The following is a 57671-nucleotide window of genomic DNA, read 5'->3' on the forward strand; positions in this document are numbered from 1 at the left end:
ACCACTAACCACTAATCACTAATCACTAACCACTAATCACCAACCACTGTGAGGAGTTCAAGGGCTTTATCGAGCTGTTCGTCACGGCCTTCGCGGATCCCCTTGATGGTTGGCTCAAGCCGAATTGTGGGATGGATTCCAACGCCGTGGTGTGGAGACCCGTCGTGTTTAACCACTTTCATTCCGGTCCAGCTTATTCGGTAATCGCCAGGGAGTTTAAAGGGATTCACATTGCCGTTGGTGCCTGCCGTCGGCGTTCCAATGATTTCACCAAGTTTGTAGGCTTCGACAATTCCCAGGCAGGATTCAGCGTAACTGATGGCACGTCCGTCAGTTAAGAATACTTTCTTGGCGGAAACATATGGTGCGAGCGGTGGGAGATTCCAGCGGCCTGCCTGATCAAAGCTGGTCATGTTTTGGTGGTCAGGTGTGGATACCAGCGGGACCATCCACCGGGCGGATTCGATTGGTTTTTCAACCAGATGTTGAAGCACCAGCGGTGAAAAAGTCGGATACCCGCGAAAGTCAAAGATCACACCTTTGGCCTGGGTCAGTTGTGGAAGGGCTTTCTGAAAATCAGTGTCGGTGATTCGTCCAACATCAATGTAGAAAATCCCTGGCTTGATCTCATTGAGCCCTGGAGGCCGGGTTTCCTGGATTCTTTGATCTGGTACGTTGAAGGTGAGTGTCAGGGAACTTGTCGAACCATCTGCCCGGCGGAAGGCAAGTTGCACTGACGTATTGATCTTGCCCGTCAGGAGATTCCGCAAGGCAATAAACCGTTTCCACTGCGGTGTTGCGCCAGAGATACATTGTTCCTGGTCCAGGAGGACGTGCGGTGCTGGTTTTCCATTCACTGATTCAACAATATCGCCACGTCTGACTTTGTCAGCTATCTCGGCACCAACTTCGGTCACCACCAGTTGATTTTCAACCCAGCCCCAAAGCAATGGAAGGGTTCCGTCTGACAATCCTCCCATTCGAACGCTGCCATGGCCATCCTGAAGTCGTGCCACCATCCGTCGCAATGTCATCAAAAATGCCTGACGGTCCTGATCGGTCGCGGCGGCCTTCAGCATTTCAGGCAAAACGGCCAGCCAGTCCGTTTGAACGACATCAAAATAGGGGTAAAAGTGTTGGAAGATGTTCCAGGCCAGGGCCACGTCAGCCAGTCGCGTTGCCCGGTCATCACCGGTAAATCGTTCCAGTGAAACTGGTTGTGAAACAGCGGGTGCTTTCAATGGAAGCGTTTTTTTCCCGATTGCAAAGACACTGATTGGGATCGAAACCGAAATACCGTTTCCCAAATCAGCCACAAATGGTTGAGCCGGGGCCGCCACCTCTTTGGGGAGTTCTCCTTTTACAATCGGGTGATAGGCCCGGAGGCTGTCATACACGCCGTTGGACTCTCCTCCTTTTGTGACCCGGCAGCCACGGTGATACCAGGTGACAACGTGCTCAGGTACTGTTCCAGAGGGAGGGAATTTCAATTCAGCCGGCAATGGTGGTTTTTTGCCGGTCTGATAGATTTGAACGGTTGGGGCAATCGGTGAAAACAGATCGGTGAGTTGACGAATCAGCGCTTTGGAATCTTTGGCTGATTCAATCTTGCGAATTCCCTGAACTGCAAAATCGTCCCAATCAATCTGAGCTGCCTGGTCGGCTGGATGAAAATAGCGAACATACCCAAGCACGCGACTGAAGGTCGTGACATTGCGTATCCCCTGTTCCGTCAATGGTCGAGCTGGCTCTTTATGCAAAGTGAGGACGCCCAGCTCCGTGATTGAAACATCATCAAGCCAGACGGAAGTTCGATCAAAAACAATGACACCAAAATTGAGAACTTCGGCATCGTCATCAATATCGGCGATGATTTCAAAATAATTCCAGTCCTGAGCCAGAATCGGACGGTCCTGCATGTTGTCAAAAAAGCCTGGAAGTTTCGTGGTTCGATCAACCCGAAGCCAGAGTTGCGCCCGTCCATAGGCATCTTCCGACCTGACCCTGACCGCAGCGCGGAATTTAATCCGTTTCCCGCGAAAGGGAAGCGCCTCCACGGCCTGCATCAGATTTCCAAAAATATTTTCTTTGGGTTGGGTGGTTGGGTCAAACTTGAGTAAAGCACTGTATTTGCCGGTTTTTCGCTGTGTTTCATCCCGGTGGACCTGATACCCGAATCCAACCGTTGGCGACCCCCAACCGGTTGGAACTGAGGATTTTGAGTCAGCTTCAAAATCCAGATTGGTTGGTGTGGGTTGAGCCGCCTCCAGTTTGACAAAGCTTTTTGGTGGAGTCTGAGCCAAAACCTTCGCCGGATAGATTTCCCAAAGGAGCGAGTGAATCAAAAGAATACCCATTACAATTCCATTGATCCTGGCCATCGTTGAGGCACGAGTTGTCTGAAAGCAAGGCACAACATTGGTCGTCATTGTTTGTAATTCCCTGAAATAAGAGGGGATGAGGGTGTTTGGCCGAACCATGATACTCTGACTGAACTTGAAATCAGAGGTCAAGCCCATTTCAATTTCGATTTTCAGAAAAAGGTTCAGGTTCAGAGTAACGCCTTCAGGCGTGAGAAGTGCCGGGTGGGACACAAGAAAAATCTCTCGTCTGAAGACGATACTCTGAACCTTTTTCTGAAATGCTATAGAAGACATTGGGCTATGGGCCCCAGCCCGATGTCTTCAGCCCGACTTCTTCGTGAACTGGAGAACAAATGTGTTGGACCTGGCGCCATTGATCGTGACGATGATCTGATTGGCGCCGACCTGCAGGTTGAGTTTCTTTGGGTTTCCTTTCAGCGTCAGTTGAGTATCGGTCTGACTTTTTATTTTTTTGCTGACGTTGCTTCCATTGATGGTCACCATCGCGCCGCTGGTACCAAACCCCGACCCGGTCAGTGTCAGCATGGGTTTTTCATACCGGGCATCAATAATGGTTACTTGTGGTTGAGGAATCGCAATTCCTTTGATGGCACGAATCGCATCATTGCCCGTGTCGGTAAAAAACACCACTCCGGATCGGTCAACCGTGATTCCAAATGGATTCCTGATGGCAGCGATCACCGCAGGCCCACCATCGCCGGAATATCCATCACTCCCAGTCCCGGCAGCGGTGGTGATGATTCCAGTCTTCGAATCTACACGGCGGACACGATGGGCTTCCCGTTCGGTCAGAAACAGATTGTCTTCGGCATCCAAAGCCAGGCCAAACGGATTTCCAAGGACGGCCTGGGTGGCTGGACCGCCGTCTCCACCTTCTGCTTCTGGTCCACCCGCGACGGTGGTGATGATTTGAGTTGTTGCATCAACCCGCCGAATACAGTTATTGAGCGTATCGGCGATAAACAGATTTCCAGCCCGGTCAAGCGCCACGGCGGCTGGCTCAAACAAACTGGCATTGATGGCCAGTCCGTTGTCACCTGAAAAGCCTGCCTCCCCGTTTCCAGCTACGGTCGAGATGATGCCGGTGCGACCATTGACTTTACGGATGCGCTGGTTAAATGTGTCAGCAATAAACAGATTGCCGTTTGCATCCTCCACCACACCCGTTAGACGGTAGAGGCTCGCGCTGATGGCTGAACCGCCATCGCCGCTGAATTGAAACTGCCCGTCACCGGCAATGGTTTTGATGATTCCAGCTTCGATGCGATGAACACGCTGATTGCCGTTGTCAGCAATCAAAACCCGATTGAGCGTGTCCACCGCCACACCCATTGGGCTTAATCCAACGCTGATTGCGGGCTGGTTATCCTGCTCAAAGAAGTCTGAGCCGTTTCCAGCCACGGTTGAAATGTGCCCCGTTTGGAGGTCAAGGCGACGAATTCGATAATTGCCGTCATCAGCCACAAAGAGATTTGCCTGGGTATCAACCGCAACTCCGCCGCCAAAGAGGAAATTGATTCCGGCGCCGATAGCCGGTCCGCCGTCACCATAAAATCCCGCATTGCCACTTCCAGCCACGGTTGTAATGATGCCACCACTTTCAACCCGACGAATTCGATGATTGTACTGATCGGAAATGTACACATTTCCAGTGCCGTCAACCGCTACATTGTTGGGCAAAAAGAGGTTGGCTTCGGTGGCCGGTCCATTGTCTCCGAAAAAGCCAGCAATTCCATTGCCGATCACAGTTGAAATGATATGGGTGCTGGCACTGACCCGGCGGATGACGTGATGGTTGGAATCAGCAATCAGGAGGTTGTTTTGAGTGTCAACCGCAACATCGGTTGGGAAATCCAGACCAGCTTCGGTGGCAGGTCCTCCATCATCAAAATCAAATTGGCCATCACCGGCAAACGTGGTGATGATTTTGGAAGCCGCATCAACCCGGCGAACCCGGTTATTAAACGAATCAGCGATGAAAATATTGCCTGGTGAATCAACCGCCACGCCGGTTGGATAATACAGGCTCGCATTGATGGCGGGTCCTGAATCGCCGTGAAAAGCGGCTTCTCCATTTCCTGCCATCGTGGTGATGATGCCTGTGATTGCATCCACCCGCCGGATTCGACAGTTGATTGAATCCACCAGGAAAAGATGATTCAGCGCATCCACCGCCATTCCCATGGGTGCCGCCAGACTGGCTTCAAGAGCTGGTCCATCGTCACCGGTAAAATCCTGCGCTCCAGTTCCGGCAATGGTGGTGATGATTTGCGTTTGGGCATCAATGCGCCGGATCCGATGATTTTCGGTATCCGCAACCAGCAGATTCCCCTGGCGGTCCACCAGAATCGCGCGCGGGGTGTTGAGACTGGCACTGATGGCTGGAATGCCATCGCCGTTAAACCCGCGTGACCCATTGCCAGCCACCGTGGTGATGCCGCCCGCCGGATCAACCTTGCGAATCCGATGGTTGCGGCTATCGGCGATATACAGATTTCCAAACCCATCGGAAGCGACAAATCCTGGGTAGTTTAAACTGGCAGTGAGGGCATGGCCTCCATCGCCGACAAATCTGACTCCTCCGGCAACAGTTGTTATTTCTCCTGGTTTGAGCTCATCCAGCGGTTTGGGAAGAAACCGAAATGATCGCTGGGCAATTCCGCCTCTGGTCTGGATTGAAAGGGTGCGCAACCCAGGGGCTGTTTGGCCTGGAACCACCGGAATTCGCACCTGAGTGGCACTTTCCACGACCGCATCGCTGACCAGGCGATCCCCAACGATCACACGGCTTTCCGGGGCAAAATTCCGCCCGGTGACAATAACTTCCGAGCCTCCTTCCAGTTGATCTGAATCACGACTCAGGCTGAGAATTTCCGGTGTGCCGACGGACACCACTTTGACGGCTTCTGCTTCGGTCGGAGAACTGGCATCCAGGACAAAGCTTTCTGTTCCACGCACTTCCACGCTGGTCGCTCTTGAAAAACTTCCTGGTTGAGCCAGATTGATCAGGTCAGGAAATTCACTGGTGGGTTGAGTGATAATTTGAACCCCGGTTTGATCCACAACATAAATATTGCCGACTTCGTCAAAGCTCACTGATTGGGGCGATTGAAACATCAGATTTGCCGGCGGCTGACGCCGGATCATTCTCCGAATGGTCGTTACTTTTCCATCTCGGGTGACCAGCCGCACAACCCGGTTTCCTTCATCCGCCACGGCCAGGAGCCGGCCATCAGGACTCAGTGAAAGACCGGCTGGCCGAAAGAAGCGAGCCTCCTTTCCGCTTCCGTCAATTAGACCGCTCTGGCCTGGAGCCCCCGCGAGCAAGCGGACTTCCTGTCGGGTCAGATCCGCATAAAACAGAGCATGGTTTTCGGTGTCAGCCAGAAACAGATTGCCGCCGGTATCAAGCGCAACACCCCGTGGCCCACGAAAAACCGCATCTCGAAACGGCGTACTGTCAAGGGTCATTGTTCCTGGGACCCCTGTTCCAAGCAACCGTGTTACCTGATCCTGGAAATCAATGTGTCGAATGGCATGGTTGGCGGTATCCGCGACATACACTCCGCCCTGGACGCCATTGTCCACGGCCACTGAAGTTGGTCCGTGAAACCGGGCCATCAATCCTGGGCCATCACTATTTCCTGGCATTCCTGGTTGGCCGGCCAGGATTTGGGCGGATCCTGCCAGGCCGTTTTTTCGGTAGATCACATTTCCGAGTGGATCACTCAAATAAATTCGGCCACCTGAATCCACTTTGGTATCGCCGGGGACTTGAACACCGCTTGCCTTCCTGACTCGCACCACAGCGACAAAAACCGAGACCACATCTGTCCCTTTGCGAGCCGTAATCGTGGCAAAACCCTGTTGCACGCCGCGAACCACGCCGGTGACTTCATCTACGGCAGCAATCTCGGGACTTCCGGATTCCCAGGTCACCCCAGTTGAAATCGGTTGGCCAAGTTCATCAAGTGCGGTCAGAGGAAGCAGACTTGTTTCATTGACAACCGGGTTTTTCTCTTGAATCTGAAGCTTCCCGGTTTGTTGACGAAGACGTTGATGGTGAAGGAAAGAGAGAGAGAGATTCAATTCGGAAGAGTGAACTGAAAAAAATGGAAAGTCCTGGATTGCTGTGAGGCAACAGACAATCAGAACAGCCAGAACGGAAGTGATATTGAAGCAAACACGGTACTTCATAAGGATTACTCCATTTCTCAACCAAATCACTTTGCGAACTGGAAACAACCAGAAAGAGAGCACCCCTGGCTGGTTCCATTGTTTGCGTCCAGTTGAAAGTGATTCAGACTCGCACAGGCTGTATTGATGTCTCCTTGTCCCTGTTTGCCTGCCGGTCTCCTGGTTGCAAAAGCAGACATCCTGGCACATATGGGGCAGGGGGACGTGAGGTTCAAAGATCAAAGAGGGTTCCGGGTTCCGGGTTCCGGGTTCCGGGTTCCGGGTTCCGGGTTCCGGGTTCCGGGTTCGAAAACACCCATTACGTGTGGGAGGTGTACTGTTCAATCGTTGGGTGAATTTCCCACCTTCGAGATTTTCAACAAGGGTTGATGTAATTCAAAGCACATTGTATGCCGAACAAGGGTCCCCTGGCACCCATTCCCCTACTTTCCTTTCCTCTGAATCGAATACATTTTCTGATATTGCCAAATAATTTCTTCTGTAAATTTTTTCTCTTGAGGTCACTCAGGTTTTTCCTCTTTTTTTGGCAATCCTTTCTAAAATATCCTAACTTTAGTGCCTTCGACAGGTGTGCCCCGTCAAACCTGGTGGAATCGCACATTCTTCAAAAAACCGCGTCACGTCACCAAACCACAACTCCCATTTCAAAGAGGGGGAAATCCCATGCCGCTACTTCTGACTGAACACATACCCTCGCTGTGTCTTTCCTGGGTATTGGTTGGCTGTATGCTGTTCAACAGTTGGACAGCAAAGCCGGAAAGCCAATCCACAGTCCCAGGTCCAACATCCAAAGCTCAGGACGTCCGCCTTCCCGCCGAACCCCAAACCTTGAACCCTGGAGAAAAACACACCTACCCGCTGACGCTCAACACCAATGACTACCTGAAACTGGTGGTGGAGCAACACGGGATTGATGTGGTGGTACGTTTGATTGGGCCGGATGGAAAATTGATTCAAGAAGTGGATTCCCCTAACGGCACCCAAGGTCCAGAACCGTTGTCTTCCATTATCGAGCAAACCGGTAGCTACACACTTGAAGTAGAATCGTTGGAAAAGACCGCGCCACCGGGAAAATACGAGTTGAGGCTGGAAGCGGTGAAGCCAGCCGCCGGCGGCGGCTGGCCGGGTGGGGTAAGGAGGATTGGAGATGACCCGCAGCCGGTGGTGGCGCGTCCAAAGCGACGCTGACCACCGGCTCACCGTACTCCATCCCAACGGGGATGAAAACCAAAAAACACTTCAACCCTTCACTGGCATTACTGACTACTGACTGATTTGGAGAAAGTCAGAAACTCGCTGAGTCCGCTGCTTCCGCCAACCATTTTGTGTTGCACGGCACCTTCCATCAGATCAAACTCCAAAAGAAAACGTGAGGTTGGAACCAATGGACACAAAATGGAAACCCTATTTTTTTCTCACCATCACCACAGTGTTGATAGTTGGCTCAGTTTTGGTCATTTATAAATATCTAAGTATTGTTCCAACCCTTCCACCAGTCACATTACATAACACAACCATTACCAATTCGATGGTGGTTGAAAAAATTCAAAAGGTAGCCAAGGTGGTTTCCAGTGAAGTGACAGTCCGTGATGTTGTGACCTATGAAAATACCTGGTATGGCTCAACCAAACGCACGCTGGTGGTTGTAACCGGGAAAATAATGGGCGGAATCAATTTAGATGCTGGCTATGACGTGCGGATTGATGAAAAGGCAAAACGGATTTCGATCACGCTCCCAAAAGCGACAATTCTGGCGGTTGAAATCGGAGAGATGAAAACCTATGACGAGCAAGGTGGGTTATGGAACCCAATCACCGCCGCAGATCGGGATGCAATTTTTAAACAGGCTCGAAACCAGTTTGAGCAATCCGGGCAAACATTAAAAATCACTGAAAAGGCTCAAACAGGTGCCAAAGAGTTGTTCGAAGCGATGTTTTCAAATCAAGGGTACGGCGTGGATGTTTCGTTTCGATGATATTGTGTTGAAGACAACATAAGTGAGCTTATCAGACTCAAGAACAATGCATACTCAATCTCTTATCGCCCTGCTTGGTATTTGCTCAGATGAAAATTCTTCGTTCCGGCGCGGTGCCGCCCAGGCGCCGCCGTTGATCCGTGAGGCTCTCTTGACTGACGCTTCAAACATGTGGACTGAAACCGGAGTCAATCTGGGTGAACTTCAGGAAAAAAACCTCCTCATTGATGTCGGTGACATCGCTCCCACGCCCGGAGATGACTTTTTCGATCAGATCCAAACCACCATCCACCACCTTTTGGCCAAAGAGAGTTCCCCGATTTCCCTTGGAGGCGATCACGCGATCACGTTTCCGATCCTTCAGGGGTTTGCCCAGCATTTTTCTGAACTCACCATCCTCCACATTGACGCCCATCCAGACCTTTATGACGAACTGGGTGGCAACCGCCTTTCCCATGCCTGTCCATTTGCTCGAATTATGGAGGCTGGTCTGGCTAAACGGCTGATTCAGGTTGGAATCCGCACGCTCAATCAACATCAGCGCGAACAGGCAGCCCGCTTTGGGGTTGAAATCCACGAAATGAAGGACTGGCATCTGGGCCTGAAGTTGCACTTTGACACGCCAGTGTATGTTTCGATTGATTTGGATGGTCTCGATCCGGCCTTTGCCCCAGGCGTTTCGCATCGCGAACCCGGAGGACTTTCGACCCGCGAGGTCATTCACCTGATTCATTCTATCCCAACCCGGATCATCGGTGCCGATGTGGTTGAATACAACCCGCTGTGCGACTTTCAAGGAATGACTGCAACCGTCGCGGCGAAACTGGTCAAGGAACTGGCTGGAAAGATTTTTTTGGAGCGAAGTAGCGAAGTAGCGAAGTAGCGAAGTGCTTCAGCATTGATTCCCAGTCCTGGTCTGTCAACCCTAAAATTCTTTGTCTTTCACTACTTCGCTACTTCGCTATTTCACTATTTCACTCTGTTTTCTATTTCGCTATTTCACTCTGTTTTCTATTTCGCTACTTTGCGAAACATGACATCAGTGCGGAGCACATACTTTCGGCCCATCCCAACAGGCGCACCTTCGTGCCGCAGATAGTGATAAAAGCACAGCACCATTCCTTCTTTGGGCAGAATAGAAATATCCGGGTGCGGAAATTTGAGATCAAAGCGGGTTTCTCCGCCGACAAAATCCTCATTGAGGTACACCATCAACGTGAGCAGGCTTTCTTCTCCGTTTGGCCGACGATAACAGCCATCATAATGCGGAGCGAAAAACTGATTTTCGTCATACCGGTAAAATCGAAACCGCTTGTTAAGACCAACCGGGACACAGCCTTCAAGCTCGACTGGAATAAATGGCTTGACGCGTTCCCACAGGGTTTCGGCCAGGTCAGTATCATCAATCATCACCCGAGTATTGTTTCGAATTGACGGGCGCCGGACAAATCCGGTCGCGGTGGTAATCGGAGCATCATCAAAGCCGACACGTTCCGCTTGCTGAATAAAATCCTGGCATTCAGCCGAAGTACAAAAATGATCAATCGTCAGTATCTGATCTGGGATGAGAATCTTACATTTTGGTGAAGACATACTCTTTAGGGTTCCGGGTTCCGGGTTCCGGGTTCCGGGTTCCGGGTTCCGGGTTCCGGGTTCCGGGTTTTCGAATTCATCTAAATTTTTGAACTGGCTCAGTTGTTCACTCTTTTGCCATTTCGCTTCTTCTGACTACTCGCTACTCGCTTTGGTTCGCTACTTCGCTACTTCGCTATTTCGCTATTTCGCTTCTTCTGACTACTCGCTACTCGCTACTCGCTACTCGCTTTTAGTTCGCCCCAAACGTGGTTTCTGACTTCAAGAGAAATCAGGTTGAATATCAAATACCCAACCACCCAAACTTCAACACAACTGATCACCCCCAGTATGGTAAATCCAGGGGCTGAAAATACAGTTCCTTTTGCTATCGAAGCCAGCAACATGGCGACATTATTCAAGATAGCGAGGGCTGGCAAAAGTGAAAAAGCCAGAATGGCGATATATCCCAATTTACTTCGGTTGATGAGCGAAAGCCCATTGGAGAAAAACACAAAAAACAACAGCCCCGCATAAAAAAGGGCCTTGAGCAAGGTGATTTGGCCAACAAAAAAAGCCATCGAGAAGCGCCCAGCTTCAAGCAATCCCAATAAGATGGCATAGTTGACGCTGGTCTTCAGTTTGGCAGGCAGTGAGTCAAGAAGTTTTTCAAATTCGCTCTGTTCCATGGGTCTTTCAGTTCAGTCAACGGGAAATGGTTCATCACATTGGAGTTGGCGCTCAAATGCCACGATGTTTTGCCATAAAGCTATCGAGTGAACACCCGCATATCCGCTTTCCTGGCCATCGTTGCATTCGATGACGATCCAGTTTCCGTCAACCGTTTGGGCCACGTCAACTACGACAAAAGGAATTTCAACTTTTGAGACTGCCAGTTGGGCAACTCGGAGCGCCTCAAATTGCTCAACTTTGGTCCAGGTATACTTTGAGACCGCTGCCCAATAGGGTCCGGCACCAACACACTTGCCTTGCCACCAAAAAGTTCGAAACTCAAACGAAGGCGGGATTTTCTCTCCGGTTTGACCTGGGACTGAACGCAGTTTGACCAGTTCACGGCACACCAGCGGCTGCCAGTGCAGGATTGGATTGGTTCGGTACGCCTCCAGCATGCGTTCAAACTGTTCAGGTGAGTGAATAATTGACAAATCAGCCCGGTGACGGCTGGTCTGGCGACTTCCTTTCACAAACACTGGCCAGTCAAAATGGTGTTCAACTTCCTGGGGTGTTGGAAGTGTTGTGAAAACCACACTTCGGGGCGTCAAATCACTGATTTTTGGATACCATTCGACCAGTTCGCTGGCGAGTAAATATTGGGCTGGCGAATGAATGAGCTGGATGCCCTCTGCAAGCAACTGGTCATGGAGCTGGGCATAATTGGTGGTAACGCCAAATCTGCCGATGGCGGTAATGGGATGCGGTCGCTCCCAGGGCCGGCGACAGGCAAAAAACTGGTCAAAGGGAAAGTCATACACTTTCAATCCCGTCTCGCCGACGACCAGCCAGAGAGTTTCTTCGAGTTCAATGAGTTCAAATTGATTGAGAAGGTTCATTTGATACAATTCAGTCGTCAGTTGTCAGTCGTTCCCTACGATTCAAATCACCAGATAGCGACTTCAAACGGAAAAGGGGTCACTTCGATGAAGTGACCCCAGGTTTGATGTGTATTCAATCCTCAAAGCGGTGACAAGTCACCGCACTCCAAAGTGTTAGCGGATTTTGCTCGGGCTTCGGAAATATCCAATTCCTGAGCCAAGTCCACCATATGGCGGTTCAACCAGTTGGTAAGAAAGCGGATCAAGCGGCGTCAAGCTCCCTTGAATCCGGTTATTGGCTGTGTCTGCGACAATCAAAGCGCTGTCGGTGTCGGCGCCTCCGAGCACCGTTCCCTTGGCAACAACCACCCCTTCGGGCAATCGAACCTTGCCAAAGGTTGAGCCTACGCCAAGCAATAATGTCGCTGCGGGACCTGGGACGGTGACGACGTTGATGAAGGCAATCACCCGATTGTTACCGGTATCGGCGACATAGAGGCTGCCTTCGTCATCCACTGCAACGCCTTCTGGTGACCGCACCTGGCCTGGATTGAGACCCGACCCGGTACTGGCAAACAAGCTTGGAGTTGGTGTCGTGTCAGCCGTGGCAAACAATTGAATCCGATTGTTGCCGGTATCTGCGACATACAGATTTCTATCGGCATCAACCGCGACCCCGCGAGGACTACTGACTTTCCCAAGCGTTGAACCTGATGTGGCAATGACAACCCCAGTGCCGGGTTCACCTCCGGTAAAACGCAGGATTCGATTATTTCCCGTGTCGGCCACATAGAGGTTATCGCTCAAATCCAGAGCTAATCCTTGCGGTGCCCGGACCTGATTGGCACTTGAACCAATGGTGGCAAAGTTTTGCCACGTGCCGCCGCTGTCGGTGGTGTACTGGATTCGGTTGTTTCCAGTATCCGCCACATAGATTCGCGATCCGTCAGCATTGGCCGTGACGGCCTCCGGTCGCCTGAATTGCCCGTTGCTTGATCCGGCAGTCCCAGATGTGCCCGGAACCAGATGCCACGGGCCAACCAGATTCGGTAAGAACCGACCGCCGCCGCCTGTTGGCTCAAACACCTGCACCCGGTCATTGAGGGTATCAGCCACATAGACACGTTCTTGTTCGACCCCCTGGACGGTGACGGTAAAGCTACAGGTGGCCATATTCCCGGAGGCATCAGTGGCGGTTACGTTCACCGTGGTCGTCCCAATGGCAAAGACCGATCCCGAAGGCGGAACTGCGTCAATCGTTACCCCTGGACAGTTATCCGAGGCATCAGGTGAAAAGTCCACTGGTGTTCCCGCCCCTGAACTGGCGGGCACCACAATATCGGCGGGACAGGTGACTGTCGGTGGCTCAGTGTCATTGACAATCACATCAAAGGTACACATGGCCGATCCGCCCATTTCCGAAACAGTCACCGTGGTTGTCCCAACTGAGAAAAATGACCCGGACGGCGGGCTGGCAACAATCGTCCCGCAGGTTCCAGTGGTTGTAATTGTCGGAAAAGTCACCACCGCGCCGCACTGGCCAGCGGTGTTTGACGTCATGATGTCGGATGGGCAGGTGATCATACACCCGCCGCCACCACCGCAAGCGCCTGGCTGGGTCGTGCCGGTGCTTGTCACGCTCAGTGTATAGGGACCGCTTGGTCCGGGAGGTGTCCCACCCGTCGAGTACCCATCCACCACGATATACAGCGTTGTTCCAGCGGCGATATTGCCCACCGTCACGCTTTCAGCCACGCCGCCGACGCCCGTGTCGTCAACACACAATCCATCGGACAGGAGGCTCGAAACCGTGTTGCAATACACGATCAAAGACAAATCCTGCGCCCCGGTCGGGTCCATGGTGATGGTCAAGGTGTCGGGGTTGCCGCTCGGAAACGACATGCTGTAGACCACGTCCGGTGCCGTTCCCGTTCCGGTATAGACCGCGCCTCGCGGCAGCGACCCGCCTGGTCCGGCCCCGGTGGCAATCGTGGCACACCCGGCAGTGAGGGTTGGGCTACTGGTATCCGCCGGCAGGTTATAATCATCGGTTGCCCCAACCGTCGTGCCAGTGTCGTTATAGGGTATTGTGGTAATACAGGTCGCGGTCGCCTGGGTGTCACCACCCGCCATCGGGACAAACTTGCCTTTCGGCGCAAATCCATCCGGCAACGGTTTGACCAGCGCTTTCTCCCGTTTTGGTCGGTCGGTTGATGGATCTTGCGGCGGGACTCCCGACGCGCTTGTGAAGAAATTATACAATCGGGCGGCAGTGGGCTTGTCCCACAGCATGGCGTGGTACTTGCGCACCAGCGCCGCTGCCTGACGTGGCTCACCGCCGATCAGGTACAGCACGCACACCACCAGGGTCGTGGCGGCCAGGAGGCGGCGTTGCCAGGGGTTTAAAATGATTGGCGCTCGCTCGACTTTCTTTTTGGTTGCGCCTGGAGGTTTTCGGTACATAGAGGCTCCTTATGAGGTGAAAAGCAATCGGCCTGATTGCCTGGAGTTTTGGAGTTTTTATGTGTTGTCTAATTTTTTGTTGAATCCAGATTTTGCTTAGAACCTGGTCAAAAAGTGAGACTATGATCAAAGTCCAAGACAGCGAAAATCAGTTGACGGGAAATATTGTGCAAAGCGAGCAACCCGCTCACGTTGCTGGGCGGTCAGGACCGTTTTCCCGCGTCCGCTGACGCCCTTGTTAAAACGGTTGCTTTCACCGTCGGCTTCGGTCAGGGCAATAATGCGCCGGATATCAGAGCGGGCGGCGGTCATTCCATAAAAAGCCAGCAGGCGTTCGATGGTACCCGGTTTATCAGCGATGAGTTCTTCATAGGTCAGCCAGTGCATGGTCAGGCGATTTTCGGCTTCAGCCCGTTTCCAGGATGCCACAAACTGGAAATACCAGGGAATGGCCGTGTCAATGATCAACTCGACTTGTCGGTCTTCCGGCATCGCCCGGAATTCATCCCGGTCAAAGTAGGTGCTGAAGGTAAAGCCGGTGCGGTAGAAATCCAGCAAGCTGACGACTGAGTCATACACATTGCGGGTCAGCACCACCGGGCGAATCCCAAATGCCTGCATTAACTGGATGTTGGCCTCTGAAGCCCGGGCATGCTGCTGGGTGACAGTGTTTTCGGTCGCAAATCGGGTCAAAACCGGCAGGTCCAGTTCGTGCTCGTTTTGCAGCGACGCATACACCGCGAACATATCCTTGAAGCTTGTCAATTTGACCAGCGTGTTTTTCAGGAAGGTCGAACCGCTCTTCATCGTGCAGGTGATAAATATATGACAGCCGAGTTGATCAGGTTTCACCGCCGTCGTGTAATCCACCAGCCGCGCCGGCTTTTTCAGATAGGCCAGCGACATTGTCAGGTCAACATAATAGGAAGGACAGGGTTCAATCGAAATCGCCTTTCGAAAACACGCCAGGGCCGCTTCGTGCTGGCGCGAACGATAAAATGAAAGCCCCAGGTTATGGTAGACGCGGGCAAACGTATCGCGGAATTTGGCATCCTGCGCCATTGTCCCTGTGAGCTTGAGCGCCAGAGCTTCACGCAGATAGGGGTTAAGCGGGGTCACATCCGGCTGTTTGAGAATATCTTCAATCCGCCGCCGGTAAGCCGTCATCAGGTTGTGGGTAATCACATCATGGGCTGGAGAGGTAGGAGCGGCCAGGGGCAATGCTCTTTTAAAGAGCGTCACCGCCATTTCATAGTTGCCTTTCTTGAGTCCGTCCAGTGCCATTTCGGTCAACTGCTGCATTTGTTGAGCAGTCCGCTGGTCCTGGGGAGCAACTTTCACCTGGATGGTTTGTGGTTTGTTCATGCCTGAAACTCCTGAGCCTCACGAAAACATCACACTGAAACCTTCACCTCGGTTGCAGGTTACTCCTTCACATGTTGAAGAACGCTGGCAACCGGGATTCAGTAAACTCCAAAAGTTGTCATTAGAATAAGATGAATTCTACCTGACAATTCTGATGTAACTCGTTATAAGGAAAACTTTTACCCTGGTAAGTAAGGTGATTTTAATTGATAGGTGAAAAGACTTCCGCAAGCCTAAGCAACCCGGTGAAACCTGTCAATAAATTTCAATTCATTACACCAATTTGCAATGAAACCCTGGCATGAGCAAACAGCCAGGTAGTTCAATCAAATAAACTTAATAAACTACTGACTACTGACTACTGACTGGTATTATAGAAATCAACCTGTAAATTGACTTATTCTCAGGATCTGTTAAGTTTGATTGTTGTAATCAAACTTAACAAAGGTTGTTAACATAGATATGAGCACTCTTGGAGGAAAGAGAACCCACATCGTCATTCCTGAAGAACTGGCCTTGCAAATAGATGAAGTGGTTGGCAAACGGGGCAGAACCCGATTTATTAGTGAAGCCGTGCAACAGCAGCTTACCCGGTTACGGCAGTTGCAGGCGTTGCGGGAGGCATCTGGCGCGTGGAAAGACGCTGACCACCCGGAACTTGCCGAAGGATCAGCGGCCTGGGTACGTTCGATGCGCGATGCCGACGAGCGCCAGTTTCAGGAACTCATGCAGACGCAGGACAACTAATACCATTTTGGAATGAAGCCGTCGTATCAGAGAACAGTTAAATTATTTGATCAAATAGAGTTAGTGGACTACTGACTACAATCTACTGACTACAAACTGGTATAACCGATGACCACCTATCTTTTGGACACCTCCATCCTGATTGATGTGCTCAACCAGAAGCATAACCGGGGACAGATGCTGGAAACCCTGCTGTTGAAAGGCGACACGCTCGCTTGTTGCTCGGTCACGGTGACGGAAATCTACGCTGGAATGCGCGCGCACGAGCGCACCCACACCGACCAACTTTTGACCAGCCTGACATATTATGAAGTCACCCGGAGCATTGCCAGGGACGCCGGATTGCTGAAACGGGATTATGGCAAGCAAGGGGTCACGCTTTCTCTGCCGGACGTAACGATTGCGGCGGTTGCCATCGCGCACGGTTTGTCACTTATCACCGATAACGTCAGGCATTTCCCCATGCCCAGCCTCATGCTCTATCCCCTTCCCTCAACGCTGTGAAAACAAAAGCGCTCCCTTCCGGAGATGGTCTGACCACAAACCTATAAAAAAGGCACGGCAACCGGTTGCTGTGCCTTTTTCTTAACCTGCGAATTTTCAGACAAAGAAACCAGGCCGGGAGCACTGGCATCTTGCCGGCAACTGATTGCGGATGAACCGCTTGGTGCCGGCAGGAGACTGGCGCTCCCAGGAAATCACATTAACGGATTTTGCTTGGGCTTCGGAACTGGCCGATTCCGGTGCCAAGGTTATTTGGATTTCCGACCAGGAACCACTGGCTGCCGGCGGCAAACCGACCGATGATTCGATTATTGTTGGTATCCCCAATGATCACCATTGGTTGACCGGCAAATGGTCCAGCCGTGAACAACGTGACGGTCACGCCTTCAGCATAGTTCACCTGCCCGAGCAGGGTCCCGGTCAGCGCAATGGAGGTGGCACTGTTTACATTTCCATTGGCAAATCGGAGGACACGCGAATTGCCGGTATCGGCAATGTACATATCTCCGTCAGCCTCAAACCCAATTCCCTGCGGATTCCGAACCTTATTTAAAGCCGTCCCGGTTTGGACAAAAACCGAGCCGGTGTCGCGCAAGGTCGCCGTGTTGGCATTCAGGATTCGGACAATTCGGCTATTGAGGTCATCTGGGATGAAGAGTCGGAACAGGTTGTCAATCGCCAATCCCATCGGTCTGCCCACCTGCCCGCTGGCCGTTCCATTTGAGGCCAGCACAACCCCGGTGCTGGGATTTCCTCCATTAAAGCGAAGCACTCGACCATTTCCAGTGTCGGAAACATAAAGGTTGCCATCTCGATCCAGCGTGAGTCCCTGTGGAGCACGCACCTGATTGAGTCCACTGCCCAGTGTGGCGAAGTTTTGCCACGTCCCTCCACTGTCGGTTGTAAATTGGATTCGGTTGTTCCCGGTATCCGCCACATAGATTCGCGTCCCATCCCGGCTGGCGGTAATCGCTTCTGGTAGACGGAACTGCCCGTTTCCTGTCCCGAGCGTTCCAGGCGTTCCAGGGACAAGTTGCCAGTTTATCCCATCAAAGAATTGAACCCGGTGATTGACGGTATCCGCCACATAGAGCCGGTCCGGCTCCGTCTCGACCACGGTGACGGTAAAGGAACAGGTATCTGTCAACCCGGCTGAATCCATCGCGGTCACATTCACAGTGGTTGTTCCAAGCGGAAAGAGCGATCCGGAAGGTGGACTGGCCATGATGGAAGAAACCGAACAATTGTCGGATGCGGTTGGAGAAAAATTGACGACGGCCCCAGCCCCGGACGTGGTCGCCACCGAAATATTCCCAGGACAGTTCAGCACCGGGGACTCATCATCCGTGACAATGACATTAAAGCTACAGGCGCCGCCGCCTTCGGTTGAGGAAGCAGTCACCATGGTTGTTCCAACCGAAAAGAAACTTCCTGAAACCGGTGAGGTTGTTACCGTACCACAACTCCCACTTGTGGTTGGGTTTCCAAACGTCACCACGGCACCGCACTCACCAGGGTCATTCGAAACCGTGATATCAGTTGGGCAGGTTAAGGTACAGCCGCCACCGCAGGTTGGCTGGGTGGCGCCGGTGCTCGTTATGCTCAACGTGTAGGGACCGCTTGGTCCGGGAGGTGTCCCACCCGTCGAGTAGCCGTCCACCACGATATAGAGTGTTGTTCCGGCGGTGATATTGCTCACCGTCACGCTTTCAGCCACGCCGCCGACGCCCGTGTCGTCAACACACAGCGCATCGGACAGGAGGCTCGAAACCGTGTTGCAATACACGATCAACGCCAAATCCTGGGCCCCGGTCGGGTCCATCGTAATCGTCAAGGTGTCGGGGTTGCCGCTCGGAAACGACATGCTGTAGACCACATCCGGCGCCGTTCCCGTTCCGGTATATACCGCACCACCTGGCAGTGACCCAGCAGGCCCAGCGCCCATGCGGGTCGCACAGGTGGCTGAGGTGGTTGGATTGGTGACATCCGCCGGCAGGTTATAATCATCGGTTGCCCCAGCCGTGGTGCCGGTGTCGTTATAGGGGAGCGATCCGATACAGGTCGCGGTCGCCTGATTGTCACCTCCGACCATCGGAACAAACTTGCCTTTCGGAACAAATCCATCCGGCAACGGTTTGACCGGCGCTTTCTCCCGTTTCGGTCGGTCGGTTGATGGATCCTGCGGCGGGACACCCGACACACTCGTGAAGAAATTGTAGAGTCGGACGGCGGTCGGTTTTTCCCACAGCATGGCGTGGTACTTGCGTACCAGCGCGGCAGCCTGGCGTGGTTCACCGCCGATCAGGTATAGCACGCACACCACCAGGGTCGTGGCGGCCAGGAGGCGGCGTTGCCAGGGGTTTAAAATGATTGGCGCTCGCTCGACTTTCTTTTTGGTTGCGCCTGGAGATTTTCGGTGCATAGTCAAGCTCCTTGTGAAAAGTGGCAATTGGTGAGATTCAATCGTTTCGGCCTGTTACTCCTGGCAGAATCTTTAGCAAATCAAGGATTTACAAATCTTCAATGTCCGGGGTAATCCGTTTTTTTATTGAGAATCAGTATTGGAAAAACTATACCGTGCAAAATTTGGATTTTTGACCAGGCAAGTTACGGGGAGAGGGTTACTTAACCAGCCTGAGCTATAGCTTTTCAGATAAATATTTCTGTTCCGAAGTAACGCCTTCAGGCGTGAGGTTTGCCGAGTGGGACCAACGATGAAAGCCGCTCGTCTAAAGACGATACTCTGAACCTTTTTCTGAAATGCTATAGACGTCTTTATTTTGGAAGTTGATAGCCAAAAGAAGCCCGAACAAGTTTAGAGTGATTAGAAAGTAGGGCTTCCTGAGTTCAAATCGGTAAGCTGGAATTTTGCAGGAGGTATCAGGAATAATCGTGAGACAGGACAAGGATATGGTGATTTGGGGGCAACTGTCAATCATCAAACCCAATCAATCCTCAACCTGGAGAAGTTCAGGCAACAACCTACTCAGGTTGGGAAATGGCTGCTGGATCGAGAATGGAAAATGCCTGTTCACGCGAAGCGGTGGCTTTGCCGTTTTGAGCAAGCGCATTGAGTTGAAGGACATATTCTCCAGGTCCTAATCCATCAAGTTCAATCTGGGCAGCAAACGAGAGCTTACCAGTGGCATCCGGTTGTTTTTTCAACGGATGTGGCGGAGTGGTCACCACCTGTTTTCCATCTTGCAGGATAGCAACCTGGATTGAAACGGCGGCCTCGGAGAGGCTTTTTGGTTGAGGGACGTTAAATAACTGGGAAACAAATCCGAGTCTGGAATTGACCTGAACACCGCGCACCGCCTGATTCACTACTTTGTATCCCGGTGGAAGGATTGGAGTTCCATCACCGACCAGAGCGCTCATATTGAGTAAGGCCGTTGGATCAAAACCTCCTTGTTCCTTACAAATCAACACCAGACTGCTAAACCCCATTTTGACTTTCTTTAAGTTTGGGATTTCGAGCCATTCGGCAGCGGTTCCAATGTGGCCTGAAATCGGATCACGCAATGCCACTCGAACACAATATATCCCCGGATCGAGTTTGACCATTTGAGTATAGTTCAAGCCATCTCGTTTTGCCTGTTTGAGTTGTGGTTTTGTATATCCGACGTTGATGACATTTTCTTTGAGCATCACTTCTTTACCGTCAATGGTGTTGATCGCAAACAGGCCAGTCAGGGTGTTTTGTTGAAGGTCTTTTTTCTCTTCAAAAGTAATGGAATTCACATCAATAGCAATTGTAATACCGGTGTTTGGCTGGTCTTTTTCTTCACTGGCCATAAACGTCCCGGCCAGGCTGAGCTTTACATCGGTTGTTGGAACAAACGAATTGAGCGCGTCAATAAGCTGGACTGTTACTTTCTGCTGGTCGGTCAATTGTTTCTCTTTTTTCGGTTTTTTCTCTTTCTTCTCTTTTTTCTTTTCTTTGTCAGGGTTTCCAGCCGCTGTCAGTTCTGGATTTTTTCCCTGGAGCACAAAGCTGCTGCGAGTCCGGATGAACAACCCAGGCCGATCTTTGACCCGCACGGCGATTTTCAAATCCCTGGTTTCGCTGGTTCGTTCGGGGTAATAGGCCAGCACGTAATACACGTCGTTATCAGCCGCAATTCGCTTCAAAGCTCCCGTCAAATCATTGGAGTTATACACCGCAAAGCCACCGGTTTCCTGGGCAATCGCCTTCATCGCGTCAATGCTGGCGATTAATCCCTGGGAATCGTAGCGAAATGACAGGTTTTTTTGGTCCGCACTCATTGGCGGGGTTGGTCCGGCCCCCAAACCCGGATTGGTCAACCCAGCACTGCTGATTGAATACACCGCCACGCCGCTCCGGTTCGCCAGATCAATCAACTTGTTCATTTCCGCAAAGTTGTTTCGCAACTGGGTATCAAGCTGAAAGCCGTCAGTCGCGAAAATAACCGCCTTGCGTCCGGGTATGTGTTTCAAGCGGTTGATGGTGCCGCGAAGCGTGCCAAACGTCTGGCTGACTTCAAGCGAAATCTGACTCACAATCTGAGTTGCCCGTGCTTGAACCAATCCTTCCAGACTCGCTTGAAGCGTCGGCTCCCCTGGAAAACTCTGGCGGTAGGTTTCAACTGCCAGATCTATCGCCTGTCGGTCACCTTCGACAATCCGAAATGCCTGGGTTTCGGTGACTTGAAATTGATCAAGTGACGAGGCTGACTGACGTGTCCGCGAACTCAATCGCTCCACCGCCATCGTCATCACGCGCTGGTCGGTTGTGAGCTGCTGGAGCACCCCCAGATTGCCGCTCGTACAGACCACCGCCAGCCGGTCTCGACTGGTAAGATATTGATCCAGAAAGCTTTTTAATGACTTGCGAAGTGCGGTGATGTTACTTGGACTGATGTGCAGATCATCCACGACCATCACAAAGGTCCGGCTGCCAGCTTCGGTCGCGGACCCACTTTTGGGCTTTGGCACAGCTTTTGGGTTGGCGTCTGAAGGACCAAATTTCCCAGTCACTTTCGACCAGAATGCAATATCCTGAACCTTGCTGTTTTCAAGGAGTTCGAAATCCTCTTTGCGTAAATCGCGCACCGGATTGCCATTTTTATCGGTCACCACCGCGTCAACCTGGAGCAATTCCGTACCAATTGAAAGCGCCGGCTCTTCCTGAGAATTTGTTTGTTCTGAAGGGGGTACAGGGTTTGATTCCTGTGCTTTGCACACCAGGCCCGCCACAAACACCAGCAATATTCCCCAAATGACGACACGCTTTTGAGCAATGACACACCACACCATACATTCCCTGCCCTTCCTAAAAAATCAGAAGTGAGAGATTGAGTTGTGACCTCGGATTTTGTGTCGGCCTGGTATTGAATGAAGAATTGAGAATTGAGAATGAAGGTTCTATTAAATTCAATGAACCAGGGTATTTAAGCTGGTTCAGAATAGATTCGAATTTGTGATTTGAAGATTTTAAACTCTGAACAGAAGATTTGGCCAGTCAGAATGGAGGTATTTCTGACTATTCATCAAGAAAGCGCACTGGTTCACTGTTGATATTAGCCAGTTTATTGGGTTCTCCAGAGTGTCTCATGATCCCTGATTGATCTAAAAAGTAACAATCAAATCCTCCACATAAAATGCCAGTGCGAATGCTCGGTGCCACCTGGATTTCATATCTGGCCGGAGCAGAATCTGTGGCCGGAAACATTTGAAACGAGACAATTCGATGCCCTTGATAGCCAACGGTTCCAATTCTTGATTCCAGTTCTGTCAATCCGTTGGGGAAATGTGGTGACGTTACAAGCTGTTCAACCCGTGAGGCATAGTGTCCATGAGTTTTACAATAGGCATCCTGGGCACTTCTTATCTTCTTTACAACTCGCTCTGCAATATGAGTATTCTGAAACTGGTTTCCCCCGCAGTTCCCTGGTAATGCTATCGCTCCTAAAATCAAAAATATAAGACCTGTGATGGTTAACTCTACCGGAGAGACACGGTGAGCCTGAAAGTTCCCTCGTAAACTGGCGATTAAAGATAGAAAACCAATCGTCGCCGGAAGAACAGTAAGGGTATACCCCATGCAGATTCGAGCCACGGTGAGCCAGTCAGGGTCAATTGGAAGCTTCACCAGATAGAAATCAAGCCTGGTAACCGCGCTCAGAATGCCCGCAATCAACAGGACAATGCAGAAGTTCATTCCCATCTGTACCTTGTATAACCACTTCCAGCGTTCAACGATGTTCCTTGAATTGAATTGGGGGCTCGTTGAATGTGGGAAATATGGGTTGAATTCCCGGCATTGCTGGCAGTGAGATGAATTTGGGCTCAGCACATCCGACTGATGGCAAATCTCGCACCTGATGGGGAGCGACTCGGCTTTTATTTTCATTGACTTATCTCTCGTGGGTTCTGGGCGGTGGCTGGCTTTTTTGGGTCTCCAGATTCGCGAATCACTCCGCTCTGGTCCAGGTAGTATTGATGATTTCCGCCCCGAAACATCCCGGTTCGAATTTGCGGAGCCACCTTGAGTTCATACCGGGCAGGGCTCCAGGATGTGGCTGGAAATGCTTGAAATGATTTGAGTTGATACCCGGCAAACCCAATCGTTTCAAGCGCCGCTTCACGTTCGGTTAAGGCTTTCTCAGGCTGGATGTGTGAAGTCAACCAGGCCAAAGTTGGAGCGTACTGCCCTTTTCCGGGCCCGTTTCGATAGGCTTCCTGGGCACGATGAATGTTCGTCAATGCCCGAATGATTGCCTCCCGGTTTACCGAACGCCGGGCTGAGATTGGCCCAGGGAGCATGGTAAAAAAGATGACAGCCACCACACAACCGACAACAAACCATCCGACTTCTCTTTCTTTGAGAGATGTTGTGTCAGCCCGAATAAAAATCATTATTTTCACAAACCCGATTGAGAGTAACGTCAGGAATGCCACCAAAAACAATCGTTGCTGAAAAACTCCAATCCAGTCCAAATCAAATGACAGCGGTGGAAGCAGGTCACCAATCAACGGCAACCCAAAAAACATTCCAAAAACGGATAGATAAAAACTGATTTTCAACCCGGAGAGCACCTTTCGAAGTCGCTTTAATCCTGGAGTTTCGGGGGCTGGTTCTGGGGCTGGCTCAGGTGACACTACAATCCGGTAGTTTATGGTGCGACATCGTTGGCAATGATTTGAAACCGGGTCGAATTCATCTGACTGATGGCAAATTTCACATCTGGTTGGGAGTGATTGAGACTTGATTTTCATCGGCGCACCTCGCCAATTGTATGTGCTCAGGCTGAAACTACATCATTCGACCGGTTCGCTCTGGGCGGTAGCCGGCTGGTGCGGGGATTCTGATCTTCGGATAACACCGGTTTGATCAATGAATAACCTGAAGCTCCCACTTTTTAACATACCCGATGGGGTTTTGGGAATGACTTCGATTTCATATTCTGGCGGAGTCCTACATTTACAGGGAATAAACCCTGGTCTGGCCGTGACCGTGGGCTTCGCACCACGGCTATTACACAGCGACCCTGCGGGCCTAATGGTCCATAGCCCATTTTCTTCAGCCCGTTTTCTTCAGCCCGATGTCTTCAGCCCCGGTTTTCTCACCCGAGCCCAATCAACGGCCAGTAAAACAGGCTCACCAGCACCATCACGATTGATTCGACCACGGCAATGACGGCACCAAATTTGACAATGTCACGCGCTTCAAAATACCCGTAGGAATAGCCGATGATGACAATTGTTGATTGATAGACAAACACTTTGCAGGCACCGGCAAAGGTCCAGATGAGTCCAATGGCCACCGGGTTTAACTGATTCGCCTGGGCAAATTTCAGGAGCGGCGTCATGGACGTGCTCAACATCGAAATTTCGCTTCCTAGAAATAGATGGTAGCCAAAGGCCGTCCAATAAGTCGTCAACACCGCACCAATTTTGGTTGTCACCAGCGGCGACATCCATCCAAACATTACCGAGGTCATGGCGTCGGTGGCGCCGGTTTGGACCAGAACAATTCCCATGCTGGCGGCTGTACCCACAAAAAACGCCGGTAAATAATTTACTTTCTTCAAATCATCTGATTGTAACAATCCAAAAAATGGTATGGCCGCCAGTAAACTTACTGCAATTCCGATTTTTGCAGGAGAAATATGATGCCAGAAATCAGTAATCCACAAACTCAAGGCAATCGTGGCAAAAACGGCGGCCCAGATTTTTGGCCTGGACCAGCCTTCAATTTTTTTGAGTTCTTCCCGTAAATAAACCGCGCTTTCAACCAGACTTTCTTTCTCAGGAGGAAAGAGCCAGAGCGTCAGCCGATAACACACCCACAGCGAAATCAATGAAACCGGTAAAAAAGCCAGAAACCAGTAGCTCCAAAATACCTTCACGCCGGTTTGGGCTTCGATCATGTCACGAGCCATAATGGATGACGCCCCGGCAATCACCATTTTGTTAAATAAACTGGCACCATAGGTCAGCACGACAAAGATGCCGCGTCCGACGTTGCTTCCGGGCTTGAATCCCGTGGCCTCCATAATGCCGAGTGCAATGGCTGCTTTGATCACAACACAGGCTGGTCCGGAAGGAACCATAAACGTCAGCACAATTGAAAGCACGGTAAAGCCGAAAATCAGTCGGGAGTAGGTGTTCCCATACTGCAACATCACCCAGTAGGCCAGATGCCGGGTCAGCCCGGATTGTGTCAACGCCGTCCCAAAAAGCACCGCGCTGTAACAAAACCAGGGTGTGGACGTCGCAAACCCGCCAAATGCTTTTGAGAATTCGACAACGTCGCACACCCAGAACAAAAAGCATCCGATGAGCCCGACCAGCGTATGCGAAAAAATTTCAGTTCCCCAGGCCGCAATCATCAAACTGGCAATCGTCAGCGCTTTTCGACCTTCGGGTGAAAGTGAAAGCGGCGAAAACCAGACCATCAGCGGAAAAACAATCACCACGATCACCTTCCAGATTGGAAAGGTATCGTGGGTGTTTGGTGTGATTTCTTTGGGTTGTGACATTGGACGAGAACCATTGAGGGTTCGGGGTTGCAGGGTTTTCGCCGCGTAGCGGTGGTTGAATTGAGGCAGATCGTTTACGGCCTGCAACAAGGTGACAGGTAACAGGGTGACATGGGATTTTTTTCATCCCTCATCCCTCATCCTTCATCCCTTGGTTTCGGCCCGGAACCCTGTTTTCAAAACACGAGCTTTAGCGCAAACTGCAATTCACGTGAGTTTCCCGAAGTGCTAAAGATTTTCCCGGCACTCGAAGAAGGTTGAAATGAGGCGGGAATATCGTCATCCGCTGGAATGAAGGTGTACAGGGCTTCGCCTTCCTCGGAATTGGAAGGGATGTCGAAATTGGTTCGATTCAACAAGTTAAAGAATTCGGCTCGGAATTGAAGCCGCACCCGGCGATCAGTGAAAAATTCTTTGGTCAGTGCCAGATCAAGGCTCTTGTAATTCGGTCCAGTCAAAATATTTCGGCCCGCGTTGCCTCGAACTCCCGGTTGAGGCGGCGTGAAGGCCGTCAGATTAAACCACTGCGTCGAGGTCTGACCTTTTGACGGCGTAAAGCTCACTCCTGGAACGACATCCGGACGCGAGACATTGGCATCGGTTCCATCCTGATCCTGGTCGCCAATCAACACTGGCGAATACGGAACACCCGACTGGAGCGAAATAATAGCTGAAACCTGCCACCCATTGAGCAAATTGGAAAGCAGGGGGTTGGTGGTTGCGATCTTCGGCAGTTGATAAATCAAATTGGTGGTAAAGCTATGTCGGACATCGAAATCCGAAAGTCCACGGTCAAGTTTTCGATTGTATGGATCAAACGCCCGCGATTGACCATTGGAAAATTCCAGCCGCCCGGCAACACCCGACCGCTCATCAATGGATTTGCCGTAGGTGTATGCCAGTTGAAAGTCTAACCCATAGCGCAACCGTTGCTGGGCATTCACACTTACGGCATGATAATGCGAGTTAAAGCCCTGGAAAATCCGGCGGACTTCCCCAAACTTCGGATTTCGCCGTTTGCTCCCCTCCGGGAAAAATTCGCGTCCATCCGGCAACCGTTGTGGAAAGGCCGTATTGACATCTCCTTGACCAAACAAATTGACCCCTCGTGACCCCAGATAGGCGACCTGGACCACCATCCCCTTGAAGTCCTGCTGGATATTGAGGTTGTACTGCATCACATAGCTGGGTCGGAGATCATGTTGAATGGCCTCCGTTGCCAGGTCAGCACCTTTAAACGCCCCAGGATTGACCGGCAACATCGGCACCGAGGAAATCACACCCCGGTTCACAAATGGTAATGTTCGGAAGATGGCATTGCGGTACGTTTGAAACAACGGCTGGTCGTAAAACATCCCAAACCCGCTGCGAACAATGGTTTTTCCCCGTCCGGTCACATCCCAGGCCAGCCCTACCCGTGGGGCAAAGTTGTTTCGGGTCAGGGTGAAATAATCGCCGCCAACCGTCACTTCCGGATCTGAAATATCGCGCAAATTAGCAATTTTGCCGTTGACTTCTTTGGGCGTGGTAACCGTTTCATACCGCAAACCCAGATTCAGCGTCAACCGGTCAGTCAACCGCACATTGTCTTGAAGGTAAAATCCGACCAGCGTTTGGCGCAGCCCCCGAATAAAGTCGGAATCTGCCGAAGCTCCCTGAATTTCCCGCACCTTAAAGGCGAGCAAATCCGCCAGCGACCGAAATCGTAGCTGCCCTCGCGTCCGGCTTTCAGACTGGCCGTTGTATTGCAGTCGTGACACATTTCCGCCAACTTTGAGTGTGTGACGACCAAACGTCATGATCAAATTGTCGGTAAACTGAAAATGGTTCAACCGAAAGATTTTCGGATTGGTCCGGTCAGTCCCGATATCGGTCAATCCGGAAACGTTGATCTCACCAAGTCCCTGTCCAGCAATCAATTGCAGCGTTCGGTCAGTCTCGGGTACAAGTTCGGACGGGGACGTGCGCACAAATCCAAACCGGGCTTCATTGAGAATCGTGGGAGAAAAAACGTGTTTTTCTTCCAGCGTGAGGTAGTGCTTGCGGTTATCGGAAAGATTTGGAAATTCGGGAAAATTGCGTGGGAGCAACTGCTGGGAATCTTCAATCGTGTACGTTCCAAACAACGAATCCCGGTCCGACAGGTTGATATCAAACCGGCTGGTCAGGAAATTCGCATCCGAAAACCGATTGGTGGTGCCGATAAATTCAGCCGTTCCACGACTGAGTTGAGTGCCATTGGCCTGCGGGTATAAATCCAGAATCGGCACCGCTCGTGGGTCAATCGAAATCGGATTTGCTCCGGGCAGAATTCCCATCCGGGCGCTGGCATCAGGCACAATCGCAATCCGGGTAATGCCTTTTCGTTCGCGAAGGGCTTCGAAATTGGCAAAGAAAAAAGCTTTATTTTTGACAATCGGCCCCCCGACCGCTGCGCCAAACTGGTTGCGGCGAAACGCCGGTTTTTCTTTATCGAAGAAATTGCGGGCGTCAAAAATGTCGTTGCGGAGAAATTCAAACACCGAGCCGTGAAAGTCATTGCTTCCGGATTTGGTCACTGCGAGGAATACACCGCCCGCCGCCCGGCTGTATTCCGCGCCATAATTGTTGACCAGGACGCGAAATTCTTTCACGGCTTCGACCCCGATGAGCAGGCCCTGAGCACTTCCGGGGGTGTTGTTGAGTGCATCGTTGATGACCGTGCCATCGAGGGTAAACACATTTTGGGTTGGACGAGCACCAGAAACTGAAAACCGTGCCCCCTGACCCGTGCTGCCTGACTGCACGCTCGCCCGACTGTTGACCACTCCGGGTTGCAGCAAAATCAGTTGGGTCAAATCACGACCATTGAGCGGAAGGGCCGGCACCTGACGATCAGTGACCAGACCGCTGATGGTTGAAGTGGAAACTTCGATCAGCGATGGCTCACCGGTGATCGTGACGACTTCCTGAACCGGTATCACCTTTAAAATCAAGTGAATACTTTTTTCTTCCGCCACCGAGGTAACCAGTTCATCGAGCCGGGCTTCGGTAAACCCGGATTTCTCAGCCTGAACCGAATACCTTCCGGGAGGCAATCCAAAGATCGAAAACGATCCATCATCCGCACTGACTGTCTTGCGGGTTAGACCAGTTTCCAGGTTTTTCACAGTTAAAGCGGTTTGGGACACCGGGTGATGTGACTCATCCCGAACCGTGCCGGTAATGGCCGAACTGGTGACCTGGGCCGTGGCTGGCACAATACAAAACCACAGGCAAAGGCAGGCACTGAGCAGAAATTTGATGTGTGTCATAGAGAGAATAGCTCCTGACTGGCATCAGGAGGGGCATCGAGAGAATTTTTGAGGTGTTGGCTGCGCAATCTAGTGGAAAGAAGCTGGAAATGCCAGACAGAAATTGAGTTTTCAGAAGAAGAAACCACGGAATACACAGAACACACAGAAAATAAATCCAAATATAGATCAGGAAAATATTGACTGAGAAACGATAGCTTTGAAAACACGCCAATCAGGAAGCTGGTCGCGGGTAACCTGGATTCACCGGCCAGTGGCAGACACTTGAGCAGACCAGTTTTTGATTCTCATCAAAATAGAATCGCATGACGATAATCCAGTGATGGAGGTAATTGCGGCCTGTAATCGGCGTCCAGGCGGTGATTTTCTGCTTGATATTTGTCTCAATCATTAGACAGTGGGACTCTTTGAGGTCCTGGCTTCGATTTTCGGTACAAAAAACATCGTCGGCAGTAATTGGCTTGAGTGGATCGTGCTGGAGGGTTCGAGTTTCTAAAAAATTCAGCACTTGAGAAACGTCCGATGTCCCTGGTGTCAGATTTTTATTGATCTGTTCAGTTAGTAAATCAACCGTCAGGGGGCGAGCCGGGTCAATTTCCTTGACGATTGGAGGTGGCTGTTTTTCAAACGACCGAATCCAGGATAGCCACAGGGTAATTGCACCAGCGCCCAGTGACACAATCACCGTCACCGCCAATCCAACCCCGGCAACTATTTTCCACACTACCACCTGTGAAGCTGGTCGGTGGCGCTCAACCACGCCCTGACATCGCGTGCAGTGAATCGCAACCGGATCAAATTGATCTGATTGGTGGCAAATTTCGCACCGTGTCGGCTGTTTTTCGGCTTTGAGAAGAAATGCCATACCGCGACCTCAATACTTCACCTCGAACCGTTCATTAAAAGCATCCACCACTTCCAGCAACTCAGCCGGGAGTTTTCTCCGAACAAACTCAATGATTTCAGAGGGAATGTGCCGGTAATAGGCTTGGGCGATACTGCCGGCAATACAGGCCATCGTATCACTGTCCCCGCCCAGCGAAATTGCATTGCGAATGGCACTTTCGAAATTGTCTGACTCCAGAAAGGCAACGATAGATTGCGGCACCGACCCCTGACAGGTCACATCGAAAAAATAAGCTGGCCGAATTTCATCCAGTTTTTGATCCAGATCATATTGAAAACAGGTTGCGATGACCTGCTTGATAGCAGCTTTTTCAACGCCGGTTCGGGCCAGAAAAATGCAGGCGGCCACGGCTTGCGCGCCTTTAATACCTTCAGGATGATTATGGGTCACCCGGGCGGTTTCCCGGGCCTCGAAGACCACATCTTCAAGTGAATCAAAGGCATAGCCGACTCCGCTGACCCGCATGGCTGACCCATTGCCGCAACTGTTATACGGCGCATAGGAATCATCCTGCGCCCAGTGGTCAAACCGGTCGCCATACCCGGCAAAGGGATAGCGGCGGGCAAAGGTCTTCAATGCTTTGCCATACTCCCGGTTTCCAAGCAACGCCGACGCGACCGCCACGGTGAGCACCGTGTCATCCGTAAATCGGCTGTATGGGTTTAACCACTCGAAATCCTTTGTTTTCACCGGGTTGATTTCATAGAGTGAGCCGATCATATCTCCGCAGATGGCGCCAAAAACCATGTAGCCTCCTTTGACAGAAAGGACATAAAAGACGAAAAGGACATAAAGTTGAAAATTCCAGAATCCATAGCCATCAACCTGAAATACCTCTATCGTTTGGGAGCAAAAACCCTCGATTCATTGACAGTCAAATAATTTAAATAAATAGAGTTAGTGAACTACTGACTACTGACTACTGACTACTGACTACTGACTCATTATGTCAAAAAAACCTAAAAAACCTTCAGATTTTGATTCAATCAGCCCGCTGGCTTTTATGGTCGAATCCTCGGATGATGCCATCATCGGCAAAAGCCTGGATGGAACAATTCAAACCTGGAATTCCGGTGCGGAACGAATTTATGGCTACACGGCGCGGGAAGCAATTGGCCAGTCCATTTCCTTTCTCACCAGTCGGGATCGCCCAAATGAAATTCCCCGGATTCTGGATCAAATCCGCTGTGGAGAACGTGTCGCCCATTACGAAACGGTTCGGGTCAGAAAAGATGGTCAGCCGATTGATGTCTCATTGACCATTTCACCGATCAAAAATGCGACGGGCGAAATTATCGGCGCGTCAACCATTGCCCGTGACATCAGTGTGCAAAAACAGGCCGAGCAAAAGCTCAAAACACGAGCCCAGCAACAGGCAGTTGTCGCCGAACTCGGGCAGAAGGCATTAAGCAATACTCCGGCAACCGAATTAATGGAGACTGCCGTGAACCTCGTCACTCAGATTTCAGGGTTTGGGTTTTGCGGTGTGGTGGAATACAACCTGAATGAAGATACTACTTTTTTCAAGTTTGGAGGAGGTTGGGAGGACAAACAATTTCGAGACATGAGGTGGCCTGTTGGAAATACCAATTTCTGGAACAAAGTGGTACAAGAAAAACAACCCATTTCTTTTGAAAGAATTCCAGGGGATGCTTCCCCGACCGCCCCAGGTCAACCTCAGGCTCTGGGAGAATTCAAAAGTTTGTGTACCTTGATTCCAGGAAGTTCGCATCCATTTCAGATTTTGGTTGTTTTTTCTCCCAGCCAGACCCGTTTTGGCCCTGAAGACAGTTACTTTTTGCAAGCCGTGGCCAATATTCTGGCAACCGCGTTTGAACGCAAACGAGCGGAAGAAAACCGCTCTCGATTGCTCGAACGCATGATGTCATCTCAGGAACAGGAACGACGCTGGATTGCCCGCGAACTTCACGACGAAACCGGCCAATCGCTGACCTCGCTGCTGGTTGGATTGCGAATGATTATGGATGCTTCCAGTTTAAAAGCCGCACGCGAGCAGGCTGACCGGTTACGAAAAATCACGATTCAAACGCTTGATAACATTGGCCGTCTGGCGCGGGGGCTTCACCCAAGCATTTTGGATGATTTGGGGTTGGTCATTGCCGTCAATCGCTATGCGGCGGAATATCAGACGAGTTATGGCATTGAAACCGAAACGTTGAGTGAAGGCATGGACCAGCCCGAACTCCCCGCCTCAATCAAAATCACGCTGTATCGGATTTTTCAAGAAGCGCTGACCAACGTGGCCAAACACGCCCAGGCTACAAAAGTCACAATCAGTGTGAAACGCCAGCCCAACACAATTACCTTGCAGGTCAAAGATGATGGAATCGGGTTTGACCTGGAATCAGCGCTTCGGAGTTCATCTCATTCGCTTCATTTAGGGCTATTGAGCATGCGCGAACGAGCCAACCTGCTTGGCGGCCATCTTCAAATTGTGACGGCACCCAGTTGCGGCACCACGCTGACAGCCGTGATTCCCCTCACCGAAGCCATTTTGGCCCGCCAGTGATTGGGTTCAGGGTTTTTGAAATCGAAAAGGACGAAAAAGACAAACCCCAAACCCCAAACCCCGAACCCCGATGTCCTTGTCAGGATAACCCTTACAAAACCCCCATTTTTCACGATTTTCCCTGCTAGACGGAGCGTGACTTTCGGCGCACTGTATCTTCAAACGCCCCTTTGTGACTGGCTTCACCGGCCAGGAGCAGATCGAGAGCTTTCAACGGTTTGAAATACAGGTATGCAATTGACGGTGGCCGAAGCAGCCCACTTGCTTCAAGTATCAGAAGAAACCATTTACAAATGGATCCGGGTGGAAAACCTGCCCGCCCTTTTGTTCAATGGTCAATTCTATTTCAACCAGGTGCGACTGGTTGAGTGGGCGCATGGCAACCACATTGCAGTGGCCGTTGAAAGCTCTCCCGATTTGCCCTCGCTTGAATCGGCTTTCCAGCCTGACAATCTCCTGGCCAATATTGCGGGAGCCACGATTCCCGAAGTTCTGCAGCAGACAGTTGAGCGGTTGCCAATCTCAAATCCAGCAGATCGAGAGTTTCTCTATCAAATGCTCTTGACCCGCAAACAATTTGGCATTACCGCCTTTGGAAACGGAATTGGGATTCCTCGCGCCCGGAGCCCGATTGTACTCCCAAACCTCAAACCTTCAATTGTATTGAGTTATCTTCGGACACCGTTTCAGTTTACTGCCTCTGACCACATTCCGCTGCACGCGCTTTTTTTGTTTATTTCTCCGACATTCCGCATCCACCTGCACTGGCTCTCCCGATTGGGAAGAATCCTGATGGACGCGCAATTTTCCGAACTGGTCAGGAAACAGGCTGATTTTCAATCAGTTCGGCGCCGATTACAGACGGTTGAGTCGTCACTGAAATCTGACGAAAGGACCATTCAATGAGTTTGGGGTTGATCCTCACCGCCATCATTCTGTGGAGTGTCAGTGGAGTCCCCGGTTGTTTCTTTCAAAGGACTTCACCGGCTGGCCAGCGATTGTCAGTTGGGTTGTCCTTGCTCGGTTCGATGGTGGGACTGGTTGGGGCGGCAATTGCGTTTCAACCCCACGGTGCCACCTGTAACTCCCTATCCTGGAATCTTCCAATCGGCTCTGTTTCGGTGTCGGTGGATGCGCTTTCAGCCGCGTTTTTGATTCCGATTTTCTTGATTTCAAGCATCGGTGCGGTTTATGGATTGGCCTACTGGAAACAATCAGAACATCCGACAAATGGGCGAAAACTCCGTCTGTTCTATGGTTTGATGACAGCGAGCATGGCCCTGCTGGTGATTGCCCACGATGGAATTTTCTTTCTGATGGCCTGGGAAGGAATGGCGCTTTCAGCCTTCTTTCTGGTCACGACCGAAGATGAAAAACCAGAAGTTCAAACCGCTGGTTGGATCTATTTTGTCGCCACGCATCTAAGTACATTGCTCTTGATTGGCTTTTTTGCCCTCCTGGGAAGCGTTCGCGGGTCATTTGCCCTTGATCCAATTCTTCCAGGTTCGATTTCTCCGACGGTTGCCAATGTGCTGTTTGGTCTGGCACTGGCCGGATTTGGAATTAAAGCCGGGTTGTTTCCGCTCCACATCTGGCTGCCATCAGCCCATGCCAACGCCCCAAGCCATGTTTCGGCTTTTCTTTCGGGTGTGCTCATCAAAATGGGTGTGTACGGCATCATTCGCGTGGCCTGGCTGTTTCCCCAACCACCGCTCTGGTGGGGGTCACTGGTGCTCATACTGGGCGTGATTTCCGGAATTCTAGGCGTTGCCTTTGCGCTGGGTCAGCATGACCTCAAGCGGTTGCTGGCTTACCATAGCATTGAAAACATCGGCATCATTTTTATTGGATTTGGACTGGCACTGGTCGGACGAGCAATGAACCAACCTGACTGGACAACGCTTGGGCTGGCCGGAGCGATTTTACACGTCTGGAATCATGGCCTGTTTAAGGCGCTGCTGTTCCTGGCTGCCGGGTCGGTCATTCACGCGACGCATACCCGAGAAATTGACCATTTGGGTGGTTTGGCAAACCAGATGCCGAAAACAGCCCTGTGTTTTCTGGTTGGCGCAGTGGCAATCTGTGGCCTGCCGCCGCTCAACGGTTTTGTCAGCGAACTGTTGATTTACCTGGGGTTATTCAAAGTTCTGATCAGCCCAAATTCAGCAACCTGGGGGGTCGCAACCGTGGCCATTCCGGCTCTGGCTCTGATTGGTGCGCTGGCTGTTGCTTGTTTTGTCAAAGTGTATGGCGTGGTCTTCCTTGGTGAATCGCGAAGCCCAGAGTGCCAGTCTGCTCACGAATCAAGCCCACTGATTCTCAATCCAATGAGTGTTCTGGTGGGCCTATGCTTTCTGATTGGAATGATTCCGTTTCTGGTTGCGCCACTCTTACAAACGGTCATACAAAGCTGGTCGGCCCCAGCCACCTCAACCACGCTGTCACAACTGGCACCGCTCGAATGGTTGAGTGGGGCCGGGATCTTTCTGGCGGCTGGTTTTCTGCTTGGCGGCTGGTTTTTGGTGCGACGTATCCCTCGTTCGATTGGAACCCCAATTGGCACCTGGGATTGCGGATATACGGCGCCGTCATCAACGATGCAATACACGGCCTCATCTTTTGCGCAAATTCTGGTGTTACTTTTGAGCTGGGCGCTTTTTCCCAAGGTTCCACGGCTTGAGATTACCGATGCTTTTCCCAGGCCGGTTACTTTTCATAGCCGGGTGCCGGACACCGTGCTTGATCGGGGATTGCTCCCAGCTTTTCAACAGCTTGCTCAGGCGGCTGTCCGACTGCAGGCGCTGCAGGATGGACACACCCAAACTTACATTTTTTATATTTTCATCGTGTTGCTGATACTCCTCATTTTGAAATGAATCGATGTCAGTCAGTAGTCAGTAGTTCATTAAGTTTATTTGATTGAATTACTTGACTGTTTTGTAATGCGGGGATCCCATTCCAAAATGGTATCAGTCCACGAAGTAGAGGAAGGCTCGTAGCCCAGGGTGAGTCTTCGAACCCTGGGAATCCTTAAACCTATGCGACCGATACTCTTGCAAGCCTTTCTACATGTGATTCTGGTTTTGACCGTGCCGCCGCTGCTGTTGGGCATTATCAATAAAACCAAAGCGTTTTTTGGTGGGCGAGCCGGTCAACCGTTGCTTCAAGCGTACTATGATTTGATCAAGCTCCTTCAAAAGGAAATGGTCTTGAGTCGGACCACAACCTGGGTTTTTCTGGCAGGGCCAGTCATCGGACTGGTCACCGTACTGGGTGCTTCACTGGTTATTCCGTTGGGTCACCATTCGGCCCCCGTTTCCTTTGACGGTGACATGGTGTTACTGGCGTACCTGCTTGGAATGGGACGCTTTTTCACGGCTTCGGCAGCGCTTGATACAGGTTCTGCCTTTGAAGGAATGGGAGCGGCGCGTGAAGTTTCATTTGCCTGCCTGGCTGAGCCAGCCCTGTTTTTGGGGTTGATGGCGATGGCAAAACTGACCCATTCCATCAACTTAACCACCATGTTTGGTGGTTCATATGCTGGAAACTGGGGATTGGCGGCGGCCCCACTGGTGCTGGTCACGGCAAGCTGGTTTCTGGTGCTGCTGGCGGAAAATTCCCGGATTCCCTTTGACGACCCCAACACACACCTGGAACTGACCATGATTCACGAAGTCATGGTGCTTGATCATAGCGGACCGGCATTGGGGCTGATTTTGTATGGCGCCGCCATCAAGCTTTTCCTCTTTGCCGCGCTGGTCCTCAACCTGGCCGTTCCCATCAGGCCGGCGCATCCGGTAGCCGCCTGGGGCTTGTTTTTGGTGTCGCTGTGGTTGCTGGCGGTTTTGATTGGCGTGATTGAATCAATTATGGCTCGACTCCGACTGGTCAATATTCCCAAACTGCTGGTTTCAGCCTGCCTGCTGTCGGCGTTTGGCGTCATCTTGTTGGTCCGATGATGATTACAACTGATTTTATCCTCAATTCCTTGCTCGTTCTGGTGGTACTGCTCAACTTTCCAATGCTGGGGTCCAGTCGAATGCAGGCCGTGATTCGGACGGTTGCGCTCCAGGGTTTTCTTCTGGGATTGATGCCACTGTTTGGACAAAACCAGATTCGGTGGGAACTGCTTGTCATTTGTTTGCTCACCATGGCTATCAAGGGTGCCTTTATTCCGTGGTTACTCATTCGGGCGCTTCGGGAAGTTCGCATTCAACGCGAAGTCTCTCCCGTGCTTGGGTTTACACCGTCAATCTTGCTTGGAGGTCTGGGCACCGGACTGGCGGTGTTGTTTGCCAATACCCTGCCGTTAGCACCCAATCAGGCCAACACGTTGATTTTGCCGGCATCATTTTCGACGGTTTTGACTGGTTTTTTGATCCTGACAACACGGCAAAAAGCTATTACTCAGGTGGTTGGGTATCTCACGCTTGAAAACGGGATTTTTATTTTTGGGTTACTTCTGCTCGATGCCGTGCCATTTCTGGTCGAAACCGGTGTGTTGCTGGACCTTTCAGTTGGCGTCTTTGTGATGGGTATTATTTTGAGGTACATCCAGCGGACCTTTTCTTCTCTGGAAGCCGCACCGCTGACAACCGTGCAGGAGTGAGGAAATTTAGGGTTCAGGGTTCGGGGTTCGGGGTTCGGGGTTCAACGACGGAAAGGACATAAAGGACATAAAAGCTATGGGATGCGGGTGTGTTGAATCATTGCCCTTTCGAAAACCCCGAACCCCGAACCCCGAACCCCGAACCCCGAACCCCGAACCCCGAACCCCGAACCCCGAACCCCGAACCCTGAACCCTAATGGTATTATCGTGTTACTTATCCTTCTTTTTACAATTCCACTGGTCGCCGCCGGCATTGCCTATGTCATCCGGTCAAACTGGGCCCGGCCAATGATATTACCCGTAGTCGCACTGGCCCATCTGGTGATGGTGGTTCTCGCTTTAGATCAAGAGACGATTCAGATTGAAACTGGCTGGTTGCAGTTGGACCCGCTCGGAAAAATTGTCCTGCTCTCGATCAGCATCCTGTTTTTTTGTTGCTCGCTTTATGCGCCGGGCTACCTTCGACTCCGACAGGACCGACCCAATCAGGTATTTTGCGCCTGTCTGCTTATTCTCTTGGGAATGATGTCGCTGGTGGCGTTTACTCATCATCTGGGGTTGATGTGGGTGGCCATCGAAGCCACATCGTTGGCCAGTGCGCCGTTGCTGTTTTTTAATCGAACCCCGCACTCGCTCGAAGCCGCCTGGAAATATCTTCTGATTTGTTCGGTTGGGATTGCCCTGGCGCTGCTCGGGTCTTTTTTTCTGGCCTACTCATCACTCTACAGCGGATTGGAATCAACGCTGTTGTTCGACGATCTGGTAAAGTCCGCGCCTCAGCTTTCAAAGCCCTGGTTGCAGGCGGCGTTTATCACGCTCCTGGTCGGGTATGGCACCAAAATGGGCCTGGCGCCGATGCACACCTGGAAACCGGATGCCTACGGTGAAGCTCCAGGAATTGTTGGGGCGTTGCTGGCTGGCGGCGTCACCAGTTGCGCGTTTATTGCCATTTTCCGGGTCACGACAATTTTGAATGCCGCTCAGGAATCACGCTTTTCCAGCAAGATTTTGATTGGAATCGGCCTTCTTTCAATGGCGGTTGCCGCCGTGTTTATGGTGCGCCAGAAGGACTATAAACGAATGCTGGCCTATTCGAGCATCGAACATATGGGCATTTTGGTGCTGGGAATCGGACTCGGGGGGCCGGGAATATTCGGCGCCCTCCTTCATCTCTTAAATAACGCGTTTGCGAAAGGGGTTCTTTTTTTGTCTTCCGGAAATATCCACCGGGCCTATGGCAGCAAATCAACCGATCAGGTCCGTGGCGCACTCGTCAGGCTTCCGGTTTCAGGGGCATTATTTCTTGGCGGATTTATTGCCATCACTGGTTCCCCGCCGTTTGGGCCCTTTATGAGTGAATTCATTATTGTCCGACAAGCCTTTCAGACCGGGCGATTTGGCGTGGTCGGACTGATGTTGGTGCTCTTGCTCGTCATTTTTATCGGGATGGGAAACACGGTTTTGGCGATAGTTCAAGGCACACCGGGACCGGCTGGCGTACCTGGAAATTTTCACGATACCCCGCAAACGGTATTTCCAATTATCTTATTGTTTCTGCTTGTGTTAGGGCTTGGGGTATTTCTTCCATCACCACTGGCCAATTTACTGAACGAAGCAGCGTTCTATCTGGAGGGCCACCCATGAGCGTGTTCACCTCCATGACAAACGGTCAGGCGACCGATTATCTCAACATTCCCACTCTGGATTTTGAAACATTTCGAGCCGAGTTGCTCGCGGGGGTTCAGCAAGGGCACCGGGTCGCTTCGTTTTTTGGGAAGGCTGCCGAAGAATCCCCTGGCGTGGAACTGGTTCTGGTTCTGGCTGATGATCAGCATAACCGCTTATTTATCGGGAAGACTTCCATTTCAGGCAGCCAGTTTCCATCAATGACGCCCGATTGCCCCCAGGTTCACCTGTTTGAACGAGAAATTGCCGAACAGTTCAATCTCCAGCCGATTGGGCATCCGTGGCTAAAACCAGTTCGCTTTGCGTCGCCTCTTCAATTCAGCGAGCTGGAAACAAGGCCCGTTGAACGCCCAACCATTGGACAAATGGATTTTTATCGAGTTTTTGGAGACGAAATCCACGAAGTCGCCGTTGGTCCAGTCCACGCTGGTGTCATTGAACCTGGGCATTTTCGGTTTCAATGTCATGGCGAAAAAGTGTTTCACCTGGAAATTTCGCTTGGCTATCAACACCGGGGGATTGAACCGGCGCTCATTGGTGGGCCACATCCATTAACCCCGCGCCAAATCGAAGCTATCGCAGGCGATACCACGCTTGGTCATGGGTGGGCCTATTGTCAGAATCTCGAAGCCCTGGCCCAAACCAGGGTCACGGCTCGCGAACAGGTAATTCGGGCGATTGGACTGGAGCTTGAACGACTGGCCAACCACACCGGCGATCTTGGCGCTTTGGCCGGAGATGTCGGATATCTGCCTACCCAATCATTTTGTGGGCGGATTCGGGGTGATTTCCTCAATATGACGGCAGTCCTTTGTGGCAACCGGTTTGGGAGAAACCTGCTGCGTCCGGGAGGAGTCCGCTTTGATCTTGATTCCAACCAGACCAAAGACCTCATTAAGCGACTTGAAATGGCTGAAACCGACCTGGTTTCGGCAGTTGAGTTACTTTGGGATACCCCATCAGTTTTAGCCCGATTTGAAAATACAGGTGTGGTCACTCGTGACCAGGGCCTTCAGTTTGGGTTCGTCGGTCCAACGACACGCGCCTGTGGTGTCGAGCACGATGTTCGGACTGATCATCCGACCGGGGTTTATCAGTTTGTCAATCTGCCGGTGGCCATGACGCATTATGGAGATGTGAATTCACGGGCGTACGTGCGGTGGCTGGAAATCCGTCGGTCCTTACGTTTTATCCGGGAACGACTCACTGCCATGCCCGAACCGCGCCCCGTCAGTACCACCGGCCCACTGGCGCCAAACAGCCTGGCCGTGTCGCTCATCGAAGGCTGGCGCGGAGAAGTGTGCCACGTTGCCCTGACCGATGCAGCAGGTCGTTTCTCGCGCTACAAAATTACGGATCCGTCCTTTCACAACTGGACAGCACTGGCACTGGCGCTCCGCAATCAGCAGATTTCAGATTTTCCGTTGTGCAATAAAAGTTTCAACCTGTCCTATTGCGGGCATGATTTATAGGGATTTGGAGTTGAAAAAACCGTGATTTCGAGGTGATTTACACCGCCCTTGCCCTGAACCCTGAACCCTGAACCAGATGACAAGGAGACAAGGAGACAAGGGAATTTTTTTCATCCCTCATCCTTCATCCCTCACCCCTTGAAAGAACCCTGAACCCTGAACCCCGAACCCTGAATGCCATGATCAAAGCACTTCTCGCTCGATTTCAACAAAAACACCGCACAATGTCCTTCCCTGATGGCCCACCGCCGGCCTTACCGGAACGCTTTCGGGGGCGTCCGATCCTGGATACCGCCAAATGCCCTGATGGCTGCCGAAAGTGTGCCGATGCGTGCCCGACAGCCGCCATTACCATTGCGGACAAAGCCCAAATTGACCTGGGAAGATGCCTTTTTTGCACCGATTGTCAGGATGCCTGCCCTCATCAGGTTGTGACGTATCTTCAAGACTATCGGCTTGCGACTCGTTCACGTGAGGCTCTGGTCGTCGCTCAGGATGAAGAACTGGTGCTGGCTGAGGCGCTCGATACCAAACTCCGGCGGTTGTTTGGACGCTCGTTGAAGCTCCGGCAGGTCAGTGCGGGTGGATGCAATGCCTGTGAAGCTGATGTGAATGTACTTGGAACTGTCGGCTGGGACATCGGGCGGTTTGGGATTCAGATGGTCGCTTCGCCGCGCCATGCCGACGGCTTGTTGATTACCGGATGCGTGACCGAGAATATGAAACTGGCGTTGGAAAAGACCTACGCGGCGGTGGCAGCCCCAAAACTGGTGATTGCGGTTGGTGCCTGCGCCATTTCCGGCGGACCGTTTCTCGACTTACCAGCCCAACACAATGGGGCAGCATCAGTCGTTCCGGTTGATTTGTACATTCCAGGATGCCCGCCACATCCGTTGACCATTCTGGATGGATTATTGCGCTTGCTGGGAAGACTGGAAGAATAGGGTTCAGGGTTCGGGGTTCAGGGTTTGAAAGACAAAACTGGAAGAGAACCCTGAACCCTGAACCCCGAACCCTGAACCCTGAACCCTGAACCCCGAACCCTGTCATTCAAAAAAGCTGGGAGCCACCAAATGTCCAGGATTCATGTTTTGATTGTTGACGATCATGCCATTCTGAGAGCCGGCCTCCGGATGCTCATCAGCGCCCAACCGGATATGGATGTGGTTGACGAAGCTGGAAATGGCCAGGAAGCAATGCAAAAAACCCAGGCCCTGAAACCGGATGTCGTGTTGCTTGACATCACCATGCCGGGAATCAACGGGCTCAAGGCGATTGAGGAAATCCTCCAGATTTGTCCGAAAACCAAAGTGCTGGTATTGACCATGCACGAAGACCCGGCCTACCTGAAATCAGCGCTGGCGGCAGGGAGTTTGGGGTATGTCGTCAAACGGGCGGCTGATTCAGAGTTGCTGGCCGCCATCCGCACGGTATATCGCGGGAAGGTGTTTATTGATCGCACGCTGGGTGATGATTTGATCCAGGATTTACTTGGGAAAAAAAACACGGACACCGACAAAAATACCGATGCCTTTCACCATCTTCTGAGCCAACGCGAACGCGAAGTCCTTCAACTTCTCGCCCAGGGGTACACCAATCAGCAGGTGGCAGCGTCACTGAGCGTCAGTATCAAAACGGCGGAAACCTATCGGGCACGGGTGTTTCAAAAACTCGGATTTCGAGACCGGGTGGATCTGGTCCGTTATGCGGTGGAAATCGGTATTTTAACTCCTGACAAATTGAGTTGACACGTCCCACCCAGGTCGCTCTGCTGAACTGACCATCCTCTGGTCACCTCTCAAAGTATTGGCCATAACACAAGCAATCAGGTATTGTTTTGACTTCAGGTCAATGAATTTCTCGGTGTCAGTCATCCTCAACCCGGTATTTTTCTGTTTGTAACCCGGTGGTTTAGCCATTGGAGGCATGTGAAAAACAGCCTCAATTGCTTTTGAGCCGACTGGTGTCATTTGACAAGCACCGCCGTTTGCCTGGAGGGTCAGATGTACAAATTGCGATTTGTTCATGTGATATGTCTTTTTGTAGGAATGTTATTTACCTGGATACCAGTGTTTGCACGTCAGGAAACGAAGAAGCCCGATCCGACACCGCAGGAATTAACTTCCCAGGCACTGGCCCTGGATGCTCAGGGGAAAAAGCTGGAAGCCTTTGCCCTTTTTTTCAATTTCCCTGGCGGTGAGAGTTATGCCGCAAAGATGGCAACAACCGACCCGAAAACCTACCTGGCGGAACTCGATAGGCTTGAAGCAACTTCAAAAAACCCTCGTAACCCGCGATTCTGGCTGGTTCGGGGGGATTTGTTGATGGCTTTGGGAAAAAATAAGGAAGCACTGGCAGCCTTCCGCAAGTTTGTGGCGGCAATTGGGAAAACACCCGATCAGACCTGGGACAAGGGATGGGTGCCCTCATTTTATTACCCTTTAAGTCCAACCATACTCGAATTACAGAACGGAGTGTTCCAGTTGCCTTTGACACGTGGTGGGATGGGAAGTCACGCTGATAACTGGCTGATCCAACGCTTCCTGACACTCGGCGCCTGGGATGATGCCGCCAAAGAATTCGAACGGATGTGGAAAGTTCATCAACTGGCGGCACAGGGGAAACAATTGTTCGGACCTGGGCTGCGGTTTGCGCTCGAATATGCTTTTTTTCTGACCAAATCCAATCAACCCCAAAAGAGTTGGGACCTTTTGCTCAATGTCTTTTTACAGCTTGATTTGGAACAAAATCCAGGATGGAGAGCCCGTTTCCAGAGCTTTCAGAACCAAACGAATCAGGCAACTCCGCTGCCCGTTGACAATGAAACCCTTCAAAACCTGGCCAGTGCTCACAGTGGATACTCACAAAGTGAATTTATCCGCCTGGCGTATGGATACTTTCAGTTGAATAACCAGACCGATGTTCTGAAGCAGGCGCTTGAGCGGCAAATCCGCCAGGGCCGGAACCAGGCCCGATGGGTGCTGGCGCGGATTTTGCAGCTTGAAGGAAACGAAGACCAGGCGCTGGCAACTGAACTGGAATATGTGCGTCAGGCCGGTTTTACGCCATTTACGGTCACCTATCGCTCAGGGCTGATTTATGAACGATATAACCGCCTGCGAGAAGCCACCGCCCTGTTGGAACAAACACTTCAGGCTGGGAACGTACCGATTTCAATCCCGGATCCGGATGACGTTGATCGTCTCGCAACGAAGGCATACAGCGAACCGGGCATGCCCACCTTTTTCACAGATTCTCTGCGTGAAAAAGTCTTTAACCGGCTGGTGGTTGATTATTTTATACTCGGCGAGACCGAAAAAGCTCTGGCCGCCGAATCACGATTACGCGGTCTTCAATCACCATTTGGATTGCCACGCTCAACTGCCCCTCGCAAAGAACAAACCAGTTCAAGTCCACCCACGACGTTCCCCTCTCAAAAATTCGAATTGGACCCCATCCCTGATGACCCGGTAGTCCTGATTCAAGCACTTGCGGCCTTGGCCAAACAAAAGAAAATGTATGAGGGAGAGTTCAAACGCTGGAAAGCCGTGATTGCCAGTCGAAACAAAGACCTGGTTCGCCCATTTTTGAATGCCCTGTTTGAGGCTGACCCAAAAAACCCGGTTTTTCTATTTGCTTTGCTCAAACCGGAAGGCGACTTAATCACGCCAGGGAGTCTTGTCTACTGGTTCAATCACCTCAAGATGAATGGCTCTGATGGTCAACCTCCGTTTTATTTTGACCACCTGGAGCCGACCCCGGCACTTCTCACCAACCTTGAACAACTCTCGACTCAATGGATTCGGCCAAATGATTCGGTGACTCGACAGAAGTTCTACCGAAACAGTGCGCTGGCTTATGCCTTGATGCGACTGTATGAAAAAACAGGTCAGGTTGAAAAAATGCTTCCCCTGGCTCTGAAGCTGGCTCAAGCCTGGAGTCAGGCTGATCTGACTCCCTTCTCATTCAACCGAATAGAGCTATTTCAGGGAAATACCGCCCTGACCATTGCCATTCAGCATTTGAACCGTGTGGAAGACCAAAAAACACTGCTCCAGGCGCTTGAATCATCTCCCTGGGAAGTTGCCACCACACAATTAAAACGGGTGATAGCTGGTCAAAAACTGGTCTCCGATCCGAAACCAAATCCGCCCTGGGCCAATACACCTCAAGGAATTCAGGTGTTCGGAGGCCATGAAAATGTACTGAGTTTGTGCCGTGATCAGAAGCAAGTCTATGTTGGTTACCCCTGGGGCGTGGCCGTCTATAATTTTTCAGGACAGTTACTCACTCAGGTGGCACTGGAATGTGCCGCGTCCCACCTGACGGTGATTCAGGATACCTTGTGGGTCGGAACCGAGCTGGGGGTGAGGCGAGTTGATTTGAAAACCTATGCGGTCAGTGGATTTCCGTGTGATCAGGAACTGTCGGAAAAGGAAAAGCGAGAGGCATATCAAACCACAGAGCTTTACAACAACCGGATTGTTCCCATTCCCAGCCGTCGAGAAAAAATAAACGCCGTGACCAGCCTGGCCCGGCAAGGTCACATTCTCTGGATCAGCACCCAAACCTCGCTTCGCAAATATGACACGCTCACCAGTGAATTGCGGGTCTATCCGTTCAAAGACCTGACTGATACGTCCAGCTATGAAAAGGTGAAATGGCTGATTGATAGAGGCTATATCTGGGTTCAAATCGGTCAAACCAGTGACAGAGATGAAAATCAAGTACTGAGCTTGAGATATGATCCAGCCACTGACAGTTGGACCAAACCTCAGTCTCCCCTCGCACAGGCAGTCCAACTGGTGGGATTGATCAACGGTAACGTCTGGGCCACTCTTTTTCAAAAGGAGAAAACTCAGATTCAAGGAAAGTTATGTCTGATTGACTCACAAACCTTGAACATCACTCCCGTTGAAATTGAAACCAGCCTTTCCAGACCGCAATCCTCCCTTGATGGCAGGGTCAGTTTTTATGGTCACTGGCAGGGGAAATTTGTTTTTGAGACACAAGGCGAGCTGCTCCTGGTTGATCCAACCACCAGAAAAGCCTCATTTCTGCGAAATTCAGCTTTGAATTCTGACGCTGAACGACAAGCCTTGCGGGCCCGTCAACACCAGGTGCTCACGGAAATGGAGTCTGATTTGCCTCTATCCCTGCGAACTGGTCGCATTTACCGGTTACCGGATGGCGGTATCGCTGGAATAGGGTGGTTCAGACCTGAATCAAAGAAAATGATCCCTCTGGACTATAACCCAACTTTTTGCCTTCGTTTGCCAGATAACTCCGCATTTGTGGGGTGCGTCACCTTTGGGGGGGACAACTATGCCCATCCAGATTATGAGTTCAGATCACGATACCAATACCAACCTCAATTTTTTGGTCAATCAGGAGGTCTCGGGATGCTCTCTGCTGAGGGTGATTTCCGTTTGCTTACGAAATCTCAGCACTGGGGGACGATTTGGGGCGATTATGTGAATTTTGTCGTGCCGGACAGCAACCATAATCGGATTTGGGTCGGAACTAATTTTGGAATCACCATTTTGAACCAAAATTTTCAGGTGCTTGGCAACCTCACGACCCGTGATGGACTGGCCTCCAATCTGGTGATGGCTGGCGCCATGGGGCAGCAACTGGCTGTGGTCAACAAAATCTCGAGCGATTCTGACATTCTCACCTTGATTGATCCAAAAACCAACCTGCTGACATCGTTAAGCTCCTTTGATGGGCTGCCGCCGTTACCAATCAAATCAGTGGACATCGAAGGTCAAAAACTCAAAGTTGAGTACTGGCCCAAATCCATCAATGACTTGAGAATCACGGCGTCGCCAGGGTTTTATGATTTCCAAACTCATCGCATTGAACGGTCGCTGGTGACCGATGGCACCGAGCTAAAGCCAGGTCCAGGGAATAATGAAGAAGGCATGCCCTATCTTGGCGGGCGAATTCAGTGGAAAAAGGTCATTGACGGAAAGACATTTGTTCTCGGCACGCGAGGACTGATGATTTTGCCCAATGCCGTGCTTCCGAAGATGACGACTTCGGAATGGCCGGTGAAATTCTCAAACCCGGCGCCAACTGAGCCCAAAAAACAGGCGACGTCTCCGCAGGCTTCGGCACAACAACCCATTGAGAACATTTTGGTTTCTCGACCAGTTCCTGCCCAGATGACGCCGTCACCGGGGCTTTCCACATACTTTCAGGCTGACCACCACTCACCGTTTCAACCGGTTTCGCTCTTTGCATCACCTCGTTTGGTTGAAAAGCGAATACCTGTTGATCAAGCGGCTCAGGTGAAACACCCGTGCGGTTCCGCCATCACTCCCGACTCAATTCAGCAACTTATCAATCGCCCGTTTGTTCGAGAAAACAATGATACTGAGCTTTGTTTTTACACGCTCGGGACTGCGGTTTCAGAGAATCCTGACCTCTTAAAACTGCTGCTCAATTCGCAACCTCAATCTGAAGGATACTTTCAGGCTTACCGGAACCTCCTGAAACGAATCTTTTCCTACGCCAATAAACGTGTTGTCTCCACCATTCATCAGGCGCTGGCCTCTCCAAATATGCTCGTGAGACGTAACGCCGCCTATGCCTGTGCGGGACTCAAGGACCCGGCTTCGATTCCGCTGTTGATTCAGGCCCTCAAAACCGAATCAGGTCTGGTCCGGGCCGGTGTAGTCTGGGCATTGGGGGAACTCAAAGCCCACGAAGCCGTGCCGGCGTTGATGAAAATTTACTTTGAAGGATTCACTGTCGGGCGGCGTTTCAGTCTTGGATTTCGAACAGATGAGTTGAACCGCGATCTGGAACGCCAGTACCAGAAATTGAAGGTGAGTACGGTACCGGTAACCCCACCTTTTGTTGACTATAGCTCAAACTGGTCCACGTCCTGGTTATTAGATTTCCGTACTTTGGATCAGGCGCTCATCGCGATTGGTCCCCAGCACACCCAACCCTATATCCGACTCCGGATCTATGAAGATCCTCTTTATGGCAGCGCACAGGCTCTGATGCAGTATCTGGCAGATTGCCCGCCGGCTGAGGTCGAACACAACAAAGGGATTTGCCGACACTTTGCGGAACAGAGGTCACTTTCAGCCGCCGTGAACCTGATCATTTGGGGGGACCAAACCATCGAGCCAGTTATTTTGGACTGGTTGAAAGATATCTCCTCTCGATCTTCTCCAACTAATTCCCGTTCAGGAGCAGCATTATCTGAACTCACTCGGGTAAAGGACAAATCACAACTCAGATTTGCCCGCCCGATTTTGCTTCAATTGGCCAACGATCCATCATTTGATTCGGAGCTTCGCAAAAAAGCTCAAAGACTGGCTCAGGAATAGAATTACCTGAGTACAACTCCCCATAAAAGAGGGATGAAATTCGACCACTCTCTGGGAGAAACATTGGTTTTCGCCCGGATGGGCGCTGGAAAATAGCCGGTGGCAAGTGTCGCTTTGGACATGCGGCCACCGGACAGAGTCACCATCAAGGATTCGCGCCCGGATGGGCGCTGGGCCACACAGGTGAGCGAGAAACCGAAAATCCAACGGGAACCGAGACCCGAACCAGCTTCCAGCGCCCATCCGGGCGCAAACCACTGCGGACCGACGCTCCGGTGGTGTGCCCAAAGCGGCAAACCACCGGCTATTGTCCGGCGCCCATCCGGGCGAAAGCCAATTCGGAGGAACCGAATTTCCACCCTTTATTTATGGGGACTTGTACTGAGTACTGAAGCGACGAGAATCATTCTTTGAGAAATTCACACCATGTGACCGGAGGGAACGATGAGGAAATCCAGATTTCTGCAGATATTGTGTGGCATTGTTTGGATACTGCTTGGATATGGGTCGGTGCTGGCTGGTCAGCCAAATTCTCAGCACTGGCAGTCCCCAGAGGACAAGATTGCCCAGGCCAAAAAGCTGGAAGAAGCTGGTCTCAAACAGCAAGCCTTTGCCCTCTATATAAAAATTCCCAATGCGGAACACCTCGCTCTTCGCATCGCCCAAACTGACCCCAAAGGCTATCTTGAACTTCTCAGGTCAATTGAATCCGAACCAGGATCGCGGCCCGACCCACGACTCTGGCTGATACAGGGTGAATTACTCTTCAAACTTGGCTCATCGAAGGAAGCCTTAACCTGTTACAAAACGTTTACCGCGTCACTCGATCAAACCGTCCTCCAAACCTGGGACGAGCGTGAGCTACCACGTCCTTATTATCCGGTTAGCCCTCAGGTGATTGGGATACATGGAAATCTGTCAGGATCTACCTCCGGTTCACCGGGTCTGGAAAATTCATTTTTCACGTTAAAGCCTTTTCATTATGGACCAGGAAGTCAGGCTGACAACTTGCTCTTGCAACGATTTTTATCGCTTGGCGACTGGGATGAAGCTGCCAAAGAATTTGAACGGATTTGGAAAATTCATCAATTTGTCGCGCTTGAGGGTCAATTGTTTGGACCGGGCTTACAGTTTGCCCTCGAATACGCCTTCTTTCTGACCAAATATCAACAGCGAAATCGAGGGCTCGATATTTTGGTGAACGCCTTGCTCAGGGTGAATCTGGACCGCTATCCGGAAACAATTTATTCCCCATACAGTCCGATAGCCAAAAATCCTGAAATCCAGGCATGGCGCGACAGAATGACAATAAATTCAGATGACCTTCTTTATTTGACGAGGCCAGCCTGGTTTACCCAACCCTTATTTATTCGGCTGGTGTATGGACAGTTTTCCTTACTGGGTCTCACGGCAACGTTGAAACAGGTCCTTGAAAGCCAGATTCAAGCCGGAAATTTCAAAATGCGGAGGGTGCTGGCTCGAATTGTACAACTGGAGGGAAAAGAGGACGAAGCCATTGCACTTGAACTGGAATACCTGCGCCAGGCCGGGTTTAATCCGTTGACAGTCGCCTTTCGCTCGGGGCTGATTTATGAACGATATAACCGCCTGCCTGAAGCCATTTCCCAGTTTGAACAATGCCTGAAGCTTCCCAAACAACCGCTTTCGATGCCTGACCCAGAAGAAGATAAATGGCAGGAGCAACGGTTCCCAAAGGATAGAAGCGATTATGGATACCGTGAAGGGTTTTATCCCAATGGTATTTTGAAACATTTATTTTTCGCTTATTCGACGCTGGGCGAGGTTGAAAACACACTGCGCGTCGGATTGCAGTTGCTCGAAAACAAGGCCATTTTGAGAGATCTGGAGTTTGACCAGATTTGCAACCTCTTTGTAATTGCTGGAAAACAAACCGAACTGACAACCTGGATTCGAACCCATGCTGAACTGTATGCGGACTATCCGCTTCGAAGGGCGTCCCTGGCGTGGTTGAGTGATGATCCCAAAACAGTCATTGATGTACTTGTCTCGCTGGCCAAAATTCAGAGGCTTGACGAGTATCAGTTCACACGATGGGAAGCGCTTATTTCAAGCCAGAAAAAAGAATGGCACCGACCATTTCTGGAAGCCATTGTGGCGGCAGACCCAGACAACGCAAAATTTCGGCGCGCTCTGGATTCAATCAAATCCGACACCACGTCAGTTGGGAATCGTGCCACCTCATCAGATAACAAGGTGACACCACAAACAGGAATTCCTGGCCGCCTCTCCACTTCCCAGCCTAGACCACCTGGGCAAACCAGTCCCATCAACCGTCCGTCAGCTCAAATTCAGCACAAGACACCGCCCCCTATCGAGCCACAACCCAAGGTAGACAATCCCTGTGGTCAACCAATCACCTCAGCTTTTGTTCAGCAATTGATTGGCAATCCCAATCAGGAAAAGCGAGAAGATTGTTTTAAAGCCCTTGGGGAAGCAGTTTCCAAGAATCCACAATTGTTACAACTCCTGCTTAACTCTCAACCTCCAGACTGTTGTAGCCGGTTTGAGTCCTATGATGAATTTCTGAAACGAATTTTTATCCGTACCGACAAAAGCATCGTTCCCACTATTCATCAGGCGCTGGCCTCTCCGAATATGCTCGTGAGACGCAACGCCGCCTATGCCTGTGCGGGACTCAAGGACCCGGCTTCGATTCCGCTGTTGATTCAGGCGCTCCAAACCGAGTCGAGCCTGGTCAGGGCCGGCGTTATTTGGGCGCTGGGCGAACTCAAGGCCAAAGCAGCCATTCCAACCCTAATGAAAATGTACCGTGAAGGTGCGGGCATTGAATCCTGGATGAAGTTCGGATTTCGGACTGATGAGCTGAATCGGGGACTCGAGCGACAGTACCAAAAATTAAATACCAACACCCCACTCCTGGCTCACCCACAGGCGGATTATTACGACCACGATGCCTGCCGCTTGCGCTGGTTACTTCGTCCCGAGGATTTTGATCGGGCGTTTCTGGCCATTGGTTTAGAAACAGTTCAACCCTATGTTCGATTCCAACTCCAACAAGAGAGTGCGTTTGCAATGGACCTTAGAATTAACCATCTGGAGAAGTGTCCGCCATCGGAAGTTGAACAAACAAAAGGAATATTGCGCTGTATCGCTGCGAAAGACTCGGTTGAAGCCGCCGTGGGGCTCCTGCTGCTCGGAGATAAAACGATTGAGCCGGTCATTGTACAGTGGTTGCAACAAATCAAGCGATATCCTGTTCATCGACTTGTGGCATTACTCCATTTTCGTGTCCGAGATCGGTCCAAACTGGCGTTTGCCCGCCCGATTTTGGCCCAATATGTGGCAAACCCGTCCCTTTCTCCAGAAACCCGAGGGTATGCCCAAATGATCCTTGAAGAATAATTCATCAGGTGTTCCGTTCTGACATCCGGTTTTCCCAGGAACGGGCACCGGGATTGCCGATTCATTGCCTGAATTGAAAATAACCAACCTCCAGTTCTTTCCAGTTTTTCTTTGTTTTGCAATCACATAGGCCAGACAGAACCACTGGCGCAGTAATTCTTTGTTTGATTCTTAGGCCCAAACACTCGCTCATTCTACAACGCCCTTGCAGGGCTTGAACTTCCTCCTGGCCGGGCCCGTGGGCTTCGCACCACGGCTATTTTACAACGCTCCTGCGGAGCTAAACCACTGATTTTGCTTATAATTACCCAGACTAAGAATTGCTGCACCGGCGAATGGTATCCGCCGCATTTTTTTGCTTCGTCTGGTGACTGATTGAAGCTGGCACAAGGGTTGCACTCCTTCAAAAGATTCACCGTCTCACTTTTCCCGGACTTTTAAGGAGGCCCGCTATGACCCTGACCCATCTGGCCAAGGATTTACAGTTCAGTTTGCGATTACTTTGGAAAAACCCTGGTTTCACGCTGGTGGCCGTGCTGTCGCTGGCACTTGGTATCGGCCTGAACGCCACCGTCTTTACCTGGTGCAAAGCAGCGATTTTAGATCCACTTCCGGGCGTACCTGACGCGCGCAGCCTGATCCTGGGATTTGGTGCGACCCAAAGCGGCAATGCATTTTCGATTTGCTATCCAGATTATGTTGATTTGCGCGACCAGAACACGTCGTTTGAGGGACTCGCCGTTTTTCGCAACTTAACCGTCAATCTCAGCCAGGACGGCAAAACTGACCGGACGTGGGCCTGTCTGGTCAGCGGGAATTACCTCGATGTATTGCACATCAAACCGCTGTTGGGTCGGTCATTTTCACCCGAAGAAGATCGCACGCCTTCTACTCATCCGGTCGTCGTGATGAGCTATAACCTGTGGCAATCTCGCTTTCAGGGTAACCCGAACGTGATTGGTTCTACGATGACCATCAACGGCAAAACCTTCACTGTGATTGGGGTCACTCCGAAAGGATTTGTCGGAGGAATCGTTGCCATTTCACAAGATTTGTGGATTCCCATGATGATGCAGGAATCCATCCGACCTGGAAAAGACCTCTTGACCAGTCGGGGCAATCGCTGGTTGCAAATGATTGGCCGGTTAAAACCTGGGGTTTCGCTGGCACAAGCTCAGGCCAATCTCAAATCAATTTCGGCCCACATTGCTGAAACGAACCCAACCACCAACGCCAACTGGACCGTTGCCCTGTATCCACTCACTCAATCACCGGAAGGAGCTTCGAAAATTCTGGGCCCGGTGTTGTTGTTGCTGATGGGTATTGTCAGCGTGGTACTGCTGGTAGCCTGCGCCAATGTCGCGAATTTGTTTATGATCAAGGCTACCAATCGGCGCAAGGAAATCAGCATCCGGATTGCGCTGGGCGCCAGTCGGTGGCGGATTATCAGTCAATTGATGGTTGAAAGCCTGGCGTTGTCAGTCATTTCCGGAGTTGTGGGCCTGTTGATTGCCGTCTGGACCGCAAAATCATTTTTGGCAATGCTCCCGACCCAACGGCTTCCGATTCATTTGGATTGTTCGATTGACCAGCGAGTTTTGTTATTTACCTTTGGCATCACCCTGGCCACGGGGTTTCTGTTTGGGTTGCTCCCTGCCCTGCAGGCCACCCGACTCAATCAAGCCACCACGCTCAAGGATGAAGGGTCATCCGTCACCTTAAATCTCAAACAGTCGAAATTGCGGAGCAGTCTGGTTTCCCTGCAGGTGGCTCTCTCTCTGGTGGCGTTGATTACCGCCGGGCTCTTTGTGCGCAGCGTCTATAACTCGATCAACACCAGCCCTGGGTTTTCCGTTGATCAAGTATTCGTTGCAAGCCTGGATGTCTTTCCCAATGGATATGATCAAAAGCGTGGAAAAGCCTTCTTTACCGAGCTGTTACGTCAGGTGCGAACCCTGCCGGGTGTTCAAGCCGCCAGTTTGTCCCGTTCGGTTCCACTCGGATCGATGGGTCGCAGTTCGACTTCAATCACGGTTGATGGCTATACGCCGCGCCCCGAAGAGGATATGGATACCGAATATAATATCGTTGAGACTGATTTTTTCCGGTCGCTGGAAATTCAATTTACCCTGGGCTCCGATTTTCACCTGCTGGCCCCACCTCAAACCGATCAACCCGACCCCAACCGGATTGAACAGGCCATCGTCAATGAAACTTTTGTCAGACGCTACCTGGGCGAAGGAAATCCACTGGGTCGCAAAATTGAAGTCAATAACCAGAACCACCAGATTATCGGCGTGGTCAAGGATATCAAGCTGCGGTCAATGAACGAGCCTCCCCGGCCCTATATGTATTTGCATGCACCAGACAACTATCGATCCGATTTTGTTCTACTGGTCAAAACTGAGGGCAACCCGTTGAAAGCCGCTCCAGGCGTCAAAAATATCGTCGCAGGAATTGATCCGAACATTCCGATCTTTGATGCCAAATCATTGGCTGAACACACCCAGCTTTCCCTGTTTCCACAACGATTTGCGATGATTTTCCTGAGTATTTTCGGCTTTCTGGCGCTTGGGCTGGCGGCAATGGGGCTCTATGGAATGATGGCCTATTCGGTCACACAACGGACGCGAGAAATCGGCATTCGAATGGCGCTTGGGGCCGACAAACAGGATGTGTACCAGTTGATTTTGGGCCGTGGGTTGATCCTGCTCCTGATTGGGATGGGGCTTGGGGTGGTTGGAACGATTGCCGTGGCCCGGCTTGCCTCAAGCCTGTTATTTGGCGTCACCGCCACCGACCCCGTCACTTATTTGGGCGTATCGCTCCTGCTTTTCGGCATCTCGTTTATGGCGTGCTTTTTCCCAGCCTACCGGGCGACACGCATCAACCCCGTGATTGCGCTCCGGTACGAGTGAAGAATTGAGAATGAAGAAACTCGATTGATGAAATGCTTTTGGTCCTTGGAAAGTATTGATTCCTAAGTACAAGTCCTCATAAATGGAGGATGGAACTTCGGTGATTCCGAATTGGCTTTCGCCCGGATGGGCGCCGGACAATAGCCGGTGGTTTGCCGCTTTGGGCACACCACCGGAGCGTCGGTCCGCAGTGGTCCGCGCCCGGATGAGCGCTGGAAGCTGGTTCGGGTCCCGGTTTTCGTCGAAGTTTCGGCTTTTGGCTCACGACTCCTGTTCCAGCGCCCATCCGGGCGCGACCCCGTGATGGCGATTCTTTCCGGTGGCCGCGTGTCCAAAGCGACACTTGCCACCGGCTATTTTCCAGCGCCCATCCGGGCGAAAACCAAATTTTCTCCCAGTGAGTGGTGGAATTTCATCCCTCTTTTATGGGGACTTGTACTAAGCCCAAGTCGCCGGATACCTTGTTCATTCTCAATTCTTTATTCTTCATTCTTCAGGGTCTGTCTCCTCGCGGAAAAAATGTGGTATGCTGGCGCTTCACATCAGTTTGGAAGCTTCCCAGCTCAGGTCTCTCGCCCTGACAAACTACTCTCAATTCTCAAATTTCCCTCCGCGAGGTGTCTATGCCAGGTAAAAACGCTCCTCTTCATATCGCCCCCCACATTGCTGAAGCCATCGAATCTGGGAAACCTGTGGTTGCACTTGAAAGCACCGTCGTTGCGCACGGTCTTCCATTTCCCCAAAATCTCGAAGTGGCTCATCAAATTGAACAAGAAGTCAAAAATATGGGAGCAATTCCAGCCACCATTGGGGTTGTCGGCGGTGTCCCCACCATTGGGCTGGACGAAGAGGCGCTGGCAATGCTGGCACGTGGCGAACAGGTATTAAAACTCTCGCGGCGTGACATTGCCTTTGCCGTGGCAATGGGGCGTCACGGAGCAACCACCGTCGCGGGAACGGCAGCACTGGCCGAAATAGCTGGGATTCAGGTTTTTTCAACTGGCGGCATTGGTGGCGTTCATCTGGGCGCCAGAGAAACCTGGGACATCAGCGGTGACATCCTGGAACTTTCCCGGACCAAAGTTCTGGTTATTTGTTCGGGCGCTAAAGCCATCCTGGACCTGCCGGCAACCCTTGAAAGCCTTGAAACGAATGGAATTCCTGTGGTTGGGTACCAAAGCCACGAGTTTCCCGCTTTTTACACCTCAAAAAGCGATTTATTTCTCAATGCCCAGGTCAACACGCCAGCCGATGCCGCGAAATTTTGGAAAATGCACTGTGCTTTTGGCGGCGGCGGTGGCGCCGTGCTGGCCGTTCCTCCACCCGTAGACAGCGCGCTCGATCCATCAGCCTTAAACGAAGCGATTGGAACAGCATTGATTCAAGCCGAACAAAAAGGCGTTCGTGGTCAGGCTGTGACTCCGTTTTTGCTGCGAATGGTCTGTGAACTCACCGGCGGCGCAAGTAAGAAGGTCAATATTGCCTTGTTGCTGCAAAACGCCCGAATTGCAGCACTCATAGCCAAAGAACTGGCGTGAATGAAGAATGAAGAATTGAGAATGAAGACTGTATGAGTGTTTGGTACTTGGTGCTTTGGAACCAATATCTTCGAAGCACCAGGCACTGTTTTCATTCTTCATTCTTCATTCTTCATTCTTTATTCTTCATCGGCTTACATCCGGAAGACACCGTAGCGCGGGGCGCCCTCGCTAATAAAATCGCGGTTATACGCCATGGAAATTCCGGCGGCCAGATGGATACGGGTTTCGCGCGGGTCAATAATGCCGTCGTCCCACAGTCGGGCAGTTGCAAAATAGGCGGACGATTCTTCATCAAACCGCTTCACAATAGCCTGCCGTTTGACTTCGAGTTTTTCACGGTCAGGCTCAATCCCTTTGGCTTTGAGTGCTGCTGCCTGAACGCTGACCAGGACTCCGGCTGCCTGTTCACCACCCATCACCGCAATTCGGCTGTTTGGCCAGGTGAACAGTAGCGTTGGATCAAATCCACGTCCGCACATTCCGTAATTCCCTGCCCCATACGAACCTCCAATAATGACTGAAAATTGTGGGACGGTTGAGTTGGCCACGGCATTCACCATCTTTGAGCCGTGTTTGATGATGCCCTCACGCTCCACTTTGGAACCAACCATAAAGCCAGGGACATTTTGAAGGTAAATCAATGGTGTCCGCGACTGGTTGCAAAGCTGGATAAATTGGGTGGCTTTCATGGCGCTTTCTGAAAACAGGACACCGTTATTGCCAATGATTCCAACCTGATAGCCGTCAATATGGGCATAACCGGTGACAACAGTTGGGGCAAAATCCTTTTTGAATTCCCAAAAGCGCGAACCATCCACAATCCGGGCGATGACTTCGCGGATTGGAAACGGTCGCCGTAAGTCAACCGGGATGATTCCAAAAAGTTCCTCTGGGTCATACATGGGTTCTTCAGGAGATTGTCGGCCAGAAGGTGTGATTTTCCGCCAGTTCAGATGTCCAACTATTTCGCGTCCAATTCGGATGGCGTCAGCGTCATCCACCGCCGTGTAATCGCTGACACCTGAAACCCGTCCGTGCATATCGGCGCCGCCAAGCGTTTCATCGTCAACATCCTCGCCCGTGGCCATTTTCACCAGCGGCGGGCCCGCCAGAAACACCTTGGCCTGTCTTCGAACCATCACGGTAAAATCTGACAGTCCAGGGACATAGGCACCACCGGCGGTGCAACTGCCAAATACCAGTGAAATCTGGGGAATCCCCTGAGCAGACATCCGTGCCTGATTGGCAAATCCACGTCCACCGTTATCGGCAAAGAGTTCAGCCTGATAGAGCAAATTGGCGCCGGCGGATTCCACGAGATAAATCGTCGGCAATCGGTTTTCCAGGGCAATTTGTTGACATCGCAGGCTTTTTTCAACACTCATCGGGTAAAAAGCCCCACCTTTGACGGTCGCATCATTGGCCATCAACATGCACTCGACGCCGTTGATAACGCCAATGCCATCAATATGCGACGCACAGGGCGATTCGTTGTCATACATGCCCAAGGCTGCCAGCGGAGCAAGCTCAATAAACCGGGTGCCAGGGTCAATCAAGAGTTCGATGCGCTGGCGAGGCAACAGTTTTTTGCGAGCCTGGAACTTGCGGGCGGCTTCTTCGCCCCCTCCCTGGCGGACAAGATCAAGCCGATCCCGTAAGTCCTCGGCCAGTCTGAGGTTATGTTCGTAATTGCGTTGAAAGTCTTCGCCGTCGGGATTGATGTGTGTGTGAAGTATCATTGAAAGAATCCGATTTTGAATTTTGAGTGATGAGTGATGAAACTGTGGTTGAAAGATGAATTATGAATTATGAACGCCGGGGATTGAAACGATTATTTTGTATCTCTCGCACTATCTCACTGAATATAAACGTGTTATCTATTTTTTCCATTCTTCTCCCACCCGCTGACGCAGGTGGTACTGACTTCTTCATTCTCATTTGGCTTGCGTTCACAGGTGTTTGGCTTTAGTTTGGGGGTTCATTTTGCTCTTTGGATTTAACTGTCAGGTGCCTGAACACTTGGAAAAGCAATTCCGGAGAATAGGGAAGCCGGGTGAAACTCCCGCACGGTCGCGCCACTGTGATGTCCAACCTCTGGACAGAGTCAGGAGACCTGCCTGTACAGTTTTGTGCTCTGGTTCTTCGCGTCAAAGGACCGCACGTCATCAACTTGAGTTTGCCATTTTTCCTTACAA

Annotated in this window: 36 protein-coding genes and 1 riboswitch; of the genes, 18 read left to right on the plus strand and 18 right to left on the minus strand. The window is 51.3% G+C overall.

Going from position 1 to position 57671, the window contains the following annotated elements; all coding sequences use genetic code 11:
* Window positions 1-32 precede the first annotated feature (32 nt).
* On the minus strand, window positions 33-2429 hold the full coding sequence (locus tag HY774_14695; protein ID MBI4749733.1) for a peptidase S41: 2397 nt from the start codon (window positions 2427-2429) through the stop codon (window positions 33-35).
* Window positions 2430-2684: 255 nt separating this feature from the next.
* Window positions 2685-6581: an IPT/TIG domain-containing protein gene (locus tag HY774_14700; GenBank protein ID MBI4749734.1), complete on the minus strand. Its 3897-nt coding sequence runs from the start codon at window positions 6579-6581 to the stop codon at window positions 2685-2687.
* A 663-nt stretch (window positions 6582-7244) separates the two neighbouring features.
* On the opposite strand from HY774_14700, the gene HY774_14705 reads away from it, so the two are divergent.
* From HY774_14705 to speB, 3 genes are all read left to right on the plus strand, one after another.
* Window positions 7245-7769, plus strand: a complete 525-nt coding sequence (locus tag HY774_14705; protein ID MBI4749735.1) for a hypothetical protein — start codon at window positions 7245-7247, stop codon at window positions 7767-7769.
* A 196-nt stretch (window positions 7770-7965) separates the two neighbouring features.
* Window positions 7966-8556 carry a DUF4230 domain-containing protein gene (locus HY774_14710; GenBank protein MBI4749736.1) on the plus strand — a complete coding sequence of 197 codons (591 nt, stop codon included), beginning with the start codon at window positions 7966-7968 and terminating at the stop codon, window positions 8554-8556.
* A 46-nt stretch (window positions 8557-8602) separates the two neighbouring features.
* On the plus strand, window positions 8603-9439 hold the full coding sequence (speB, locus tag HY774_14715) for an agmatinase (GenBank protein ID MBI4749737.1): 837 nt from the start codon (window positions 8603-8605) through the stop codon (window positions 9437-9439).
* 128 nt (window positions 9440-9567) lie between these two features.
* On the opposite strand, the gene HY774_14720 is transcribed toward speB, so the two are convergent.
* The 5 genes from HY774_14720 to HY774_14740 form a co-directional block, all read right to left on the minus strand.
* Window positions 9568-10149, minus strand: a complete 582-nt coding sequence (locus HY774_14720; GenBank protein ID MBI4749738.1) for a 2OG-Fe(II) oxygenase — start codon at window positions 10147-10149, stop codon at window positions 9568-9570.
* A gap of 215 nt (window positions 10150-10364) precedes the next feature.
* Entirely contained in the window at window positions 10365-10817 is a 453-nt protein-coding gene (locus tag HY774_14725; protein MBI4749739.1) for a hypothetical protein, read from the minus strand.
* A gap of 12 nt (window positions 10818-10829) precedes the next feature.
* Window positions 10830-11699 carry an ATP-grasp domain-containing protein gene (locus tag HY774_14730; GenBank protein ID MBI4749740.1) on the minus strand — a complete coding sequence of 290 codons (870 nt, stop codon included), beginning with the start codon at window positions 11697-11699 and terminating at the stop codon, window positions 10830-10832.
* Between the two features lie 156 nt (window positions 11700-11855).
* The gene (locus tag HY774_14735) at window positions 11856-14144 is read right to left on the minus strand and encodes an HYR domain-containing protein (protein MBI4749741.1); all 2289 of its coding nucleotides are present in this window, start codon (window positions 14142-14144) and stop codon (window positions 11856-11858) included.
* Between the two features lie 126 nt (window positions 14145-14270).
* A complete protein-coding gene (locus tag HY774_14740; protein MBI4749742.1) occupies window positions 14271-15509 on the minus strand; it encodes a sulfotransferase domain-containing protein in 1239 nt (412 codons plus the stop codon).
* Window positions 15510-15971: 462 nt separating this feature from the next.
* Here HY774_14740 and HY774_14745 point away from each other — a divergent pair, with 462 nt between their 5' ends.
* Both HY774_14745 and HY774_14750 read left to right on the plus strand, forming a co-directional pair.
* Window positions 15972-16256: a hypothetical protein gene (locus HY774_14745; protein ID MBI4749743.1), complete on the plus strand. Its 285-nt coding sequence runs from the start codon at window positions 15972-15974 to the stop codon at window positions 16254-16256.
* 123 nt (window positions 16257-16379) lie between these two features.
* The gene (locus HY774_14750; GenBank protein MBI4749744.1) at window positions 16380-16760 is read left to right on the plus strand and encodes a type II toxin-antitoxin system VapC family toxin; all 381 of its coding nucleotides are present in this window, start codon (window positions 16380-16382) and stop codon (window positions 16758-16760) included.
* 199 nt (window positions 16761-16959) lie between these two features.
* On the opposite strand, the gene HY774_14755 is transcribed toward HY774_14750, so the two are convergent.
* The 8 genes from HY774_14755 to HY774_14790 form a co-directional block, all read right to left on the minus strand.
* Window positions 16960-19182, minus strand: coding sequence for an HYR domain-containing protein (locus tag HY774_14755; protein ID MBI4749745.1), 2223 nt, complete (start codon window positions 19180-19182; stop codon window positions 16960-16962).
* Window positions 19183-19742: 560 nt separating this feature from the next.
* The gene (locus HY774_14760; protein ID MBI4749746.1) at window positions 19743-22040 is read right to left on the minus strand and encodes a VWA domain-containing protein; all 2298 of its coding nucleotides are present in this window, start codon (window positions 22038-22040) and stop codon (window positions 19743-19745) included.
* Window positions 22041-22266: 226 nt separating this feature from the next.
* Entirely contained in the window at window positions 22267-22944 is a 678-nt protein-coding gene (locus HY774_14765; GenBank protein MBI4749747.1) for a hypothetical protein, read from the minus strand.
* A 188-nt stretch (window positions 22945-23132) separates the two neighbouring features.
* Window positions 23133-24002: a hypothetical protein gene (locus HY774_14770; protein ID MBI4749748.1), complete on the minus strand. Its 870-nt coding sequence runs from the start codon at window positions 24000-24002 to the stop codon at window positions 23133-23135.
* Between the two features lie 347 nt (window positions 24003-24349).
* Complete coding sequence (locus tag HY774_14775; GenBank protein MBI4749749.1) at window positions 24350-25768, minus strand: anion permease; 1419 nt, start codon at window positions 25766-25768, stop codon at window positions 24350-24352.
* A gap of 176 nt (window positions 25769-25944) precedes the next feature.
* A complete protein-coding gene (locus tag HY774_14780) occupies window positions 25945-29061 on the minus strand; it encodes a TonB-dependent receptor (protein MBI4749750.1) in 3117 nt (1038 codons plus the stop codon).
* Between the two features lie 214 nt (window positions 29062-29275).
* On the minus strand, window positions 29276-29926 hold the full coding sequence (locus HY774_14785) for a hypothetical protein (protein MBI4749751.1): 651 nt from the start codon (window positions 29924-29926) through the stop codon (window positions 29276-29278).
* 9 nt (window positions 29927-29935) lie between these two features.
* Complete coding sequence (locus HY774_14790; GenBank protein MBI4749752.1) at window positions 29936-30715, minus strand: ADP-ribosylglycohydrolase family protein; 780 nt, start codon at window positions 30713-30715, stop codon at window positions 29936-29938.
* Between the two features lie 199 nt (window positions 30716-30914).
* On the opposite strand from HY774_14790, the gene HY774_14795 reads away from it, so the two are divergent.
* The 10 genes from HY774_14795 (at window position 30915) to HY774_14840 (ending at window position 47612) form a co-directional block, all read left to right on the plus strand.
* A complete protein-coding gene (locus HY774_14795; GenBank protein MBI4749753.1) occupies window positions 30915-32498 on the plus strand; it encodes a PAS domain S-box protein in 1584 nt (527 codons plus the stop codon).
* Window positions 32499-32729: 231 nt separating this feature from the next.
* Window positions 32730-33404, plus strand: coding sequence for a PTS sugar transporter subunit IIA (locus tag HY774_14800; protein MBI4749754.1), 675 nt, complete (start codon window positions 32730-32732; stop codon window positions 33402-33404).
* A complete protein-coding gene (locus tag HY774_14805; protein MBI4749755.1) occupies window positions 33401-35374 on the plus strand; it encodes a hydrogenase in 1974 nt (657 codons plus the stop codon). Before HY774_14800 ends, HY774_14805 begins: the two co-directional genes overlap by 4 nt.
* Window positions 35375-35536: 162 nt before the next feature.
* A complete protein-coding gene (locus HY774_14810) occupies window positions 35537-36457 on the plus strand; it encodes an NADH-quinone oxidoreductase subunit H (protein ID MBI4749756.1) in 921 nt (306 codons plus the stop codon).
* Window positions 36457-37107 carry a hydrogenase gene (locus tag HY774_14815; GenBank protein MBI4749757.1) on the plus strand — a complete coding sequence of 217 codons (651 nt, stop codon included), beginning with the start codon at window positions 36457-36459 and terminating at the stop codon, window positions 37105-37107. Before HY774_14810 ends, HY774_14815 begins: the two co-directional genes overlap by 1 nt.
* Window positions 37108-37396: 289 nt before the next feature.
* Window positions 37397-38752, plus strand: coding sequence for a hydrogenase (locus HY774_14820; GenBank protein MBI4749758.1), 1356 nt, complete (start codon window positions 37397-37399; stop codon window positions 38750-38752).
* Complete coding sequence (locus tag HY774_14825) at window positions 38749-40266, plus strand: NADH-quinone oxidoreductase subunit C (GenBank protein MBI4749759.1); 1518 nt, start codon at window positions 38749-38751, stop codon at window positions 40264-40266. Before HY774_14820 ends, HY774_14825 begins: the two co-directional genes overlap by 4 nt.
* A gap of 179 nt (window positions 40267-40445) precedes the next feature.
* Window positions 40446-41210, plus strand: coding sequence for a 4Fe-4S dicluster domain-containing protein (locus HY774_14830; GenBank protein MBI4749760.1), 765 nt, complete (start codon window positions 40446-40448; stop codon window positions 41208-41210).
* A gap of 129 nt (window positions 41211-41339) precedes the next feature.
* Window positions 41340-42014 (plus strand): response regulator transcription factor, encoded by a 675-nt coding sequence (locus tag HY774_14835; protein ID MBI4749761.1) that lies wholly within the window; start codon window positions 41340-41342, stop codon window positions 42012-42014.
* A 255-nt stretch (window positions 42015-42269) separates the two neighbouring features.
* Window positions 42270-47612, plus strand: coding sequence for a HEAT repeat domain-containing protein (locus HY774_14840; GenBank protein ID MBI4749762.1), 5343 nt, complete (start codon window positions 42270-42272; stop codon window positions 47610-47612).
* Window positions 47613-47614: 2 nt separating this feature from the next.
* On the opposite strand, the gene HY774_14845 is transcribed toward HY774_14840, so the two are convergent.
* The gene (locus HY774_14845) at window positions 47615-47971 is read right to left on the minus strand and encodes a hypothetical protein (GenBank protein MBI4749763.1); all 357 of its coding nucleotides are present in this window, start codon (window positions 47969-47971) and stop codon (window positions 47615-47617) included.
* Between the two features lie 85 nt (window positions 47972-48056).
* Here HY774_14845 and HY774_14850 point away from each other — a divergent pair, with 85 nt between their 5' ends.
* Both HY774_14850 and HY774_14855 read left to right on the plus strand, forming a co-directional pair.
* Window positions 48057-51017, plus strand: a complete 2961-nt coding sequence (locus HY774_14850) for a HEAT repeat domain-containing protein (protein ID MBI4749764.1) — start codon at window positions 48057-48059, stop codon at window positions 51015-51017.
* Window positions 51018-51469: 452 nt separating this feature from the next.
* Entirely contained in the window at window positions 51470-53935 is a 2466-nt protein-coding gene (locus tag HY774_14855; GenBank protein ID MBI4749765.1) for an ABC transporter permease, read from the plus strand.
* A 62-nt stretch (window positions 53936-53997) separates the two neighbouring features.
* On the opposite strand, the gene HY774_14860 is transcribed toward HY774_14855, so the two are convergent.
* Window positions 53998-54285 carry a hypothetical protein gene (locus HY774_14860; GenBank protein ID MBI4749766.1) on the minus strand — a complete coding sequence of 96 codons (288 nt, stop codon included), beginning with the start codon at window positions 54283-54285 and terminating at the stop codon, window positions 53998-54000.
* A 273-nt stretch (window positions 54286-54558) separates the two neighbouring features.
* Here HY774_14860 and HY774_14865 point away from each other — a divergent pair, with 273 nt between their 5' ends.
* Entirely contained in the window at window positions 54559-55473 is a 915-nt protein-coding gene (locus tag HY774_14865; protein MBI4749767.1) for a pseudouridine-5'-phosphate glycosidase, read from the plus strand.
* Between the two features lie 134 nt (window positions 55474-55607).
* Here the strand turns inward: HY774_14865 and HY774_14870 are convergent, their stop codons facing one another.
* A complete protein-coding gene (locus HY774_14870; protein MBI4749768.1) occupies window positions 55608-57215 on the minus strand; it encodes a methylcrotonoyl-CoA carboxylase in 1608 nt (535 codons plus the stop codon).
* 249 nt (window positions 57216-57464) lie between these two features.
* Window positions 57465-57612: riboswitch (cobalamin riboswitch) on the plus strand.
* Window positions 57613-57671: the final 59 nt, after the last annotated feature.

This window comes from Acidobacteriota bacterium (assembly GCA_016208495.1).
GTDB lineage: Bacteria > Acidobacteriota > Blastocatellia > Chloracidobacteriales > Chloracidobacteriaceae > JACQXX01.

Coding starts and splice junctions, on each gene's coding strand:
- HY774_14805 (MBI4749755.1), top strand. CDS start 33,401: ATGAGTTTGGGGTTGATCCTCACCGCCATCATTCTGTGGAGTGTCAGT.
- HY774_14745 (MBI4749743.1), top strand. CDS start 15,972: ATGAGCACTCTTGGAGGAAAGAGAACCCACATCGTCATTCCTGAAGAA.
- HY774_14840 (MBI4749762.1), top strand. CDS start 42,270: ATGTACAAATTGCGATTTGTTCATGTGATATGTCTTTTTGTAGGAATG.
- HY774_14730 (MBI4749740.1), bottom strand. CDS start 11,699: ATGAACCTTCTCAATCAATTTGAACTCATTGAACTCGAAGAAACTCTC.
- HY774_14740 (MBI4749742.1), bottom strand. CDS start 15,509: ATGAACAAACCACAAACCATCCAGGTGAAAGTTGCTCCCCAGGACCAG.
- HY774_14830 (MBI4749760.1), top strand. CDS start 40,446: ATGATCAAAGCACTTCTCGCTCGATTTCAACAAAAACACCGCACAATG.
- HY774_14695 (MBI4749733.1), bottom strand. CDS start 2,429: ATGACGACCAATGTTGTGCCTTGCTTTCAGACAACTCGTGCCTCAACG.
- HY774_14735 (MBI4749741.1), bottom strand. CDS start 14,144: ATGTACCGAAAACCTCCAGGCGCAACCAAAAAGAAAGTCGAGCGAGCG.
- HY774_14755 (MBI4749745.1), bottom strand. CDS start 19,182: ATGCACCGAAAATCTCCAGGCGCAACCAAAAAGAAAGTCGAGCGAGCG.
- HY774_14775 (MBI4749749.1), bottom strand. CDS start 25,768: ATGTCACAACCCAAAGAAATCACACCAAACACCCACGATACCTTTCCA.
- HY774_14780 (MBI4749750.1), bottom strand. CDS start 29,061: ATGACACACATCAAATTTCTGCTCAGTGCCTGCCTTTGCCTGTGGTTT.
- HY774_14825 (MBI4749759.1), top strand. CDS start 38,749: ATGAGCGTGTTCACCTCCATGACAAACGGTCAGGCGACCGATTATCTC.
- HY774_14820 (MBI4749758.1), top strand. CDS start 37,397: ATGATATTACCCGTAGTCGCACTGGCCCATCTGGTGATGGTGGTTCTC.
- HY774_14850 (MBI4749764.1), top strand. CDS start 48,057: ATGAGGAAATCCAGATTTCTGCAGATATTGTGTGGCATTGTTTGGATA.
- HY774_14790 (MBI4749752.1), bottom strand. CDS start 30,715: ATGGTTTTTGGCGCCATCTGCGGAGATATGATCGGCTCACTCTATGAA.
- HY774_14835 (MBI4749761.1), top strand. CDS start 41,340: ATGTCCAGGATTCATGTTTTGATTGTTGACGATCATGCCATTCTGAGA.
- HY774_14705 (MBI4749735.1), top strand. CDS start 7,245: ATGCCGCTACTTCTGACTGAACACATACCCTCGCTGTGTCTTTCCTGG.
- HY774_14770 (MBI4749748.1), bottom strand. CDS start 24,002: ATGAAAATCAAGTCTCAATCACTCCCAACCAGATGTGAAATTTGCCAT.
- HY774_14725 (MBI4749739.1), bottom strand. CDS start 10,817: ATGGAACAGAGCGAATTTGAAAAACTTCTTGACTCACTGCCTGCCAAA.
- HY774_14810 (MBI4749756.1), top strand. CDS start 35,537: ATGCGACCGATACTCTTGCAAGCCTTTCTACATGTGATTCTGGTTTTG.
- HY774_14795 (MBI4749753.1), top strand. CDS start 30,915: ATGTCAAAAAAACCTAAAAAACCTTCAGATTTTGATTCAATCAGCCCG.
- HY774_14865 (MBI4749767.1), top strand. CDS start 54,559: ATGCCAGGTAAAAACGCTCCTCTTCATATCGCCCCCCACATTGCTGAA.
- HY774_14785 (MBI4749751.1), bottom strand. CDS start 29,926: ATGGCATTTCTTCTCAAAGCCGAAAAACAGCCGACACGGTGCGAAATT.
- HY774_14720 (MBI4749738.1), bottom strand. CDS start 10,149: ATGTCTTCACCAAAATGTAAGATTCTCATCCCAGATCAGATACTGACG.
- HY774_14710 (MBI4749736.1), top strand. CDS start 7,966: ATGGACACAAAATGGAAACCCTATTTTTTTCTCACCATCACCACAGTG.
- speB (MBI4749737.1), top strand. CDS start 8,603: ATGCATACTCAATCTCTTATCGCCCTGCTTGGTATTTGCTCAGATGAA.
- HY774_14760 (MBI4749746.1), bottom strand. CDS start 22,040: ATGGTGTGGTGTGTCATTGCTCAAAAGCGTGTCGTCATTTGGGGAATA.
- HY774_14855 (MBI4749765.1), top strand. CDS start 51,470: ATGACCCTGACCCATCTGGCCAAGGATTTACAGTTCAGTTTGCGATTA.
- HY774_14815 (MBI4749757.1), top strand. CDS start 36,457: ATGATTACAACTGATTTTATCCTCAATTCCTTGCTCGTTCTGGTGGTA.
- HY774_14765 (MBI4749747.1), bottom strand. CDS start 22,944: ATGAACTTCTGCATTGTCCTGTTGATTGCGGGCATTCTGAGCGCGGTT.
- HY774_14870 (MBI4749768.1), bottom strand. CDS start 57,215: ATGATACTTCACACACACATCAATCCCGACGGCGAAGACTTTCAACGC.
- HY774_14700 (MBI4749734.1), bottom strand. CDS start 6,581: ATGAAGTACCGTGTTTGCTTCAATATCACTTCCGTTCTGGCTGTTCTG.
- HY774_14800 (MBI4749754.1), top strand. CDS start 32,730: ATGCAATTGACGGTGGCCGAAGCAGCCCACTTGCTTCAAGTATCAGAA.